Annotated in this window: 37 protein-coding genes, 1 tRNA gene and 1 pseudogene (2 of these 39 running past the window's edge); 21 read left to right on the plus strand and 18 right to left on the minus strand. The window is 60.3% G+C overall.

Going from position 1 to position 57671, the window contains the following annotated elements:
• From F8N44_RS15925 to F8N44_RS15935, 3 genes are all read left to right on the plus strand, one after another.
• Nucleotides 1-6700: the end of a non-ribosomal peptide synthase/polyketide synthase gene (locus F8N44_RS15925; RefSeq protein WP_150650971.1), read on the plus strand. Its footprint begins 6893 nt before the window's first position; only the last 6700 of its 13593 coding nucleotides appear in the window; its start codon lies off the left edge, out of view; it ends in the stop codon at nt 6698-6700.
• A complete protein-coding gene (locus F8N44_RS15930; protein ID WP_150650972.1) occupies nt 6697-9927 on the plus strand; it encodes a non-ribosomal peptide synthetase in 3231 nt (1076 codons plus the stop codon). The genes F8N44_RS15925 and F8N44_RS15930 overlap by 4 nt, the downstream gene beginning before the upstream one ends.
• Before the next feature lie 337 nt (nt 9928-10264).
• Nucleotides 10265-12754, plus strand: a complete 2490-nt coding sequence (locus tag F8N44_RS15935) for a TonB-dependent siderophore receptor (protein ID WP_150650973.1) — start codon at nt 10265-10267, stop codon at nt 12752-12754.
• A gap of 162 nt (nt 12755-12916) precedes the next feature.
• On the opposite strand, the gene F8N44_RS15940 is transcribed toward F8N44_RS15935, so the two are convergent.
• From F8N44_RS15940 to pvdM, 5 genes are all read right to left on the minus strand, one after another.
• Nucleotides 12917-17161, minus strand: a complete 4245-nt coding sequence (locus F8N44_RS15940) for an amino acid adenylation domain-containing protein (RefSeq protein WP_150650974.1) — start codon at nt 17159-17161, stop codon at nt 12917-12919.
• A 53-nt stretch (nt 17162-17214) separates the two neighbouring features.
• Entirely contained in the window at nt 17215-18876 is a 1662-nt protein-coding gene (locus tag F8N44_RS15945) for a cyclic peptide export ABC transporter (protein ID WP_150650975.1), read from the minus strand.
• 134 nt (nt 18877-19010) lie between these two features.
• Nucleotides 19011-19922, minus strand: a complete 912-nt coding sequence (locus F8N44_RS15950) for a formylglycine-generating enzyme family protein (protein ID WP_150650976.1) — start codon at nt 19920-19922, stop codon at nt 19011-19013.
• 46 nt (nt 19923-19968) lie between these two features.
• Complete coding sequence (locus F8N44_RS15955; RefSeq protein ID WP_150650977.1) at nt 19969-21255, minus strand: aminotransferase class V-fold PLP-dependent enzyme; 1287 nt, start codon at nt 21253-21255, stop codon at nt 19969-19971.
• On the minus strand, nt 21252-22622 hold the full coding sequence (gene pvdM, locus F8N44_RS15960; RefSeq protein ID WP_150650978.1) for a pyoverdine-tailoring dipeptidase-like protein PvdM: 1371 nt from the start codon (nt 22620-22622) through the stop codon (nt 21252-21254). The genes F8N44_RS15955 and pvdM overlap by 4 nt, the downstream gene beginning before the upstream one ends.
• Nucleotides 22623-22807: 185 nt before the next feature.
• Between pvdM and F8N44_RS15965 the strand changes: the two genes are divergently transcribed.
• On the plus strand, nt 22808-24427 hold the full coding sequence (locus tag F8N44_RS15965; protein WP_150650979.1) for a PvdJ/PvdD/PvdP-like protein: 1620 nt from the start codon (nt 22808-22810) through the stop codon (nt 24425-24427).
• A 122-nt stretch (nt 24428-24549) separates the two neighbouring features.
• Here F8N44_RS15965 and F8N44_RS15970 read toward each other — a convergent pair whose 3' ends face one another.
• Genes F8N44_RS15970 through F8N44_RS15980 form a run of 3 tightly spaced genes read right to left on the minus strand, consistent with a single transcriptional unit; the run spans nt 24550 to nt 29098 of the window.
• A complete protein-coding gene (locus tag F8N44_RS15970) occupies nt 24550-25944 on the minus strand; it encodes an efflux transporter outer membrane subunit (RefSeq protein WP_150650980.1) in 1395 nt (464 codons plus the stop codon).
• A gap of 7 nt (nt 25945-25951) precedes the next feature.
• Nucleotides 25952-27925 carry a MacB family efflux pump subunit gene (locus F8N44_RS15975; protein ID WP_150650981.1) on the minus strand — a complete coding sequence of 658 codons (1974 nt, stop codon included), beginning with the start codon at nt 27923-27925 and terminating at the stop codon, nt 25952-25954.
• Nucleotides 27926-29098, minus strand: coding sequence for an efflux RND transporter periplasmic adaptor subunit (locus tag F8N44_RS15980; protein ID WP_150650982.1), 1173 nt, complete (start codon nt 29096-29098; stop codon nt 27926-27928).
• 319 nt (nt 29099-29417) lie between these two features.
• On the opposite strand from F8N44_RS15980, the gene F8N44_RS15985 reads away from it, so the two are divergent.
• The 8 genes from F8N44_RS15985 to F8N44_RS16020 all read left to right on the plus strand — a co-directional run bounded on the left by F8N44_RS15985 (nt 29418) and on the right by F8N44_RS16020 (nt 40631).
• Complete coding sequence (locus F8N44_RS15985) at nt 29418-29900, plus strand: sigma-70 family RNA polymerase sigma factor (RefSeq protein WP_127926551.1); 483 nt, start codon at nt 29418-29420, stop codon at nt 29898-29900.
• Nucleotides 29901-30032: 132 nt separating this feature from the next.
• A complete protein-coding gene (locus F8N44_RS15990) occupies nt 30033-31367 on the plus strand; it encodes a lysine N(6)-hydroxylase/L-ornithine N(5)-oxygenase family protein (protein ID WP_150650983.1) in 1335 nt (444 codons plus the stop codon).
• Between the two features lie 594 nt (nt 31368-31961).
• Nucleotides 31962-34661 (plus strand): magnesium-translocating P-type ATPase, encoded by a 2700-nt coding sequence (mgtA, locus tag F8N44_RS15995; RefSeq protein WP_150650984.1) that lies wholly within the window; start codon nt 31962-31964, stop codon nt 34659-34661.
• Nucleotides 34662-34796: 135 nt separating this feature from the next.
• Nucleotides 34797-35513: an MgtC/SapB family protein gene (locus F8N44_RS16000; protein ID WP_007913384.1), complete on the plus strand. Its 717-nt coding sequence runs from the start codon at nt 34797-34799 to the stop codon at nt 35511-35513.
• A gap of 176 nt (nt 35514-35689) precedes the next feature.
• The gene (locus F8N44_RS16005) at nt 35690-36085 is read left to right on the plus strand and encodes a hypothetical protein (protein WP_150650985.1); all 396 of its coding nucleotides are present in this window, start codon (nt 35690-35692) and stop codon (nt 36083-36085) included.
• A 111-nt stretch (nt 36086-36196) separates the two neighbouring features.
• Entirely contained in the window at nt 36197-36640 is a 444-nt protein-coding gene (locus tag F8N44_RS16010) for a chemotaxis protein CheY (protein ID WP_150650986.1), read from the plus strand.
• Nucleotides 36641-36775: 135 nt separating this feature from the next.
• The gene (locus F8N44_RS16015) at nt 36776-37402 is read left to right on the plus strand and encodes a response regulator transcription factor (protein ID WP_150650987.1); all 627 of its coding nucleotides are present in this window, start codon (nt 36776-36778) and stop codon (nt 37400-37402) included.
• A 10-nt stretch (nt 37403-37412) separates the two neighbouring features.
• A complete protein-coding gene (locus tag F8N44_RS16020; protein WP_150650988.1) occupies nt 37413-40631 on the plus strand; it encodes a transporter substrate-binding domain-containing protein in 3219 nt (1072 codons plus the stop codon).
• Nucleotides 40632-40641: 10 nt separating this feature from the next.
• On the opposite strand, the gene dkgB is transcribed toward F8N44_RS16020, so the two are convergent.
• Both dkgB and F8N44_RS16030 read right to left on the minus strand, forming a co-directional pair.
• A complete protein-coding gene (dkgB, locus tag F8N44_RS16025; RefSeq protein WP_150650989.1) occupies nt 40642-41445 on the minus strand; it encodes a 2,5-didehydrogluconate reductase DkgB in 804 nt (267 codons plus the stop codon).
• A gap of 218 nt (nt 41446-41663) precedes the next feature.
• Nucleotides 41664-42572: a LysR substrate-binding domain-containing protein gene (locus F8N44_RS16030; RefSeq protein WP_150650990.1), complete on the minus strand. Its 909-nt coding sequence runs from the start codon at nt 42570-42572 to the stop codon at nt 41664-41666.
• Nucleotides 42573-42677: 105 nt separating this feature from the next.
• On the opposite strand from F8N44_RS16030, the gene F8N44_RS16035 reads away from it, so the two are divergent.
• The 4 genes and pseudogenes from F8N44_RS16035 to F8N44_RS16050 all read left to right on the plus strand — a co-directional run bounded on the left by F8N44_RS16035 (nt 42678) and on the right by F8N44_RS16050 (nt 46294).
• Nucleotides 42678-43544: a pirin family protein gene (locus F8N44_RS16035; RefSeq protein WP_150650991.1), complete on the plus strand. Its 867-nt coding sequence runs from the start codon at nt 42678-42680 to the stop codon at nt 43542-43544.
• Between the two features lie 86 nt (nt 43545-43630).
• Complete coding sequence (locus F8N44_RS16040) at nt 43631-44314, plus strand: isochorismatase family protein (RefSeq protein ID WP_122661605.1); 684 nt, start codon at nt 43631-43633, stop codon at nt 44312-44314.
• A gap of 122 nt (nt 44315-44436) precedes the next feature.
• A pseudogene (locus tag F8N44_RS16045) lies at nt 44437-44646 on the plus strand (hydrolase); the annotation flags it as partial.
• A 205-nt stretch (nt 44647-44851) separates the two neighbouring features.
• Nucleotides 44852-46294 (plus strand): mechanosensitive ion channel family protein, encoded by a 1443-nt coding sequence (locus F8N44_RS16050; RefSeq protein ID WP_150650992.1) that lies wholly within the window; start codon nt 44852-44854, stop codon nt 46292-46294.
• A gap of 4 nt (nt 46295-46298) precedes the next feature.
• On the opposite strand, the gene F8N44_RS16055 is transcribed toward F8N44_RS16050, so the two are convergent.
• A complete protein-coding gene (locus tag F8N44_RS16055; RefSeq protein WP_150650993.1) occupies nt 46299-46874 on the minus strand; it encodes a GNAT family N-acetyltransferase in 576 nt (191 codons plus the stop codon).
• Nucleotides 46875-47003: 129 nt separating this feature from the next.
• On the opposite strand from F8N44_RS16055, the gene xth reads away from it, so the two are divergent.
• A complete protein-coding gene (gene xth / locus F8N44_RS16060; protein WP_093432029.1) occupies nt 47004-47798 on the plus strand; it encodes an exodeoxyribonuclease III in 795 nt (264 codons plus the stop codon).
• A 101-nt stretch (nt 47799-47899) separates the two neighbouring features.
• Entirely contained in the window at nt 47900-48733 is an 834-nt protein-coding gene (locus F8N44_RS16065; protein ID WP_150650994.1) for an arylamine N-acetyltransferase family protein, read from the plus strand.
• On the opposite strand, the gene F8N44_RS16070 is transcribed toward F8N44_RS16065, so the two are convergent.
• Complete coding sequence (locus tag F8N44_RS16070; protein WP_150650995.1) at nt 48730-49056, minus strand: BrnA antitoxin family protein; 327 nt, start codon at nt 49054-49056, stop codon at nt 48730-48732. The two genes, F8N44_RS16065 and F8N44_RS16070, sit on opposite strands and share 4 nt — an antisense overlap.
• A gap of 3 nt (nt 49057-49059) precedes the next feature.
• The gene (locus F8N44_RS16075; protein ID WP_150650996.1) at nt 49060-49344 is read right to left on the minus strand and encodes a BrnT family toxin; all 285 of its coding nucleotides are present in this window, start codon (nt 49342-49344) and stop codon (nt 49060-49062) included.
• Nucleotides 49345-49598: 254 nt separating this feature from the next.
• Here F8N44_RS16075 and F8N44_RS16080 point away from each other — a divergent pair, with 254 nt between their 5' ends.
• Nucleotides 49599-51122: a nucleobase:cation symporter-2 family protein gene (locus tag F8N44_RS16080; protein ID WP_150650997.1), complete on the plus strand. Its 1524-nt coding sequence runs from the start codon at nt 49599-49601 to the stop codon at nt 51120-51122.
• 227 nt (nt 51123-51349) lie between these two features.
• On the opposite strand, the gene F8N44_RS16085 is transcribed toward F8N44_RS16080, so the two are convergent.
• Nucleotides 51350-51425 (minus strand) — tRNA-Asn (locus F8N44_RS16085).
• A 220-nt stretch (nt 51426-51645) separates the two neighbouring features.
• Between F8N44_RS16085 and F8N44_RS16090 the strand changes: the two genes are divergently transcribed.
• Nucleotides 51646-51876: a hypothetical protein gene (locus F8N44_RS16090; RefSeq protein WP_150650998.1), complete on the plus strand. Its 231-nt coding sequence runs from the start codon at nt 51646-51648 to the stop codon at nt 51874-51876.
• On the opposite strand, the gene F8N44_RS16095 is transcribed toward F8N44_RS16090, so the two are convergent.
• Together F8N44_RS16095 and F8N44_RS16105 are read right to left on the minus strand one after the other, a co-directional pair.
• Entirely contained in the window at nt 51873-52073 is a 201-nt protein-coding gene (locus F8N44_RS16095) for a hypothetical protein (protein ID WP_053118898.1), read from the minus strand. The genes F8N44_RS16090 and F8N44_RS16095 overlap by 4 nt on opposite strands.
• A gap of 224 nt (nt 52074-52297) precedes the next feature.
• Nucleotides 52298-53494, minus strand: a complete 1197-nt coding sequence (locus tag F8N44_RS16105; protein ID WP_038363598.1) for an amino acid aminotransferase — start codon at nt 53492-53494, stop codon at nt 52298-52300.
• Nucleotides 53495-53831: 337 nt separating this feature from the next.
• On the opposite strand from F8N44_RS16105, the gene uvrB reads away from it, so the two are divergent.
• A complete protein-coding gene (gene uvrB / locus F8N44_RS16110) occupies nt 53832-55847 on the plus strand; it encodes an excinuclease ABC subunit UvrB (RefSeq protein ID WP_007913411.1) in 2016 nt (671 codons plus the stop codon).
• 114 nt (nt 55848-55961) lie between these two features.
• On the opposite strand, the gene F8N44_RS16115 is transcribed toward uvrB, so the two are convergent.
• On the minus strand, nt 55962-57452 hold the full coding sequence (locus F8N44_RS16115) for an MDR family MFS transporter (protein ID WP_191630902.1): 1491 nt from the start codon (nt 57450-57452) through the stop codon (nt 55962-55964).
• 49 nt (nt 57453-57501) lie between these two features.
• Nucleotides 57502-57671, minus strand: the end of a protein-coding gene (locus tag F8N44_RS16120) for an HlyD family secretion protein (protein ID WP_095111759.1). The gene runs 880 nt beyond the window's last position; 170 of the gene's 1050 nt are visible here — the last part of the coding sequence; the start codon falls outside the window, past its right edge — the gene reads right to left on this strand; it ends in the stop codon at nt 57502-57504.

The following is a 57671-nucleotide window of genomic DNA, read 5'->3' on the forward strand; positions in this document are numbered from 1 at the left end:
TGGCACGCAACGTTTGCAGTTGGTGATTCATCACCTGGTGGTGGATGGTGTGTCGTGGCGGATTCTGCTGGAAGACCTGCAAAACGCTTATCAGCAATTGCTCGATGGTCAGCCACTGAAGCTGCCGTCGAAAACCAGTGCCTTCAAGGACTGGAGCGAGCACCTGCAGCGCTACGCCAACAGCGCGGCATTGCAGCAAGAACTGGCTTACTGGCAGGCCTGCCTGAGTGATGTCAGCACCGATCTGCCGTGCAAGCGTGTCGACGCCGGCCAGCAAAATCGACTGGCACATACCGTGCAGACCCGTCTCGGCACCGAATTGACCCGCCAATTGCTGCAAGAAGCCCCGGCGGCCTATCGCACCCAGGTCAACGACTTGCTGCTGACTGCGTTGGCACGGGTCATTGGCCGTTGGAGCGGGCAGGCGTCGACGCTGATCCAGCTCGAAGGCCATGGTCGTGAAGAGCTGTTCGACGGGGTCGACCTGACCCGTACCGTCGGCTGGTTCACCAGCCTGTTTCCGGTGCGCCTGACACCGGCCGCGACGGCGCAGGATTCGATCAAACAGATCAAGGAACAACTGCGCTCGATCCCCGACAAAGGCATTGGCTTCGGTGCACTGCGTCACCTCGGCGATGCTCAGGCGCAAGCCAGTCTGCGTGCCTTGCCGAGCCCGCGCATCACCTTCAACTACCTCGGCCAGTTCGACGGCAGTTTCGCTAGCGATGACGGTGCGCTGTTTGTGCCTTCGCCGGACAACGCCGGCCTCGATCAGAGCGAAGAGGCGCCGCTGGGCAATTGGCTGACCCTCAACGGTCAGGTGTATGGCGGGGAGTTGCGCGTGGGCTGGACGTTCAGCACCGAGCGTTTCGACAGCGCGGTGATCGAAGCATTGGCCGAGGAGTACGCCGCAGAGTTGGCCGTGTTGATTCGCCATTGCCTGACGCCGGGTGTCGAGGGGCTGACGCCGTCGGACTTCCCGTTGGCCGGCCTGAGTCAGGTACAGCTCGATGGCTTGCCGGTCGTGCCGCGCCAGGTCGAGGACATTTATCCGTTGTCGCCGATGCAGCAGGGCATGCTGTTCCACACCCTGTACGAGCAACAGTCGGGCGATTACATCAATCAGATGTGCGTGGCGGTTGATGGCCTGCAGGTCGAGCGTTTCCGCGACGCCTGGCAAGCCGCGATGGACAGCCATGACGTGCTGCGCAGCGGTTTCGTCTGGGAGGGTGGTCTGCAACGGCCGCTGCAAGTCGTGCACAAAGGCTTGCAGGTGCCGTTCAGCGTGCTTGACTGGCGTGATCGCAGCGATCTCCCTCAGGCGCTGCGTGAACTGGAACGTGCGCAACGTCTGCAAGGTTTCGATCTGCACGCCGCGCCACTGCTGAGGTTGGTGGTGGTGCAGGTCGCGGCTGAGCGCTATCACCTGATTTACACGTCGCACCACATTCTGATGGATGGCTGGAGCAACTCGCAGTTGCTTGGCGAAGTTCTGCAGCGCTATCACGGCCAGGCGCCAGTGATGGGGGCGGGTCGCTACCGCGACTACATCGAGTGGCTGGCGCAACAGGATGCACAGGTCACCGAACACTTCTGGAAGGGCCAACTGGCCGACTTCGAAGCACCGACGTATCTGGCCGATGCCGTGCCGCACGTTGCTGACGCGACAGGCGCCGGTCAGGGTGAGTACCTGCTGACGCTGGACAGCGCTGTGACGGCGGAGCTCAACCGCTTTGCCCGTGCGCAAAAAGTCACGGTCAACACGCTGGTACAAGCCGCGTGGTTGCTGCTGTTGCAACGCTACACCGGGCAGGACACCGTCGCGTTCGGTGCCACGGTTTCCGGGCGACCGGCGCAGTTGAGCGGTGTCGAAGGGCAGATCGGTCTGTTCATCAATACGCTGCCGATCATCGCCAGCCCGCGTGCCGAACAGCCACTGGCGCAATGGTTGCAACAGGTGCAGGCACAGAATCTGTTGCTGCGCGAGCAGGAGCACACACCGCTGTTCGACATCCAGCGTTGGGCGGGGCAGAGCGGTGAGGCGTTGTTCGACAACATTCTGGTGTTCGAGAACTACCCGATTGCCGAGGCCTTGCAGCAAGCCGAATCGGCGGATCTGCGCTTTGGCGAAGTTGATCGTTATGAGCAGACCAACTATGCATTGACGTTGATGGTCAATCTGGATCAGCAACTGAGCGTGCATTTCAGCTATCAGCACGCCAGTTTTGCTGCCGACACCGTGGTCAATCTGGCGACGCAGTTGCAACAGCTCTTGAGCGGCATGAGCGCCAATGCCGAAAGGTGTCTGGGCGACTGGAACATGCTGGGTGCGGCTGACGAGCAACACATGCTGCGTGACTGGAACCCGGCCGTGGCCGACTTCCCGAGCGAAGCGTGCCTGCATCAACTGATCGAAGCGCAAGCCGAGCGCGCCCCGCAAGCGATTGCCGTGACTTGTGCCGGGCAGACCCTGAGCTACGGCGAGCTCAACCGTCGCGCCAACCAAATGGCTCACCAGTTGATTGCCAATGGCGTCGGGCCGGACGTGCGCGTCGGGCTGGCGGTGGAGCGCAACCTGGACATGCTCGTCGGGTTGCTGGCCATTCTCAAGGCCGGCGGCGCGTATGTGCCGCTGGATCCGACCTACCCGGAAGATCGCCTGGCCTACATGATCGCTGACAGCGGCATTGGCCTGCTGCTGACCCAGCGTCATCTGCTTGGCCGCTTGCCGGTGCCGGACTCGGTGCACTGCCTGATGCTCGATCAGGACCCAGCGCGTCTTCAAGGCTATAGCGAGCGTAATCCACAGGTACGCATGAGCCCGGATAACCTCGCGTATGTGATTTACACCTCGGGTTCGACCGGTCAGCCCAAAGGCACGTTGCTGGCTCATCACAACGTATTGCGTCTGTTCAAAGCCACCGATGCGTGGTTCGATTTCGGCGCGCAGGATGTCTGGAGCCTGTTCCATTCCTACGCGTTCGACTTCTCGGTATGGGAAATCTTCGGTGCGTTGCTGTACGGCGGCAAACTGGTGGTGGTGCCTTACGACGTCAGCCGCTCGCCGGAAGATTTCTTCACCTTGCTGAGCCGTGAAGGCGTCACCGTGCTCAACCAGACGCCGTCGGCGTTCAAGCAACTGATGGCGGTGGCGTGCGCGCCGGAACAGGCGGCGCAGACTCTGTCGTTGCGTTACGTGGTGTTCGGTGGCGAGGCGCTGGAGGTCAGAAGCCTGCGCCCATGGTTCGAGCGTTTTGGCGACCAGGCGCCGCAATTGATCAATATGTACGGCATCACCGAAACCACGGTGCATGTGACCTACCGGCCGATCTCGCAGGCTGATTTGCAACGTGACGCCAGCAGCCCGATCGGCGAGCCGATTCCGGATCTGTCGTGGTACTTGCTCGATGGCGATCTGAACCCGGTCGCCAAGGGCTGCACCGGTGAGTTGTATGTCGGTCGCGCCGGGCTGGCGCGGGGCTATCTGAACCGTCCTGACCTGACCACGTTGCGCTTTATTCCCGATCCGTTCGCCGCTGATGGCGGTCGTCTGTACCGCACCGGAGACCTGGCGCGTTATCGCACCGATGGTGTCATCGAATACGTCGGGCGGATCGACCACCAAGTGAAGATTCGCGGCTTCCGTATCGAGCTCGGCGAGATCGAAGCGCAACTGCTCGAGCAAACTGCCGTGCGCCAGGTTGTCGTGCTGGCGCAGCCGGGCCCGAGCGGTCAGCAACTGGTCGCCTGGCTGGTCCCGGACGATGCCGCATTGCTCGACGCCAGCCCGGCCGAACAAGCCCTGTGGCGTGACCGCGTACGGACAGAACTCAAGGAAAACCTGCCCGATCACATGATTCCGGCGCACCTGTTGATGCTGGCGCAACTGCCGTTGACTGCGAATGGAAAACTCAACCGCAAGGCCTTGCCGAGCGTCGATGCCTTTGTCTCTTCGGGAGACTTCGTGGCGCCGGTGGGTGAGCTGGAACAGCAGATCGCGGCGATCTGGCAGAACGTGCTGGAACTCGATCAGGTGGGTCGCGAGGATCATTTCTTCGAGTTGGGCGGGCACTCGCTGCTGGCCACGCAGGCGGTCTCCCGTTTGCGCCAGCTGACCACGGGGACGTTGAGTCTGCGCGATCTGTTCAACTATCCGCGCCTCAAGGATCTGGCGACATGGATGGCCCGGGAGCAGTCGCCGATCATCGACGGTTCGGCCAGCCACGCGTTGCCGTTGAAGGCCTGGGGCAGCAAATCGACAGCGCCGCTGTCGCTGGTGCAACGGCGTTTGTGGGTGGCCGAGCAATTGTCCGGCGGCAGTTCGGCCTACGGCATGCCCCTGGCCCTGCGCTTGCGTGGCGAATTGTCGGTCGAGCGTTTCATCAGCAGTTTTGCCGAAGTGGTGCGCCGTCATGAGGTGTTGCGAACGGCCTACTCGCAGGATGACGAAGGTGATCCGATTGCGCTGATTGCCGAGACGGTCGATGTCGACTTCCCGTTGCTCGATTTGTCCGGTCTGTCGCGCAGTACCCAGGAAGAACAGGTCGCGCAGGCAGCGCTGGATAACGCGCGAACGCCGATCGATCTGGAGCAGGCGCCATTGTGGCGCGGGCGCATCCTGCATCTGTCACCGACCGAGCATGTGCTGCTGTTCTCCATGCATCACATCATTTCTGACGGTTGGTCGATGGGCGTATTGGTCAACGAACTGGTGCAGATCCATGAGTTGAGCAAGGCCGGTGACACCACGCCGTTGCCGGCGCTGGAAGTGCAATATTCCGACTTTGCCCTGTGGCAGCAGGAACTGGAACGCCAAGGGATTCTCGGCCAGCAGGCCGATTACTGGAGAGATGTACTCAGTGGCTACAGCGGGCAGCTCAACCTGCCGCTGGACACCCCGCGCGGGCCAGTGGCGTCGTACGACGGTGATGCCGTGCAGTTCCATCTGCCGAAGGATTTGAGCCAGGCCTTGCGCAAGGTTGCCAGTGATGCGGGCGTGACCCTCTACAGCACGCTGCTGGCGTCTTTCCAGGTGTTGTTGCATCAAATCAGCGGCGGCGACGACGTACTGGTCGGCGCCGACGTTGCCGGGCGAGAGCAGGCGCAGCTGGAGCGGCTGATCGGCTTCTTCGTCAACGTCTTGCCGCTGCGTTCACGCTTCTCGGCAGACACGGCGTTCTCGACATTCCTGGCGCGAACTCAGGACACCCTGCTCGGCGCGCTGGAGCATCAGGACCTGCCGCTGGACATGATCGTCGAATCCTGCGGCGTGCCGCGCCACAAGGGCATGAACCCGTTGGTGCAGGTGTTGTTCGTGATGAACAACCTGCCGGGCCGCAGCCAATCCATGGGCGGTCTGAGCGTCGAGCCGCTGGCGGCGCTGCAGAGCCATTCTAAATTCGACATGGCATTGTTCGTTGACGAAGAAGAAGGGCAATTGCTGGGTAATTGGCAATTCGCCACAACCTTGTTCGGACACGAGCGCATTCAGTACCTGGTGCAGGCCTGGATAGCCCTGTTGGAACAGATCGTCGCTGATCAGGACATTCAATTGGGAGCTATCAGCATGCCAGTCGACAATTTAGCAATGGCCGCCAAACCCGCTGCCCCCGGACCCAAGGCCGACAAACTGGGCAAGTTCCTCAAGCGTGGCGCCGCCCCGGTGGCCAAGGTTCGCCCCGCGCCGATCCGCGAATCGCTAATCGCAGCGCCGCAGCCGTTCCCGCTGTTGATGGAACCGAACGAGCCGCAGCTGGATTTGATCGAGTGGATCAAGCACAACCGGCCGCTGATCGAAGAGAAACTGGCGACCCACGCCGGCATTCTCTTTCGCGGTTTCGAACTCGACGGCATTCAGGGTTTTGAAGCGTTCGCCGAAGCGATCCAGCCAGGCCTCTACGGTCAATACGGCGATCTGCCGAAGAAGGAGGGCGGCAAGAACACTTACCGCTCCACGCCGTACCCGGAACGCAAGATGATCCTGTTCCACAACGAGAGCTCGCACCAGGATCGCTGGCCGCGCAAGCAGATGTTCTATTGCGAGCAAGCGGCGCCGGTCGGCGGTGCGACGCCGGTGGTGGACTGCCGCTTGATGTACGAAAAACTGCCGGCAGACCTGCGTGACAAGTTCGAGTCCAAAGGCTTGCTGTATGTGCGCACCTTCACCGACAACCTCGACGTGTCGTGGCAGCACTTCTTCAAGACCGAAGACCGTGCCGAAGTTGAAGCCCGCTGCCGCGCTGGCGGTATCGAGTGGCGCTGGCTCGACAACAACGAACTGCAAACCCGCACACCGGGACCGGCGATCATTCGTCACCCGATCACCGGCGCCAAGTCGTTCTTCAACCAGGTGCAGTTGCACCACATCTACTGGCTGGAGCCGGATGTGCGTGAAGACCTGTTGTCGATGTTCGGCGCCGAGCGCATGCCGCGTCACGTTTACTACGGCGACGGTACGCCGATTGAAGACGAAGTGATGCAACGCATCGGTGAGCTGTATGAAGAGTGCGCCGTGCGATTCGACTGGCAGAAAGGCGACGCCATTCTGCTCGACAACATGCTGGTGGCGCATGCCCGTGATCCGTTTGAGGGCCCGCGCAAGATTGTCGTCGCCATGGGTGACATGTACGACCACAGCAGCCTGGAGCACTTGGCAAGCAACGCCCGGGCGGCATTGAACACCGAGGAAAGCGGCGCATGAGCGAAGTCATGAAGGACGAGCAGGATCCGGGTTTCGCCCTGACGCCTGAGCAACAGGCGCTGCTTGAGCGCCTGTCGAACACCGTCACCTGTGGCGAGGCCTTGCGCTGGCTCAGCGTTGTCATTGACGGTGATCTTGATCCGCAACGTTTGCAGGCCGCGTTCGATATCGTGCTGACACAACAGCCGATGCTGTTGGCGCGGCTGGACAAGGTCAGCGGTTTCCACGGTTTGCGTCAGGCTGCGGCCGACAGCGGACGCTTCCCGCTGACGATCCATGCCGGCGAGCAGCGCGCCGAGGACGTTCAGGCGCAAATCAGCGAATCGCTGGAGCGCGCCTTTGTCATCGGCGAATCGGCCAGTGTCCAGGCCGTGCTGTATCGCCTGGCGCCCCAGCAATGGCAGCTGGAGCTGGGCATTGCTCGCTACAGTGCTGACACGCCATCGTTGAACCTTGTGCTGGAGCAAGTGCAGCAAGCGTACGCCGGGGTTCAGCCAGCCGAAGACGAAGAGTCGGGGGAGTTCGCCCAGTATCTGGAATGGCGCAGTGAAGTGGTGCTCGATGAAGACGCTGCCGCCGCGCGTAGCTACTGGCAGCAGCACCTGCACGGCGTGCAGACGGACATCGCTTCGCCATGGCTGGCCGCTCGCAGCGCCGGCCTCGAAGCGAGTGCCGCCGATACCTGCGTATCGCTGAATCTGCAGTCGGCGCAGCGTGATGCTCTGCATGCCTTGGCCGAGCAGCTCGGTCAGCCGGTCGCCACGTTGCTGCAAGGCGCGTGGTGGGTGTTGCTGGGGCGTTTGAGCGGGCTCGATCAGGCACTGGTCGGTCTGCGGCATGACAGCCGTGCCGACTATGAATATTTCGCCAACGCCTTGGGCGTGTTCGAGAAAACCTTGCCGCTGTCGCTTGAACTGCCTGGCAGTGCACGCTTCAGTGACTGGCTGGGGCAGTTGGCCGCGCGCCTCGAAGAGCATCGCACCTGGCAGGAATACTGGACGCCGGAACTGGCGCCCGACGCAGCACGTCCGGCCTACGGATTCAGCCTTGGCCAGATCGGCGTTGCCGCGAGCAGCGGCGGCCTGCGCTGGAACGCGGCTGACACCGTGCGGGTGCAACCGGATGCTTTCGAGTTGTTGTTGCAAATGCAACTGGACGAAAACCAGCGTCTTGCCGGTGTTGGTCTGCAATACGCCGCTTCGCGCTATTCGCCAGCGGCAGCCAACGCCGTACTGGAACAGTTCGGCGTGCTGTTGAGCGCGATTGTCGATGCGCCGCACACCGCACTGGCGCAACTCAACCTGCTCAGCCGCGCCGCCGAACAGCACTTGCTGGCGATCAATCCGGCGATACAGATGCTGGCCGACCAGCGTTATCTGCCACAGCGCATCGCTGATCTGGCGCTGCGTACGCCGGATGCCATCGCCTTGACCGATGCTGGGCAGCCATTGAGCTACGGCCAGTTGCAAGCCCGCGTCGAAAGTGCCGCCCAGGGCCTGAACAATCAAGGTGTCAGCGCAGGCTCGATCATTGCGCTGGCGTTGCCACGCTCGGCGGATCTGGTGATCGCAATGTTGGCGAGCTGGCGCCTCGGGTGCGCGTATCTGCCGCTGGATGTGCAATGGCCGCAGGCGCGTCAGGCGTTGATGCTGGAACAGGCCGGCGCCGCGCTGTTGTTGACCGATGCAACACACCTGACGGCCTGGCAGGACCAGCCGCACAAAGCCCTGACGCTGGCACAACTCGACGCGCCGGACGCGCCGTTGCCGGTGCTTGCGACGCAAGGTACCGACATCGCTTATGTGCTGTTTACCTCCGGTTCTACCGGTGTGCCGAAAGGTGTGGTGATCGAGCATCGGCAGTTGCTCAATTACGTCGCTCAGGCCAGTCAGGCGCTGGGTCTGCAACAATGCAAAAACATCGGCTTCAGCTCCACTGTCGCGGCGGATCTGGGCAACACGGCGTTGTTCGGTGCGCTGTTCAATGGGGCAACCCTGCACGTTGCCAGCGATGCGCAGATGCAGGACGGTGCCTTGTTCGCCGAGTACCTGCAGCAGCATCAGATCGACTGTCTGAAAATCGTCCCGTCGCACCTTGCGGCGTTGCTCGACCATCAGCAGGCAACCTTGCCGCACACGCTGGTACTGGGCGGCGAGCCGGTTGCGCCGACGCTGATCGAACGCATTGCACGGCTGCGCAGTGATTGCCGGGTGTTCAACCACTATGGCCCGACCGAAGCCACCGTCGGCGTGATGATTCATCCACTGACACTGGACGGCACGGCCAGCGATTGCTCGGCGCTGAGCCATGTGCTGGGCAACAATCAGGTGTATGTGCTGGACGCTGATTTGCGTCTGGCCCCCGTCGGTGTGCTGGGCGAGTTGTACCTGGGCGGTGCGCAATTGTGCCGTGGTTATCTGAATGCCGAGGCTGATGCGCAGACGTTCGTGCAGAGTCCATTCGATCCTGCGCAGCGTCTGTATCGCAGTGGAGATCTGGCGCGTTACCGCGCTGACGGGGCGATCCAGTTGCATGGTCGGCGCGATCAGCAGGTCAAGGTGCGCGGATTCCGTATCGAACTTGCGGAAATCGAAGCCGAACTGCTGCGCCTGCCAGCGGTTGCTGAAGCGCTGGTGCTGCCTGCCGCGTCGGCTGAACAGGGCCTGCTGGCGTTTATCGTGGCGCAACCGGGGGCAAGCGCGGGGCAGCTCGACACCGCACGTGCCGAACTGAGTGCACGTCTGCCCGCCGTGATGGTGCCGCAGCACCTGCAACTGATCGAGCGTTTTCCACGGCTGGCCAACGGCAAGATTGATCGCAAGGCGCTGCAACAATTGGCCGCTACGGCAGCGGATGACGAAGGCGTTGCGCCGCGTGATGCACTTGAGCAATTGCTCGCCGTGCGCATGGCGCAGCTGCTGGGGCTTGAACGCTTGAGCATTGAACGCGACTTTTTCGCGGCCGGAGGTCATTCGTTGTTGGTGATCAAACTGGTGGCCGGTATTCGCAAGTTGCTGCAATGCGAAATCCATCCGGGACTGGTTTTCGATCATCCGACCGTGGCGTCGTTGGCGCTGGCGTTGCGGGCGGTGGAAAGCAGCCCGGGGCAGTTGGAAAAAATGGCTCAGGTACGCCTGCGCATGGAGGCGATGAGACCCGAGGAAAAGGCGCGTCTGGCTGAGCAGGCGCGACAGTTGCAGGCCGCCAAGGCTGCGCAAACCAGCTGACACAGAAAGAAACAAAAGGCCGTCGCCCAACAGCGTCGGCCTTTTTTTTAACTTTTTGCGTTAATGATAAATAAACTCATTCCGGTTTTTTGGAGGTGCTGCGTCTTACTAGGGTATGTGGGCAAATCGTGTCAGGCAGGGCCGCCAATGCACCGGTTTGTTCAGCAGAAAATATTTCGCCGATGTCCAGCCAGATGATCGAGCCCGGGGAGGGGCAGATCGCCACGCATTGCCAGGTCGCTCGCAGGGCCAGCGACAGTGTGCGGTTCACGTGTGCAGACAGCGGCGGGCCCGTCGGCCCAATGGACTTTCACTTCTACCAATAATAGAGAGCACGATGTCAGCAATTCATGAGTTGAAACCTTTGTTCAAGGCACTCGTCATGTCCCGCGGCCTGCGTTCACGCCGCGTGTTGACCGGTCTGGGGCTGGTCTGTGTATTGCCTCTCAGCGCTCAGGTGATGGCTGAAGACGTCAGCATCAATATTCCGGCGCAATCGTTGCCACAGGCGCTGCAGGCGTTTGGTCAGCAGACCAACCAGCAAGTGATCTACAACGCTGACGACATGGCCGGGCTCAAGAGCCACGCGGTCAGCGGCAAGATGAGCCCGCAGGCGGCCATCGCCGAATTGCTCAGGGGCACCGACGTGCGCTACAACGTCGAGGGCAACACGCTGATGCTGGTGCGTGGCAGCAACACCCAAGGCCTGGAGCTGGGCGCGACCAACATCAGCGCACAACAGATCGGCGCGACGACCGAAGGCAGCAACTCGTACACCTCCAATGCCGTCACGATCGGCAAGGGCACCCACACCCTCAAGGAGATTCCGCAGTCGGTCACGGTGATGACCCGCAAGCAGATGGACGACCAGGATCTGGTCGACCTCAAAGATGCACTGAACCAGACCACCGGTATCGTCGGCCTGCAAGGCGTCGGCAAGGGCCTGATCATCTCCTCGCGCGGTTTCCAGATCGACGATTGGCAATATGACGGCGTACCGATTCCACGCAACACCTATTCGCTGGGCAACTGGGCGACCCAGGACCTGATCTTCTTCGACCGTCTGGAAATCCTGCGCGGTGCCTCGGGCCTGCTGCAGGGCACCGGCAGCCCGGGCGGCGCCATCAACCTGGTACGCAAGCGCGGTCAGGCGGCACCGACCGTGACCATCACCGGCAAGGCCGGTTCGTGGGACCACTATGGTCTGCAACTGGACGCGGGTGGCCCGCTGAACCAGGCCGGCAATATCCGTGGTCGCCTCGTCGTCGACGAAGACCAGAGCAACTCCTTCATCGATAGCGAGTGGAGCAAAACCCATTCGCTGTACGGCTCGATGGACTTCGATCTGAGTGAAGACACCACGCTGGGTCTGGCGGTCAGCCGCACTGAAGCCGAGTCGCGCCCGATGATTCGTGGCTTGCCACGTTACGCCGACGGCTCGATGCCGAACATCGGACGTTCGACCTACGGTGGTGCCAAATGGAACCACTCGCAAATCGACGTCACCACCCTCTATGCGGACCTCGAACATCGCTTCAACGAGGACTGGGCGTTCAAGGTCGGTGCGGTGCAAATGACCGAAACCAACACCTCGAAAAGCCAGCGCCTGCAAAGCTCCGGCGCCGGTCTCAAGGCTGATGGCAGCGGTCTGCAATATGCCGACTTCGTGACCGATTTCGACTCCACCAAAGTCGGTCTGGACATGAACCTGACCGGCAAGTTCGAAGCGTTGTCGATGCAGCAGGAAGTCATGCTGGGTGGCAACTACTCCCAGCTGGAGACGGATGATCAGCTCGGTCGTACGTTCAACAACAGCGCGACCGACACGATCTTCAACGTCAACAACAACCGTCCGGACATCAGCTACGACAGCCTGCTCAACACACCGGGTGGCCGTGGCATCAACAGCAAGTACGATATCCGTCAGAAAGGTCTGTATGGCACCTGGCGGGTCAAACCGGTCGATGACCTGACGCTGGTGCTGGGCTCGCGCGTCAGCTGGTATGACTACAGCTACAAATCCAAGACTCAGACGGCTCTGAACAGCACGATCGTTACGGATGAACCAAGCACCTTGACCGAAACCGGTGAAGTTACCCCTTACGCCGGTATCGTCTACGACCTGAGCCGCGAATGGGCGGTGTACGCCAGCTACACCGACGTGTTCCAGCCGCAGACCGTGCGCGATGCCGGTGGTTCGATGCTCAAGCCGATCATCGGCAGCAACTACGAAATCGGCCTCAAGGGTGAGCTGATGGACGGTCGGGTCAACACCTCCCTGGCCCTGTTCCGTTACGACCAGGAAAACCGTGCCGTCGACGATATTTCCGGGGGCATGGAATGTGATGGCTGGTACTGCTCGACTGCTGCGGGCAAAGTGCGCAGCCAAGGGCTGGATGCCGAAATCAGTGGTGCTGTAACAGACAACCTGCAGCTGTTCGCCGGTTACACCTACAACACCACCAAGTACCTCGATGACCCGGACATGGAAGGCCGTACCTTCAGCACCTGGACGCCGAAACACATGTTGCGCGTGTGGGGCAACTACCAGTTCACCGGTGACTTGAACCGTTTGAGCACGGGTCTGGGCTTTACCACGCAAAACCACACCCTGGGTTACGAAGGCACTTACGAGGTGGCGGGTTACACCGTGTGGAACGCACGTGTCGCCTACCAGCTGACGCCTGAGATCGGTCTGGCAGTCAATGCCAACAACCTGTTCGACAAGAGCTACATTACCTCTGCCTACAACCAGCTCAGCGGTAACAACAACTTCGGTGACCCACGCAACGTGATGTTCTCCGTGAAGTACACCCCGCAGTTCTGATGCACTGACGCACTGCCGAACCGGCCCACGCTTCTTGAAGAAGAGCGTGGGCCGTTTTTTTGCGCGGATTTTCTCGTCGACACCACGACACAACAAAACGGCGGACATAAAAAAACGCAGAAGCCATGGCTTCTGCGTTTTTCGTTGGCTGCGGGTGAGGGGTCAGGCGTGCGCCGCCTCACACTCAAGGAGTACGGTTTCGAAGGAGTCCAGCAGGGATTCGCCGTAGATCATGCTGCGGTGCGGCAATAGCGAGTGAACCGAGCCTTGCAACTGACCGCCAACAGTGTGTTGGCGCAGGACCTGTTCGGAGTGCAGCACTTGCTCCAGGGTCTTGTGCGACAGCGACCACCAGCAACTGGCCTTGACGGCGAGCAGCGGCAGCGAAAAGGCGTCAAAGCTCTTCACCAGTCGTTCATGAATGTCGAACGCCTGGGCATTCATGATTTCCTGCTTGATGGCCTCCAGGGTCTTGATCATCTCCTGTTCGTCAGTGGCAGCCTGCTGGCTGGCCCACTGATAAAAGGCCTTGAGATCAGTCGCTGGATTCGCGGCGATGAAGCGTGCCGCCGGCTCCTCGAGATGAGCGAACATCAGGCTGAACATTTCCACGGCCACCGATAGTTCGTTGTCCGCGCTGAAGTAATCGGGGTTGTCTTCTTCCCGTGGTTTGCGTGGCAGATCAGCAGGAAAGATATTTTCCGGCAGGGTGGTGTCGACCAGCCCCAGGAATGTCACCTGCTTGCCTTGGTGCTCCAGCGCGGCGGCGACGTCCATGGCAATCGCGCCGCCCAGCGACCAACCCATCAGGCGATAAGGACCTTCGGGGTGTCTGGCGACAATCTGCTCGGTGTATTCGGCAATCATCTCGGCCCAGGTCTGGGTGCTGGCATCCTTGTCGGCGAAACCTTTATGCATGATGCCGAAGGTGCGTGTGTGGCGGCTCAAACGCTTGGCCAGCGGCTGATAACAGAAGACGATGCCGCCGCTCGGGTGCAGGCAGAACAGAGGCGGCGCGGAAGAGGTCGCGGCCGTGAGTTCGACCACGCATTGCACTTGCTGTTGATGCTCCATGGCGATGAACCGCGCCAATACTTCCACCGTCGGGTGCGCGAGCATTTGCTGCAAGGCCAGTTTGATCCCCAGACGCGTATTCAATGCGCCAATGAACTGAATGGCCAGAATCGAATGCCCGCCCAGCTCAAAAAAGTTATCGTCGAGGCTCACGCGTTCGACGTGCAGCACTTCTTGCCAGAGCTCGGCCAGTGCTGTTTCCAGCGGTGTCTGCGGTGCGCGAAACACGGCGTGTGGCTGATTGAAATCGGGCAATGGCAACGCCTTGCGGTCCAGTTTGCCATTCGGACTCAGCGGCATGGCCGTCAGCACCATCAGATGGCCAGGCACCATGTAGTTAGGCAAGCGGCTGCCGAGTTCGGCCTTTAGGGTCTGGCGCAATGCCTGCTGTTGCTGTTCGTCCGAAACCACGCCGGCGTGGGGCACCACGTAAGCGATCAACTGTGTGCCGGTCACCGTTTCTCGGGCGACGACCACGGCTTCACGCACGGCAGGCAACTGCAGCAGGCACGACTCGATTTCTCCGAGCTCAATGCGGAAGCCGCGAATTTTTACCTGATGGTCGAGGCGGCCGACGTATTCGATCACGCCGTCAGCGTTGTAGCGCGCCAGATCGCCAGTGCGATAGAGGCGTCCGCCACTGGCACTGAACGGATCCGGAATGAAGCGTTCGGCGCTCAGCTGCGGCTGATTGAAGTAACCACGCGCGAGCAGGTCGCCGGCAATCATCAGTTCACCCACGGTACCGACGGGGGCTAACTGACCGCCGCTGTCGAGCAGATAAACTGCGCGCCCGGCCAGCGGCCGGCCAATCGGCATGGTTTTCGGCAACGCCACGCGTCCAGCGGCGTAGTCGCTGCAATCGAGCATGGTCGAGTCGACCGTGGCCTCTGTCGGCCCGTAAACATTGAGCAGGCGCACATGCCCAAGCCCGGCTGCGCCCCACGCGGCAACGGCCTCTGGCGGCATCGCTTCACCGCCGACGACGACCTGGCGCAGTGTCGCGTAATCCCGTGGGCCCGCTGCGGCAAAGTCCTTGGCCAGCATGTTCCAGTACGTGGTGGTCAGTTCGCTGACGCTGAATTTCTTGTCCAGCAGTTGTTCGTACCACGTTTGACTGTCCCAGATTTCCTGCCCGCGCAGCACTACCGAGGCACCACAGATCAAGGCCGGGTAGAGCTGGTCGACGAACGCGTCGAAATTGAAGGTGCCATATTGCAACACGCGATCGGCAGGCGTCAGCCCGAGGAATTCCAGGCCGACTTGTGCATGCCGGGCCAGCGCCGCGTGGGTGATACCGACACCTTTCGGGCGACCGGTGGAACCTGAGGTGAACATTACATACGCCAGATTGCTGCCGAAGGTACGGCATGACGGATTGTTGGTGTGACGGTCATCGTGAGAGTCGATGTCATCGACGCAAACCACGTTCACCGACGACACTGATGGCAGGCGTTCAAGCAGCGAGCGCTGCGTCAGCAGGACGCTCAGGCCGCTGCCTTCGATCATCCAGGTCAGGCGCTCCTGCGGGTAGTCAGGGTCGAGTGGCACATAGACGCCGCCCGCCTTGAGCACTGCCAGCAAGCTGATGATCATGTGCGCCGAACGTTCAACCGCGATGCCCACCCGTACTTCGGGGCCAACGTTGCATTCGATCAAGGTGGCTGCCAACTGATTGGCCGCGCGGTTCAGCTGCGCATAGCTCAATTGCAGATCTTCAACGATCAGCGCAGGCGCGTTCGGTGTGGCCTGTGCCTGGCGCTCGAACAACTGGTGCACGCCTTCGGCGGGCAAGGCCGAGGCGGGCGGGTTCCATTGCACGCGTTGGACGCGGTTGTCTTCGGGGCTCAGAAGCGCCAGCTCACTGAGCGCGACACTGGAATCTTCAACGATGGCGTGCAACAGATTTTGCCAATGACCGGCGAGGCGCTCGATCGTGGCAGGGGTGTACAAATCGCGACTGTACTCGAGACTGGCGTCGATGCCGTCAAGGGCGTAACCGACGTCCAGCGACAAGTCGAATTTGGCCTGGGTCGTGCCCGTCTGCACAAAGTCGACTGTCAGGTCACCCAGCTTCAGCGGTTCCTCGCCAGGTGCTTCGGTACGCCAGTTGAACAACACTTGGAACAGCGGATTGCTCTGCCGGTTGGTCTGCAACTGCAAGTCATCGAAGCTCAGCTCCAATGGGTAGTCGGCATGATCCAGTGCGGCCAGGGTTTCACCGCGCAGGCGCTGCAGGAAGTCCTTGCACGACAGCAACGGATCTATCCTGACGCGATAAACCTGGGCGCTGACAAAAAAGCCCACCAGCTCCTGGGTTTCGCTGCGATTGCGGCTGGCATTCGGCACGCCGACCGTAAAGTCGTACTGGTTGCTGTAGCGGCTCAATAGCAGTTGCCAGGCACCGAGCGCCACCACAAACGGTGTCAGCCCGCCGTGTTGGCAGAAGCGGTTGAGTTTCTGGGTCAACTCGACAGGCAGACTGAAGGCGTATTTGCCGGCCGGGTGGCGATGATGTTCCTGACGAGGGAAATCAGTCGCCAGGTCCAGCGGCGGCAGGACCTGGCCGAGGTAGTTGCGCCAATAGCCGGCGCTGGCGGCGCACGCCGGGCTGTTAAGGTATTCGTCGCGTTGCCAGTGGGCGTAGTCGGCGTATTGAATGGCCGGTCGGCGCAAGGGCGATGGATCTCCCGCCCCGACCTGCGCATACGCTTGCATCAGATCGTGCAGCAGAATCGCGTTGGACCAGGCATCCGACGCAATGTGGTGCATGTTCAGCAACAACAGGTTTTCGTCTTCGCCAGTCTGTAGCAGCGTCGCGCGCATCAGCGGCGCCAGTGTCAGGTCAAAGGGCATGCCGGCGTCGCTGGCGATGCGCTCGGCAATCTGCGCTTCACGCGCCTGGGCGCTCAGATAGTGCAGATCTTCGACGGCGAGTGTCAGTGTCGCGTGCTCGTCGACCACCTGCATCGCCACACCGTCGATTTCAACAATCCTGCTGCGTAACACATCATGGCGTTCGATGACTTTGTTCAGCGCCGCTTCCAGATGCGGGGGTTGCAGAGCGCCGGTGAGGCGCATCGCGCGTGGCAAATTGTACGCGGCACTTTGCGGGTTCAGTTGTTGCACGAACCACAACCGCTGCTGGGCAAATGACAGTGGCGCTGGAGCCGGTAGGTGGCGGGCAGTGATGCCCTGGTGTTGCATGCCGGCGTCTGCCATCAACAGCGCCAGCACCTCATCATCGAGTAAGTCGTTCATCGGTTTCTCGTGGTTGGCAGCACCGTGGCCGCTGACGCTGTTGCCGCCAGCCGGAACCACGGTGATAAACATTCAGGTGAAGGTCGACAGCACCCAGGTGCTGTCGGCAGGCAAGACACAGTTGCTCAGGCGGTTTCGAGGGGCTTTTTGTGGGTGACGACCCGGCCACCTTCCATGCGCACCAATTGATCGGCGACGTCGAAGTAACGGTCGTCGTGGGAGATCACAATGATGGTCTTGCCCATCTGTTTCAGTTCCGGCAGCAACTCGGTGTAGAAAATCCGCCGGAAAGCCGGATCCTGGTCGGCGGCCCACTCGTCGAACACCAGCACCGGACGCTCCTCCAGCCAGGCGTTGATCAGCGCCAGACGCTTGCGTTGACCGGTGGACAGGTCCGTGGTGCTGAACACGCCGTCCTGGATGCTCACCTTGTGGGCGATTTCCAGGCGCTCCAGATAACGGCCGGCGTCGGCCGGCACCTGTTGATCGCCCTGGACCAGTTCATCGAACAGGTAGTAGTCGGCAAAAATGGTCGTGAACAGTTGGCGGTAGTCATCGCGGGCGCGCGCATCAACCACCTCGCCATTGAGCAGCACCTCACCGCGTTGCGGAGCGTAAAGGCCCAGCAGCAGTTTGATCAGGGTGGTTTTGCCGCCGCCGTTCTCGCCGACGATAAACACGATGTCACCCTGAGCGATGTTCAGGTTGACCGGTCCCAGCTCGAACGCGGCACTGCCTTTGACCGCTGGGAAAGCGTAATGCACGTTCTGCATTTGCAGGTGCTGAACCGGTGTTTTGCGCACCGGCGCGGACTCGCTCAGCAGCAGGTGCGGTTCCGGCGACGAAAACTGTTCGGCCAGATCATTGATGCGTTTGAAGGCGATATTCGCGCGGCTGATTACCGGCAGGGTGGTGATCAGGTATTCCAGCGGGCCCTTCATGTACAGCAGCACCAGCACAAACCCGCTGAGCACGGCTTTGTCGGTGTCCAGCCACAGCGACTGCAAGGCCAGCACCAGGCCGATGACCACGAAAAACAGCATCGAGCCAAACGTCTTCGCCATCACGAAAATGTTTACCGAGCGGATATGGGTCTGGCAGATGAAGTCGGCGGTGCCTTCGATACGCTGGCTGAACATGCGCTGGCGGCGTGGCCGGTGAATGCGCAATTCCTTGGCGCCGGCGGCAATCGCACTGTAATGCTTTTGCAGTTCATCCTCGGCTTCGCGCGCCGTTTCGAACCCTTTGATGCCTTTGTTGCGCGCGACGTATTGCACGGCAATGCCGATCACCAGGGCCACCAGCAGCAGAATGAACATCGGTGCGGAAAGGAACGCCAGGTAACCCAGGCAACCGAGGGTCACGGTAAACGCGATGGCCAGCGGCGCGAAGGAAAAGGCGAAGTCGCTGACCGTGTCGACATCGTGGGTCAACACCGGAATCAAGCGGTGGCTGCGGAACCGCTCAATCTGTTCAATGGGCGCCAGCAGGACCTTTTCCCCCAGCGACTTGCGCAGCCCGGCAATGATGTGCTGACCGACATGGTTGGTGCCGATGTCCGACAGAATCGAGGTCAACAGGGCAAAGGCGCAGAGGCCGGCAAACGTCGCCAGCACCGTCGCGGACGGGCTGCCTGTGCCATTGAGGGCTTTGTTGATGGTCGCCAGCAGGGCGGTGACGCTGACGCCACCGAGCATGCCGAGCAGGATCGACAGCGCCACGACGACCCGGTAAGGCTTGAGCAGGCCGAGGACTTCACTGATGGCTCCGCGCGATTTTGTGGTCATGGAGGTTTCCGCTTCTGGTGCCGGTAAGGGCATTGGTTCAAAGGTTTGGCTGGTTAAAAGACGAAACCCGCGGGCAGCGATTTAGCCGCCCGCGGGTTTATCGAGGACTGAGGCGACGAGCGAGCGGCTCGGCGTTACAGATCGCGCGCGACGCGAAAGCCGATCCAGTCGCCGCGGTCGTCGATGTAAGTCGCGTTGCGGTTGCCCGAGCGCGAGAACACCGGCGCTTCGCCCCAGTCATTACCGCGGATGCGGCGAATCTTGCAGTCGCCGGTCAGCCACGCGCTGCCGTCGCTCGGCGCGTCAACGTAGTTTTCGTGGTAGCAATCGGCCGTCCACTCGTAGATGTTGCCGTGCATGTCGTAGACGCCAAAGGCGTTGGCCGGGAACGTGCCCGCCGGCGCCGTGAAGTTGTAGCCATCGGCAGCGCCGTAGGTGTTGGCGTGTTTGGCGATGCTGTATTCCTTGCCTTCATCGAACGGGAAAGGGAACGGCCCGGTGCTGCCGGCGCGGGCGGCGTATTCACGCAGCGATTCGCTGACCAGTCGGTACGCCTTGCCGGTTTTCTTCGACAGCCACGCCACATAGGCTTCGGCTTCAGTGAAGTTCATGCACACCGCCGGATGCTTGTCGGTGTACTGCTTTTTCGGATCGCTGCCCTGGTAGTCGGGGATGCCGGCCTTGCACGCGCGTCCCGGGCGCTTGTCGCCATCGGGCATCGCGTAGCCACTGTCTGCCAGGTAAGCGTCCCACTGGCCGCGAAGGACCTGGAAACGGCTGATGGCCAACGGTTTGGCAAAAGTCACCGGATGCATCGGGCCTTCGTCCGGTTCACGGCCGACTTCATCCTCCGGCGTGCCCATGGTGAAAGTGCCGGTGGGCAGCACGACCATTTCCGGGCAGTCCTTGCAGTCCTTGAAGACTTTGCCGGGTTTGAGTGGCTCGACCGCTTGTGCATGCCCTGGCAGCACGCTGGACAGCAAAGCCACCAGGCCCAGAGCGGGCAGCGTCTTCAAGGAAAATTTACGCAGTTCACGACTGTTCATCAGGGTTCTCGATAACAGGTTGAAAGGAAACGTGGGAGCAGGGCGCTTAAAGCTGTCTGGCCAATAACGCCATCAAGCGATCGATTTGCGCTTCGTCGTTAAGCAAGCCCGGCGCAGTGCGCACCACCGGGCCGACATCGCGCTCCACGGCATCGGCGACCACCCGGTTCTGCATCAGGTAAGCGGCGACTTTGTCGCTGTCTCGGCCCTTGACGCGGAAGAAGGTGAAACCGGCTGACAGTTGCGGACTCAGCGGCGTGACGAGTTCGATTTGCGGGTGTTCCAGCAGACGCTTTTTCAGATAACTGTTAAGCGCATGGATACGTGCTTCGACGTCGGCCTTGCCCAGTTGCAGGTGCAGCTTGAAGGCTTCGTCGAGCGCCCAGCGATACTCGAAGGAGTGGTAGCCACCGGGTGTCATGGTGGTGGAAAACGTCGTAGCTTCGGAGAACGTCGGAGTGATGGGCGTGACGTATCTGACCTCTTCGAACCGGCTGCAAACGATGCCGGTGCCACGTGGGCCGAACATCCACTTGTGGGTGCCGGCAATGAAAAAATCGCAGTTCATCTGCGCGAAACTCAGGTCGTCGACGCCGAAACCGTGCACGCCGTCGACCACGTAGATGATCCGCTCGGCATCGCTGCGGCCACGGTTGTGCTTGTCGACGAGAGCGCCGATGTCACCGATCGGCAGCTTCACGCCGCTGCCCGAATGCACCCAGCACATGCCCAGCACGCGGGTTTCAGGGCGGATGGCACTGTCGATGGCGGCGAGGATTTCAGCTTTGCTCGCGGTTTGCGGATCCTTGAACAGGCGGATCTTGCGCACCTGTGTGCCCTCGCGCTCCTTGCGCAAGTCGAGGATGGTGTGGGTGGCATAGTGTTCGTGGACGGTGGTGAGGATTTCCTGATCGGGACGTACATGCACGCCGCCGTAAATCATGGTCAGGCCTTCGGTGGTGCTACCGGTCAGGGCAATCTGTTTGGCGTTGACTTGCAGATATTGACCGGCCCAGACCCGCACGTTTTCCTCGCGCTGCTCGATCACGCCGAGGTCCCAATCCATGGCCAGGCCAGGATTTTTGTCGAGCGCGGCGCGATGCCGTTCAATGGCCTCTCGCACCGGTTTCGGGTGCGAGGTGATCAGGAAGTTGGAGAAGTGCAGGTAGTCCGGATCTTGATCGAACAATTGCTGCAACTGCGCCCATTTGTTGCGCGGTGCAGGTGCGGGTGCGGCAACCGCGGCGCTGGCAACAGTCGGTAGGCTGGCGCCCAGTGGCAACGCGGCGGCGAGCACCCCGGCCTGTTTCAGAAACTCACGGCGGTTGCTCATGGCTTGGCAGTTCCCTGTGCGCTGGCCAATGCCGGTTTCGCGGCTTTCTCGACTTCGCCCCAGACGCGCAGGAAATTGCCGCCCCAGAGCTTGGCGATATCGGCTTCGGAGTAGCCGCGCGACAGCAGCTCGGCGGTGACATTGCGGATCTCGCCGACGTTCTCGAAACCTTTGACGCCGCCACCTTCATTGAAGTCGGAGCTGATGCCGACATGGTCGATGCCGATCTTGCGCACGGCGTATTCGATGGCGTCGCCCAGATCCTTCAGGCTGGCTTTCGGCTCCTCTTCAAGGATCGCGTAGAGGCGGCTGGCGTACTGGCCGAATTTGCGTTCGGACCAGGCTGAAATGATCGGATCGCCAGGCATCAATGCCATCGCCAGGTTCGGCAGTGGCGGCAGGTCGAACTCCTTGCGCAGTTCGTTGAGTTTGTCCTGGGTTTGCTGAGTGAGCGGGCGCAGGTACTGCGAGAACGCGACGATCTGCACGACGCCGCCGCTGTTCTTGATCAGTTGCATTTCCTTGTCGCTGAGGTTGCGCGGAATATCGACCATCGCTCGCGGCGCCGAGTGCGAGGCGACCAGTGGCGTACGACTCAGTTGAGCGACTTGCTCCAGCGCTTTGGTGGACATTTGCGAGACATCGATGATCACGCCCAGATCGTTGAGGCGTTTGACCGCTTGCTTGCCCAGGTCCGAGAGGCCGTCGAGGGCGTCCGGCGAATCATTCAGAAACGGCAGCGGCCGCGAAGAATCAGCCCAGTCGTTATTGCCGATGTAACTGAAGGCGAACATGCGCATGCCGCGCGCCGTCCACAGGTCCAGCAGGCTCAGGTCATGACCCAGTGGATAGGCGTTGAGCATGCTGATGAAAATCGCGAACTTGCCTTCGCCATGCAGGCGCCGCATATCGTCCGGTGTGTAGGCGATCGCGACTTGATTGGGGAAGTCGCGAACCATGCCGGAGATAATCCGGTAGCGGATTTCCTGCTGGTTGCGGGCTTCGTCGATGAAGCCGGCAGTCGGTTTGTGCGGGGCATCGGGGCCGTTCCACATTTCCGGCCAGCCGAAAATGGTCAGTGCGGCACCGGACAAGCGCCCACGGCCAGCCTTGGCCAGGTCGAACTGGCCTGTACCGTCTTTATCGGCTTCGTTGCCCTGGGTGCCGAAGTCCTGCAGCAGGCTGACATGGCTGTCGAAGGAGAGCATGCGTTCGTGCAGTTCATCCGCCTGTTTCACGATCTTCGCCGGATAGCCGAGCTCATCCTTGAACCAGTGCTGCCAAGCGGCAAAGCCTGCACCGGCACTGATCGCCAGGGCTAAGGGCAGGCCGATGAATAGAGCCTTTTTCGAACGTGGTTTTGTCATTGCCATCTCAGTCGGGTTCGCCATCGAGGTGCAGGCGCAAAGCCTTTGCTATCTGGGAGGAACGAGCGATCGACGGGGAAATTTAGGACGAGCGCCCCGTGGCGAAAATGACGGCTTAAATTTGCCCGGGCAGCAAACGTTCTAGCTTGGATAAAGCCTGCTTCATGGCTGACACAGGTAGGGCAATGAAGATTTCTCGACGATGGTTCATGGCGGGCCTGGCGCTGACCGGCGCTGCCGTGCCGGCGGCTTATTTTGGGCATCGTGAATGGACGAAGCCGGATCCGACGATCACTCCGGGTGAAGCGTCTTTCGACGTCGCCGACCTCGCCGGACAACGCTTGGCCAGTGCCTTGCGGGGCGTCTGGGATATTCGTTTCGAAGGCCGTGACGCAGGCCTTGAAGGCCTGCCGACGGAGGGCCTGCAAGTGTTCCTCGACATCGGCCAGAAAGGTCGTGGCGTCTGTGGTTTCCTTGATACGCCGGAGCGTTTGCGCTCTGGCGAAACACCTCGTTACCGAATTCTTGGCGATCTGGCCGGTGCCAATGCGGCGAAACTGAGCTGGCGCCTGGTCGGTGCGCAAGGCCAGATCAACTATGAGCTGGAAATGATCCTCGATGAGGTCTGGGCCGATTTCGGCAACGCCGGCAAAGGCACCCTCAGCGGAAAAGCGATGCGTCTGGATCGCCCCCTGGCCTTGCCAGCGCAGGACAACGGATTTGTCGCGGTCAAGCGACTGTTTCCCGAGGCGCGTGAACGGACACCGTTGAATCCGACGCTGCTCGCCTGGTTGATTTCCCCCGAGCACCGACTGTTCCACCAGTTGTGGCATGCCACGCGGGACAAGTGGCACACCTTGCCTGAAGACAAGCGCGAAGCCCTGCGCGGCATCGGCTGGCAGCCCGGACCGCGTGACAAGGAGCGCGATGCCCGTGGGCCGCGCAAGGACCGCAACGGTTCTGGTGTGGATTTCTTCTTCATGCATCGGCACATGCTCGGCACGGCGCGTTCAATGCAGGACCTGCCATCGTGGGAATACTTTCCGCTGCCACAACCGGAACTGATCCGTGATCGCCCGGGCTTCGCCCGTTACTTCGACAACCATGACGGCACGGCGCTGCCGCCCGCATGGCTGGCTGACGGTGATGACGAGTACAGCAAGTGGGTCAGCGACCTCAAAACGGCCGAGACCTACGAAAGCAACTTCCAGGTCTGGGAGTCGCAATACCGTGATCCGGTGTACCTGGCCAGACTCACGCTCGGTCAGTTCGGTTCCGAGGTTGAATTGGGGCTGCACGACTGGCTGCACATGCGCTGGGCGTCAGTGCCGCGTGATCCGTCCAACGGCCAGCCAGTGCCGTTTGCCCGCGATCAGGCCGATTTCGCGCCGCGCTGGTATGGCGCGGAAAACGACTTTCTGGGCGACCCCTTTTCGTCTCATGTGAACCCGGCGTTCTGGCATTTCCATGGCTGGATCGACGATCGTATTGAAGACTGGTTCCGCGCGCACGAGCGCTTCCATCCGGGTGAAGTCACTCGCAAAGTGGTCAATGGTGTGCAGTGGTTTGCACCGGGACGCTGGAACGAGGTCGATGATCCCTGGCTAGGGCCAGTCACCCATGGTTGCAGCACCACACCGGGATTGCAGACGGGCAAGACTGTGGAGATGGACCCGGAGACCATGAAGCTGGCGCTGCGCATCACCTTCCTCAATGACGAGAAGAAGCTCGCCGGACTGTTCCGTCGCGTACCGCCACGGCCGTGGTATGCGCGCAATCTGAAGGCCAAACAGACTCAGGTCTGATTTCCGCGTCAGCTTCTTCGCGAGCAGGCTCGCTCCCACAGGTTGGCCGCATCCCACCAGTTGAAATGCGATCTCTTATGGGAGCGAGCCTGCTCGCGAAAGCGCTTGGCCGGGCTGCGCGATTACAGTGCCTGCCACCCGCCGCCCAATGCCTTGTACAAGGCAATACTCGCCTGCATTCGCGACAGCCGCAGTTGCACGTTCTGATCCTGCGCCGCATACAGCGTGCGCTGGGTTTCCAGTACGGTCAGCAAATCCTCGGCGCCGGCCTGATAACGGCTCTGGGCGATGTTGAAGGCGGTTTGCGCCTGGTTCAGTTCTTCACTCTGCCACTGCCGTTGTTGATCAAGTCCACGGATGCTGTTGAGGGCTTTTTCGACGTCAGCGAAACCGTTGATGATGGCGCCGCGATAAGTTTCCAGCAGCTCCTCCTGACGAGCCGTCGCTTTGTCGCGTTCGGCCCCCAAACGACCATTGTTGAAGATCGGTGCGATCAGCCCGGCGGTGAGGTTGTAGAACGGACTGCGCCACACATCGTCAGCCTGGTTGGCGCCGGAGCCGATGCTCGCGCCCAGCGTGATTTTCGGCAGCATCGCCGCTCGTGCCACTGTGACATTCGCCTGAGCTGCCGCCAATTGCGCCTCGGCGCGGGCAATATCCGGGCGCCGCGTCAGCAGTTCGCTGGGCACGCCGGCGGATATCGGCGGCCACTGCAACTGGTCGAAGGACTCGCGGCTGGCCGGCAGGTCTTGCACCGGGCGGCCGAGCAGTGCGGCCAGAGCGATCTGCGCGTCTCGGGCCTGTTGCTGGACGGTCGGCAGTTGGCGTTGCTGCGCGGCCACCAGGCTTTTTTGTTGCGCCAGCTCCAGCGCGGTGGCGGAGCCGGCGTTGTAGCGCGTCTGCACCAATTGCAGGACGTTTTGCGCGTTGGCCAGATTAAGCTCGGCAATGCGACTCTGTTCCTGCAGTGACAACACCTGCGTGTAGCTGTTGGCGACGCCACTGAGCAACGTCAGCTCGACAGTGGCGCGATCGAACTCGCTGGCTTGCAGGCTGAATTGTGCGCTGTCGCGCGATGCGCGCTTGCCGCCCCAGAAATCGATTTCGTAACTGGCGCTGAGGCCGACGTCGAAGTAGTCCACCGCCCTGTTACTGCTGTCGGCATCCAGTTGCCGATAGCCCTCGCCACGCAACAGCTTCTGCCGATTGGCATTGCCGGTGCCTTGTATTTCCGGCAACTGCGAACCGCCGGCAATCACGGTGTCGGCACGCGCCTGACGGACGCGAGCGATGGCCGCGGCCAGGTCATAACTGCCGACCTGGGCCTGTTCGATCAGTTGATTGAGTTGCGGGCTGGCAAAGCGCGTCCACCAGCGCAGGGCGTCGCGTTCGGCGCCGGTGCTCTGCGGCGATTGCCAGGCGGCCGGCGGCACGATGCCGCTGTCCGGAGGTTGTGGGGTACTGCCGCAAGCGCTGAGTATCAGGCAGACGGTCAACAGACTGAGGCGCGGTTTCATAGAGCGATCATTCACTGGTAAGGGCCGTGACCGGGTCGAGTCGGGCAGCTTTGCGGGCCGGCATGAAGCCGAAGACAACACCGGTGACCAGGGCGCAACCAAAAGCGCCGAGTACCGCCATCAATGAGAACGCCACCGCGACTTCACTGAGAATCAGCACACCGCCAATGATCAGCGCCAGAGCGATGCCGGCGATGCCGCCGACCACCGAGAGCATCACCGCTTCGGTGAGAAACTGGCGCAGGATGTCGCGCTGGCGGGCGCCGGTGGCCATGCGAATGCCGATCTCGCGCGTGCGTTCGCGAACGGTCATGAGCATGATATTCATCACGCCGATGCCGCCGACCAGCAGCGAGATCGCCGCAATCGAGCCGAGCATCAGCGACAGGGTGTTTTGCGTGCGCGCTTCGGCCTGGATCATCGCGGCGTTGTTGGTCAGTTCGAAATCCTTCTTGCCGTTATGCAGGTTCAGCATCAGTTGTTCGATGGCGTGTTCGGTGTCCTTGACCTTGCGCGCGTCGGCGGCAGCGATGGCCACGTACTCGGGATTACGCGTGCCGAACAGCCTTACGCTGGCGGCGGAGTAGGGCACGGCGATGCGGTTGTCACTGTCGGAATCGCCGGAACTGGCGCCTTTTTCCGCCAGTACCCCGACCACCTGAAACGGCACGTTCTCGATCAGGATGTACTGGCCAATCGGGTTGGCAATGTCTTTGAGGAGTTTGGTCCGCACCTTGTGGCCAATCACCGCAACGGCTGCCGCGTTCTGTTCGTCGGCCTCAGTGAAGTAGCTGCCCTGAACCACCGGCCAGTTGAAGATTGCCGGGAAGTTGGTGTCATTGCCGCCGACGTAACTCAGGTGGTCGGCATTGCCGAAGCGCACACCGGCCTCGGCGCCATTCACCGGCATGATCCGCTGCACTTGCGGCAGGCTCGCCAGGGCATGCACATCGTCGAGGGTGATGATGCCCGGTGGCGTTCGCGGGTTGGGCGCCGAGCCGCTGAGATAAATGATGTTGGAGCCGAACGCGCCCATTTGTGCCATGACCTGGCGCTTGCTGCCTTCGCCGACGGCGAGCATCACCACCACCGAGGCTACGCCGATGATGATGCCGAGCAGGGTCAGCGCAGTGCGGAAGCGGTTGATCCACATCACTCGCCATGCGGCGTGCAGGGCGTCCACCAGTTCGCCTTTCCAGGCCCCGGTAGCTTCGGCGCCTTCGCTCAAGCGCTTGCGCAGATCCACCGCTTGCAGGGCGCCGGGATTGGCACTGGTCTGGGCGTCGGGTTTGTTTGTGGCGCTATCGCTGATGATCAAGCCATCGCTGATTTCGATAATGCGCTTGGCACGCGCCGCCACTTCGCGATCGTGGGTGATGAGAATGACAACGTGGCCCTGGCTCGCCAGTTCATCGAGCAGCGCCATGACTTCCTTGCCGCTGTGGCTGTCGAGGGCGCCGGTCGGTTCGTCGGCGAGGATGATGTGGCCGCCATTCATCAGTGCGCGGGCAATCGACACGCGTTGTTGCTGGCCTCCGGACAGTTGATGGGGGCGGTTGCCGGTACGCGCGGCCAGACCGAGGCGGTCGAGCAGGGCGGCGGCGCGGGCATGCCGTTCGGCGGCGGGGGTGCCGGCGTAGATGGCCGGCATCTCGACGTTTTCCTGGGCCGAGCCGGACGGAATCAGGTGATAGCCCTGAAAGACGAAACCGAAGGCTTCGCGCCGCAGCCAGGCGAGTTCATCGCTGTCGAGGCCGGCGACGTTCTCCCCGGCAAAACGGTATTCGCCGTTTGTCGGTCGGTCGAGGCAGCCAAGAATGTTCATCAACGTTGATTTGCCGGAGCCGGACGCTCCCACAATCGCCACGAATTCGCCGGCATGAATCGACAGATCGATGCCGCGCAACACGTGAACTTCGGGAGCGTCACCGCCGCCGTAGGATTTGCGGATGTCCTGCAGTTCGATCAGAGGCGTTTGCATTCAACCTCCGCTGCCGTCGGCCGGGCCGATCAGCAAGTGATCGCCTTCGTTCAAACCCTCGACAATCTGCACTCTAAGACGGTCGCTGATGCCGGTGCGTACTTCGCGGGACTGAATCTCGCCATTGGCGGTGATGACCTGCGCGGTCTGCCGATTGGCCACGGCGCTGCCTTGCAGGGCGGCGACCGGTACGGTGAGCACGTTTTTTGCCTGGTCGGCGACGAAGAACACTTGCGTGGTCATCTCTGCCATCAAGGCGTTGTCGACGTTATCGACGTCCAGCAACACGGTGTACAGCACCACGCGCGCGCTGCCGCTTTTACTTGAGCTGGCCGGGCTGCCACCGCCTTGACTGGTCTGGTCCAGCGGCTTGGGTGGCACCGGCAGAATTTGCCGAACGGTGCTGCTCCAGCGCCGATTACCCCCGCTGAGCGTGGTGAAGTAAGCGGTCATTCCCGGTTTGACATGGCCGATATCGGCCTCGGAGACCTCGGCCCAGACCGTCATCGGCGACAGTCTGGCGATGCGCAGAATCAGTGGCGTCTGTTGCTGGGCATTGAGTGTCTGGCCTTCGCGGGCATCGAGTGCGACCACGGTGCCGGCCATCGGCGCATAGATGCGCGTGTAACCGAGTTCGGCCTGATCACTGCGCAGGCTGGCCTCGGCCTGGCGGATCTGGGCGCGGAACATGTCGATACGCGCCTGGGTGGCCTTGAGTTCGGCGCGGGCTGTCTGCACGTCTTCTTCACGGGTGGCGCCGCCGGCCGCGAGGTTCTGCTGGCGCTGGTACTTCTGCCGCGCCAGTTCGTGCTGGGCCTGTTGTTCTTGCAGCTGCGCCTTGAGGTTTTCGATGGAGAACTGGCTGGCGTCGAGCTTGGCCTTTTGTGTGGACGGATCGATTTCCACGAGCAATTGGCCTTGCTTGACCACGTCGCCGACTTCCACATGGATTTTGCGGATTTGCCCGGAAGCCTGGGCGCCGACGTCCACATAGCGCCTGGGCTGTAACGTGCCCAGCGCGGTGACGCTGCTTTCAATGTCGCCGCGACTGACTGGTACGGTGGCGAACTTGTCCCGGCCGGGGGGCAATATCTGCCATGCGGCTACGGCGACAACGGGAATCAGACAAAGGGCTGCGAGCAGGGCGCGTCGGGCGGGGCGGGGACGTTTCATGCAGGGTTCCGGCCAGTGAAAATCGACCCGTCATCCAGCCGGCACCGCACGCGGGCCACGACCGAACGCTGACGCAGGAGGCGACAGATACGGGGAACTGTCCTTTAAACGAGAGACGCGATGGGTAATTTAAGCGCTGCAAAACGCGGTAACAGGTATAGCGGGCAACAATTTGTCGGGCAAATCGAAACAGCGCTTTAAATCTATATGAGAATTACTATAAATTACGCATCTGAAATTGCCACCATCCTGCCATTGTCGTTTTGACCATCGCGGGTCTGGCTCAAGGATCGAAACCGCACCGCAGCGGTCGGGAGTCATGTTGGAGAACTACTATCGCGAGCTGGTGTGTTTCCTTAACGCCAGGCTAGGCAACCGTCAGGTGGCCGAAGATGTGGTGCATGACGCTTATGTGCGGGTGCTGGAGCGTTCCAGCGATACGCCGATCGAACAACCGCGGGCTTTTCTTTATCGCACGGCATTGAACCTGGTCATCGATGATCATCGGCGCAACGCCTTGCGTCAGGCCGAGCCGCTCGACGTGCTGGACAGCGAAGAGCGCTATTTCACCCCGTCGCCCCATGGCACCCTTGATCACGGTCAACGTCTGGCGATGCTGCAGCGCGCACTGGCAGAATTGTCGCCGCTGTGTCGCGAAAGTTTTTTGCTGCGCAAGATCGAAGGTCTGTCCCATAACGAAATCGCCGAGAGCCTGGGGATTTCCAAAGCGCTGGTGGAGAAACACATCGTCAATGCCATGAAACATTGCCGGGTGCGGATCAAACAATGGGACGCCCATTGATCCTTCCTCAGTAAATTTTTTTTCACCGTCCTCGTTCCTACTCAACAGACGATCTGCTGTCCTGCTTCGGGCCGGTCAGGTCACCCAGGCTTTATCCCCACGGTTGAGGGGTTCATCCAGAGGACACTGGAAATGACACAGGCAATTGCATCGCCCATCGTTCACGACCTGATCGGCGTCGGTTTCGGCCCTTCGAACCTGGCGCTGGCCATCGCTCTGCAAGAGCGCGGCCCGATCCAGGGCGAGCTGGATGTGCTGTTCCTCGACAAGCAGGCCAACTACAGCTGGCACGGCAACACCCTGTCGACGCAAAGCGAGTTGCAGATTTCCTTCCTCAAGGATCTGGTGACCCTGCGCAATCCGACCAGCCCGTACTCGTTCGTCAACTATCTGAAGGATCACGGCCGTCTGGTCGACTTCATCAACCTCGGCACCTTCTATCCGTGCCGCATGGAGTACAACGATTACCTGCGCTGGGTCGCCGGCAAGTTCACCGCGCAGAGCCGTTACGGTGAGGAAGTGCTGACCATCGAACCGGTGCTGCACAATCATCAGGTTGAAGCGCTGCGCGTCATTTCCCGTGGCAGCGACGGCCTGCAACATGTGCGCACCACCCGTTCGGTGGTGGTCAGCGCCGGCGGCACGCCGCGTATTCCTGAGGCGTTCAAAGCGCTGAAGGGTGACACTCGCGTGTTCCACCATTCACAATACTTGTCGCAAATGGCCAAACAGCCGTGCGTGAACAACCAGCCGATGAGCATTGCGATCATCGGTGGCGGGCAGAGTGCGGCGGAAGCCTTCATCGACCTGAATGATTCGTTCCCGTCGGTGCAGGTCGACATGATCCTGCGCGGCTCGGCACTGAAACCTGCGGATGACAGCCCGTTCGTCAATGAAGTGTTCTCGCCGGAGTTCACCGATCTGGTGTTCCAGCAAAACAGCGCCGAGCGTGAGCGTTTGGTCAACGAGTACCACAACACCAACTATTCGGTGGTCGACATCGATTTGATCGAGCGCATCTACGGCATCTTCTATCGCCAGAAGGTTTCCGGGATCGCCCGTCACGCATTCCGCACCCTGACCACCGTGGAAAAAGCCACCGCCACCGAAAACGGTATCGAACTGGCCGTGCGCAACAGCGCCACTGGCGAAGTCACCGTGCGCAATTACGACGCTGTTGTTTTGGCCACCGGTTACGAACGGCAGATGCACCGCAAACTGCTGGCGCCGCTGGAAGAATATCTGGGTGACTTCGAGGTTGATCGCAACTACAAACTGATCACCGACGAGCGCTGCAAGGCCGGCATCTACATGCAGGGCTTCTGCCAGGCCAGCCATGGTCTGAGCGATACGCTGCTGTCGGTGTTGCCGATTCGTGCGGACGAGATTGCTGCCTCTTTGTATGAGCATGGCAAGAACCGTGGGCATCGCTCGATGGCGGATCTGTTGTTGGCGACTGCCAGCTGATTTTTTAGCGCCTCACATACCGCTTTCGCGAGCAAGCTCGCTCCCACAGGGGATTTTCAGTGAACACAGATTTTGTGTCAGATGAAGAACCAATGTGGGAGCGAGCCTGCTCGCGAAGGGGCCATCAAAATCACCGCAAAATCCGAATCCTGAACCCTTCCTGAACATCCCCCCACATTCCCCGAAACACCTCCTTTTGCGGGTTTACTCTCCAGACATCGGGGCGTAAGCTTCGCGCGTTTTCATCAATAGCGGAGACCCACAGTGGGTACTTGTTCGAGTGACAGTTGTCGGCCGGTCTCGGTAACCGGCAGATTCTCGGCAAGATAACGCGCAGACTTTCTCTGTCGTTGTCTCGCCGTAAAAGCGAGCAGCGGCATCCCGTGCATGACCCGTCCGTGGTCATGTCCCGACGTCCTTCTCATCGACGCTGAACAGAGCGTGGTTTCGACTTCACTGTCGAGATCGCAGCCCTATCGACACGCCTGTCTTTTCTGACCGGCGCGCCAGGCCTTGCCGTGCCGGTTTTTCCGGCGGACGAGGCGCGGCCGTACCTGCTTGACGGTTTCCCGGCTGACCATAGGGGCAACAGCCATGAAACTTACGCTCAAGGAATTCTTCGCAGGTTTTCTGCGCACCCGCCACATCGCCCGGCACTTCCGTCGCCTGGCGCTGCTGGAATCGATCAACGACACCACGGTCAGCCGTGAAGTCCCGCCGACGCTGGCCAACACTTTGGTCGATGCCGCGCAGTGCGACAGCGGTGTGTTGCTGTCGTCACTCGGTACGCATTCAGACGGCCTCACCGATTTCGAAGTCGATGCGCTGCGTGCGCAATACGGCCTCAACGAAGTCGAACACGAACAGCCGCTGCCATGGTGGATTCATCTGTGGCACTGCTACAAAAACCCGTTCAACCTGCTGCTGACCCTGTTGGCGGTGATCTCGTGGCTGACCGAAGACCTAAAGGCCGCCGTGGTGATTTTCTCCATGGTGGTGCTGTCGACGCTGCTGCGCTTCTGGCAGGAAAGCAAATCCAACCAGGCCGCCGATGCGCTGAAGGCAATGGTCAGCAACACCGCGACGGTGATGCGCCGTGACGCGCCGCGCAGCGAATTGCCGATCAAGCAATTGGTGCCGGGCGATCTGATTGTGCTCTCGGCCGGTGACATGATTCCCGCCGATTGCCGGGTGCTCAGCGCCAAGGACCTGTTCGTCAGTCAGGCGGCGATGACTGGTGAATCGATGCCGGTGGAGAAGTTTCCACATCAGCAGGATCGCGATACGCGCAATCCGCTGGAGCTGGACAATATCCTGTTCATGGGCACCAACGTGGTGTCGGGCACGGCGGTGGCGGTGATTCTCACCACCGGCAATAGCACCTATTTCGGTGCGTTGGCCCAGCGTGTCGGCGCCACTGATCGCGCAGTTACTTCGTTCCAGCAAGGCGTCAACAAAGTCAGCTGGCTGTTGATCCGCTTCATGTTCGTCATGGCGCCGCTGGTGCTGTTCATCAACGGTTTTACCAAGGGTGACTGGACCGAAGCATTGCTGTTCGCGCTGTCGATTGCCGTTGGCCTGACCCCGGAAATGCTGCCGATGATCGTCACCTCGACGCTGGCCAAAGGCGCGGTGTTCCTGTCGCGCAAAAAGGTCATCGTCAAACGTCTTGATGCGATCCAGAACTTCGGCGCCATGGACGTGCTTTGCACCGACAAGACCGGCACCCTGACTCAGGACAAGATTTTCCTCGCGCGCAATGTCGATGTCTGGGGCGCAGATTCCGATGACGTGCTGGAAATGGCTTACCTCAACAGCTACTACCAGACCGGCCTGAAAAACCTGCTCGATGTCGCTGTACTGGAACACGTGGAAGTCCACCGCGAACTGAAAGTCGGCACAGCGTTTCGCAAGGTCGATGAGATCCCGTTCGACTTCAACCGTCGGCGCATGTCGGTGGTGGTCGAAGGCCGTGGCCAGCCACATCAACTGATCTGCAAAGGCGCCGTGGAAGAAGTACTGGCGGTGTGCAGCCGCGTGCGTCACGGCGAGGTCGATGAAGCCTTGAGCGATGAATTGCTGACCCGGATTCGTCAGGTCACCGCAGCATTCAACGCTGAAGGCTTGCGCGTGGTGGCGGTGGCCGCCCGCTCGATGCCGGAAGGTCGCGAAGTTTATAGCCTGGCCGATGAACAGGAACTGACGCTGATCGGTTATGTGGCGTTCCTCGATCCACCGAAGGAAAGCACCGCGCCAGCGCTCAAGGCCCTGGCCGAACACGGTGTGGCAGTGAAGGTGCTGACCGGTGACAACGAACTGGTCACCGCGAAAATCTGCCGCGAAGTCGGCCTGGCGCAACAGGGGCTGTTGCTGGGTAATGACGTCGAGCGCATGAGCGATGCCGAACTGGCAGTGGCCGTGGAAACCACCAACGTCTTCGCCAAACTGACGCCGTCGCACAAGGAGCGCATCGTGCGCATCCTCAAAGGCAACGGCCATGTGGTCGGGTTCATGGGCGACGGGATCAACGATGCGCCAGCCCTGCGTACTGCCGACATTGGTATTTCCGTGGACAGCGCGGTGGACATCGCCAAGGAAGCGGCCGACATCATCCTCCTGGAAAAGAGCCTGATGGTGCTGGAGGAGGGCGTGCTCGAAGGGCGGCGCACCTTCGCCAACATGCTCAAGTACATCAAGATGACCGCCAGTTCCAACTTCGGCAACGTGTTCTCGGTGCTGGTCGCCAGTGCGTTTATTCCGTTCCTGCCGATGCTGCCGATGCACCTGCTGGTGCAAAACCTGCTCTACGACATTTCGCAGATTGCCATTCCGTTCGATAACGTCGACGAGGACATGCTGAAAAAACCACAACGCTGGCAGCCGGGCGACGTCGGGCGCTTCATGCTGTTCTTCGGCCCGATCAGTTCGATCTTTGACATCACCACGTTCGCCTTGATGTGGTACGTCTTCGATGCCAACACCCCGGATCACCAGACCCTGTTTCAGTCCGGCTGGTTCGTGGTCGGCTTGCTGACCCAGACGCTGATCGTGCACATGATCCGCACGCCGAAGATTCCGTTCCTGCAAAGCCGTGCAGCCATGCCGCTGCTGGTGATGACCGGGATCATCATGGCGGTCGGCATCTTCCTGCCGATGGGACCGCTGGCGCACTACTTCAAATTGCAGGCGCTACCGTCGCTGTACTTCGTGTTCCTGCCGGTGATCCTGCTGGCGTACATGGCGCTGACCCAGGCGGTGAAAGGTTTCTACATCCGCCGGTTCGGCTGGCAATAACAGCAGGATTGCTCTCCCCTGTAGGAGCTGCCGCAGGCTGCGATCTTTTGATCTTGTCTTTTAAAAACAAAATCAAAAGATCGCAGCCTGCGGCAGCTCCTACAGGGGGATTTGTGTGTATTCAGGGAAATTACTATGCAAGCCATCAACAACCTCAACCTCGATTCGCTGCTCGACACTCTGGTCAGTCTCAGCGCTGCGTTCATTCTCGGTGGTCTGATCGGCTTCGAGCGCCAGTACCGGCAACGCACCGCCGGCCTGCGCACCAATGTGCTGGTCGCGGTCGGTGCAGCGATTTTCGTCGACATGGCCAACCGTCTCGCCGGTGCCGAAGGCGCGGTGCGCGTGGTTGCCTACGTGGTCTCCGGGATCGGCTTTCTCGGCGCCGGGGTGATCATGCGTGAAGAGGGCAACGTGCGCGGCCTCAACACCGCCGCGACCCTGTGGACTTCGGCGGCGGTCGGTGCCTGTGCCGGCGCCGATCTGCTTGCCGAAGCGGTGCTCGGCACACTGTTCATTCTGGCCGCCAACACTTTGCTGCGGCCGATCGTCAACAACATCAACCGCCAGCCACTGGACGTGGTTTCGGCAGAAGTCACCAACATCGTCTACGTCATCGCCCGACGCTCGCAGCAGACCGCCGTGTTCGCCTTGCTTGAAGCCGAGCTTGAGCGCAGCAACTACCCGGCCAGCGATGTCGATGTGCATGCGTTTGGTGCCGATGAAATAGAAATCGAAGCGACACTGGCCACAACCTCGGTCGATGGTGATGAACTCGACGCTTTGGTCGCGCGGATTTCCACATCGGCGCTGGTGGTGCAGGCGTTCTGGAGTCCGAGTACCACTGAATAAACCGCTCTCATCCGTTCAGTAGCAACGCCACATCCGGTGATGACGGGTGTGGCTTTTTTTTTGCTCTCGGCAGCTCTCCATCCATTTTTAAGATTTGTCCTACAGGCGTCACGGCTCCTTTTGATTAGCCTTGTCATTCACGTGATGAGCGTGATTTTCCTGGGCTGTGAAAGACAATGTCCTACAAACGCTGGCGAATCCTTATTGCCGACGAGCAACGGGCGCTGCATGTGCGAATCGGCAAATGCCTCAACGAGCTCGGCTGTCGCGGGTACGTGTCGGTGTATTCGTTGCGTGAGCTGCTGGGTGCGACACATTACTCGTCCGATCCGTTTGAGCACTATGACCTGCTGATCATCAACGCTGAGCTGATGGCGGTCGGTGGAGTCGATCCTTGGCGTTTTTTTCAATGCAACCTGCAGATTCGTCATGCCGTTATTTACGACAAATGTCGAGGCGAGGCATGCGCACAGGCGATATGCAGTACTGATCGACGCTATTTGACCCTGATCCGTACAGCGGATCGGCAGACACTCGGCCCTTTGATCGCTGACCTGGCGACAGCACAGTGATGGGCATGACTCGGATGAGTAACCTTTTTTTTCGGATTATTCCTACAGAACCCGCCACGCAGCTTGCGTAGTCTTGCCGCAACCAGAAACCGTGACCCCGGGAGATCGATCATGATCAATAAAGCCCTGCGCATCCTGATCGCAGACCCTCAGCATTTTCACCGGATGAAAATCGAGCGACTGTTCAACGGCCTCAATTATTACCGCATTGCTCCGGTGCAGAACCTCACCGAGCTGCTGACCCTGGTGGACTACGGTTGCGAGCCCTTCGATGTGGTGGTGATCAACGCCGAACTCGCTGCAGGCTCGCTGGATCTGCTGGGTTTTTTCCTGGATAACCCGCAGGTTCGCCAGGCGTTGATCTACAACGAGCAAACGGCGCCGTTGCAGCTGGCTTCCGGCTTCGCTCAGGAAAATGTCCAGATCAGCCATTTGTCACTGCCATCAAAACAGTCGATCGACCAGTTGATGGCGCTGGTCGACGCACCCGCACGGGCACAGACGTTATCAGCCCCCAGGGTAAATCCGTTGGTGCAGAGCGCTGCGCATGCATAGAAAATCATTTTCTGCAACTGTCAGATCTGACAGGTGATTTACGCGCCGTTACGTGTAACAGTCCCTGCGCAGCCACTGAGTCCGGAGCAGCCCCAATCGGTGGCCTGTTCGTCAGACTTTGCATCGGGAGTGGCCATGAAGTCAGCGCTTGTCGTCGATGATCATCCGGTGGTGCGCGCCGCCATCCGAATCGTGTTGCAAGGCGAAGGATTCAAGCGGATATACGAGGCGTCCCAAGGCAACGAGGTGGTGTCGCTTATTCGTGAGCACGCGCCGCAACTGGTGATACTCGATCTGAATTTGCCAGTACTCGATGGACTCGACGTTCTGGAGCGGATAAGGGTCAATTATCCACGATGCCGAGTGCTGGTTTTCAGTACACACGAACCCATGTTCTATCAGGAGCGCTGTGTGCGTGCCGGGGCCATGGCCTACGTGACCAAAACCAATCAACTGGAGCAGTTGCGCAATGCCATTCAGGCGGTCGTTTCGGGACATACCTATTTTTCCGCGCTTCCGGACTACCTCAGCACGCTGAATGCCGTGCAAACCACCGAAAAACAGATGATCGATCAGCTCTCTGATCGTGAGTTGACTATTTTCGTGCAACTGGGGCAGGGCAAGTCCAACAAGGCGATTGCCGGGGACATGCACCTGAGCCACAAAACCGTCAGCACCTATAAAACCCGACTGATGAAAAAACTCGGGGTGTACTCATTGGTGCTCTTGCGCGAATTCGCCAAGCGCAATCATGTGATCTGAGCAAGCGCACATGCGGCAGGGATGCTGGATTGTCTGCCTGTGGTTGAGTCTGATCGCCAGCAGTTGGGCGGGTGACACGCCGCAGGTGCTGCAGGTATTGACCCGTACCGGCCTGGCAAACGTCCAGCTGCGGCTGGACGAGCAGGACCGCCAGTGGCTACGGCAGCACCCGGTGCTGCGCATGGGTATTTCCGGTCCGGATTACCCACCGTTCGAGATCACCCGCAATCACCAGGAACTCGAAGGGCTCACCGCCGATTACGCTGATCTGCTGGCGCAGTTGCTCGGCATACGCATTGAAGTCCGGCGTTTTGCCAACCGCGATGCGGTGATGGCGGCACTCAAGCGTGGTGACCTCGATCTGCTGGGAACCTCGAACAATTTTGAAGCCGCCGACCCGGATTTCATCCTGTCCCGCGCTTACGCCGAAGATCAGCCGATGCTGGTGACTCGCCTCGATGAAAAGCTGCCGGCCGATCTTGCCGGCAAGCGCGTGGCCATGGTCGAGGACTATTTGCCGCTGGCGGATGTGCAGGGGTTTTATCCCTATGCCAGTGTGCAGCGTTACCCTTCGGCGATGGATGCGCTCGGTGCGGTGGCCTTCGGCGCGGATGATGTGTATCTGGGCGACTTCATCAGTGCCAACTATCTGATCAACACCAATTATCGCAACGACCTGCAATTGGCCGGCCCGTCGGGGCTGGACGCCAATTCGTTCGCTTTTGCCTTGTTGCGCAGCGATGTACGCCTCAAGCGCATCGTCGACAAGGTGTTGACCGCCATTCCCATGGAGCATCGCCAACGCATCGAGCAGCGCTGGAGCGTTGGCCTTGCCGAGATGGCTGACCAATCGCGGGTGCAACTCAGTGCCAGTGAACAGGCCTGGCTGGACCAGCATCCACGGGTGCGGGTCGGTGCCATCGACGATTTTGCGCCGCTGACTTTTTTTGATGCCGACGGCCGCTTCAGCGGGTTGTCCGCGCAGTTGCTGAGTTTGATCAGCCAGCGCAGCGGATTGAATTTTGAAATCGTGCGTGGTGCGTCGCTCGATCGTCAGATCGAACAACTCAAGGCCGGTGAGCTGGATGTGTTGCCAGTGGTGACACCGAGCAGCGAGCGCGAAACCGAACTGCAATTTACCCGCGCCTATCTGAACAATCCTTTTGTGCTGGTCAGTGCAATCACCGTGCAGGGGCCGCTCAACCTTGATGACCTGGCCGGTAAACGGCTGGCGATTTATCGCGGCCACCCGTTGCGCGGATTTCTCTTGGAACGCGTGCCGGGCATCCGTCTGATCGAAGTCAAAAGCCCTGCCGAAGGCATGGCGCTGATTGCCAAGGGGCAAGTCGACGCCACGGTGAGCTCGTTGCTGGTGGCGCGCTTTCTGATCGCCCGTCACTACCGCGAACGTCTGCGTATTACTGGCACGGTCGGCGATCAACCGGCGCGCATTGCGCTGGCGACCGCACCGCAAATGCCCGCACTGCATTCGATCCTGAACAAGGCGTTGTTGAGCATCGCCCCACAACAGATGGACGAACTGGTTGAGCGCTGGAGCCACGATGTGGTGGTGGATGACAGTTACTGGTTACAACATCGCCGCGAGATTCTCCTCGGCTTTGCCGGTGCGGCGGTCTTGCTGGCACTCGCGCTGGCCTGGATCGTTTTTCAGCGCCAGCAGATCCGCCGACGCCAGCAATGGTTGCAGCAATTGCAGGAAGCCAAGGACGTAGCAGACGATGCGAATCGGGCGAAAACCACGTTTCTGGCAACCATGAGCCATGAAATCCGCACACCGATGAATGCCTTGATCGGCATGCTCGAACTGGCCCTCAAGCGCGCAGAAGAAGGCGTGACCGATCGCTTGGCGATTCAGGTAGCGTCCAATGCCGGGCAACAATTGCTGGCGCTGATCGGCGACATTCTCGACATCGCACGGATCGAGACCGGGCACCTGTCACTCGCGCCCGAACGCGCCAACCTGCGCGAGCTGGTGGCGTCAGTGTGCAGGGTGTTTGAAGGGCTGGCGCGGCAGAAGCGCTTGTTGTGGCACATCGAACTGGATCCCCGCAGCAACGTTGATGTGCTGATTGATCCGACGCGGTTCAAACAAGTGCTATCGAATCTGCTGAGCAATGCGATCAAGTTCACTGAAGAAGGCGAGGTCAGTCTGCGGCTGGTGGTGAGCGCAGCGGTGACAGAAACACTGGCCGTGAAAGTGCGGATCGAGGACAGCGGGGTGGGCATCAGCCACGACGATCGGCGGCGTTTGTTCAGCCCGTTCGTGCAGGCGAGCAATCACTCGCAGTCGGCACGCAGCGGTTCCGGACTGGGCCTGGTCATCAGTCGCAGCCTCTGCGAAATGATGGGCGGCACGCTGCGGCTCGACAGTGCGCCGGGCGAGGGTACGCAAGTCGAAGTCAGTCTCGAACTGCCGCTGTTGGCCGCTCTCGCTCAGACCCCGACACCCCCGCAAGCCGACATTGCTGCTGCGTGTTCACTGAGTGTGCTGGTGGTTGACGATCATCCGGTGAACCGTCTGCTGCTGTGCTGGCAGTTGAGTGAACTCGGCCATCGCACGGTCGACACCGAAAACGGTGATGAAGGTCTTGAGCGCTGGCGTACGCAAGCGTTCGATGTGGTGATCACCGATTGCAACATGCCGAGGCGTAACGGTTATCAACTGGCGCAGGCCATTCGTGATGAAGAAGCGATTGCCGGGCGCAAGCCTTGCCTGATTCTTGGCTTTACCGCCAACGCGCAGGCCGAGGAACGGACGCGGTGCCTGAAGGCCGGCATGGACGAGTGCCTGTTCAAACCGATCCGCTTGCACGATCTGGCGCAGGCATTGACGGCGGCCAGTCACTGCGACATCGCGGCGGCCTCCAGCGCGGTGCCAGTATTGGCGGAGATCGATCTGAGCGCCCTGGAGCAAATGGCCGGAAATGATCGTGGCGTGATCGAACATTTACGCAAGGAGGTGCTGAACAGCTTGCACCTTGATCTGCAACGTCTGGATCTGTTGCAGCAAGAGCAGGATCGCGCGGGGCTTCGCGATCTGGCTCATCACATCAAGGGTGGCGCGCAGATGGTCGGGGCCGCGCGGGTGGTGGCGGCGTGTATCGAGCTTGAGCAGGCGTGCCGCGAAGTGCACGCGGCGCCTTTGGATACGTCGAGCGATGCGCTGCGCGAGGCCATGGCCGGCCTCGCGCAGCGCCTGCAAAGCTGACGGCGGCAGGTCAGTCCCAGTCAGGCGCGATGCCTTTCGGGCTGGTCAGGCGATGGTCGCGATCAAGCGTGGCAATCAGCGCCATGTCGGCATTGCTCAAGGTCAGCGCCGTTGCGGCAAGGTTGCTTTGCAGGTTGGCGCGTTTGGTCGACGACGGGATCACCGCGTAGCCCGACTGCATCGCCCAGGCGAGGGTGACTTGCGCCGGGGTGGCTTGCAGGCGTTCGGCAATCTGCTGGATCAGCGGGTCGTTCAGCACTTCACCGTAGGCGAGGGTCATGTACGAAGTGATGTGGATGCCTTGGCTGCGGGCGAACTCGACTACCTTGCGGTTCTGCAGATACGGGTGCAGTTCGATCTGGTTGGTCGCGATGTTTTCTGCACCGACCGCAGCAATCGCCTGCTTCATCAAATCGATGGTGAAGTTGGAAACACCGATCTGCCGGGTCAGGCCCAGGCGTTTGGCTTCCAGCAGGGCGCCCATGAATTCTTCCACCGGGACCTGGTTTTCCGGCGACGGCCAGTGAATCAAGGTCAGGTCGAGGTAGTCGGTCTGCAGTTTCTGCAGGCTGTCCTTGAGGCTGTCGATCAAGCGATCCTTGGCGAAGTTGGCGACCCAGATCTTGCTAGTGAGGAACAGCTCTTCACGCGGGATGCCGCTGGCCGCGATGGCGTGGCCGACATCGGTTTCGTTTTCGTAGATTTGCGCGGTGTCGATGACCCGGTAGCCGAGTTCGACGGCGGTGCTCACCGAGTCGATGACCACTTGGCCTTGCAGACGAAACGTACCAAGACCGAAAGCGGGAACAGACATGAAAGACTCCAGGGGTTGCAGTGGGAATGGGCAGGAGTATCCGCGTCGGTATCGTTGAGAAAAACCGCTGGTGGGGCAAAGCACTGTTGACCGGAAGTCATGAATCATTTTCAGGACTTATGTTGTCCGGGCTGGCCCCTTCGCGAGCAGGCTCGCTCCCACATTGGAATGCATGCTCATGTGGGAGCGAGCCTGCTCGCGAAGGGCGCACCGCCGATTCAGGCAATGTCGCTTTGGGCAAACTCCTCCCCAAGAAAATCAATCAACGTACGTACCGACGGCAACAACCCGCGTCGCGACGGAAAGATCGCATGCACCACCCCGCATTTCGGTGCCCACCCCGGAATCAGCTCCACGACGCGCCCGGCGGCAATGTCCTCTCGCACGACTACGCTCGGCAAATGCGCCACGCCAACCCCGGCAATTACCGCCTGACGCAACGCGATCAAATCATCGGTGACCATTCGTGGCGTATGGCGGATCAGCGCCGTATTGCCATTCGGCCCCAGCAACTCCCACTGATACTCCCGCTGCGCCGCGCCCCAATGCAGGCTCGGCAAACCATTGAGGTCAGCGGGCGAGGGCGGTGACGACAGGCGTTCGACAAACTCTGGGCTACCGACCACCGATTGCGTGCTGTTGCCCAACACCTTCATGACCATGTCGGTGTTTTCCAGCGGCGGAAAACGCACGCGCAGCGCGATGTCGAATCCTTCATGAATCAAGTCGACCCGACGATTGGTGCTCTCGATGAACAACTCCACCAGCGGGTACTTGAGCATGTAACGCGTGAGCATCGGCCCGACCCACGAGTTAAGCAGCGCCGTCGGGCAACTCAGGCGTACCAGGCCTTGCGGCTCGGAGCGGTTGCGCTCGATCAGTTCGGCGGCGCTCTCGGCTTCGATGCGCATGGCCAGGCAACGCTGGTAATAGGCCTGGCCGATTTCGGTCAATGAACAATGACGGCTGGTGCGGTGCAGCAGGCGCACGCCGAGGCGTTCTTCCAACTCGGCGATGCGCCGGCTGAGTTTTGATTTGGGCATGTCCAGCGCGCGCCCGGCGGCCGCGAATCCGTGGTGCTCGACCACTTGGGTGAAGTAGTAGAGGGTGTTGAGGTCTTCCACCATCGTTCTCCAGATAGAACGCTAAGGCTGATTTTTGCAGTCTAGTGCATTAATGGTCATGGATTTAAGCTTAATCCATCGCATCACTCACCCCCATTGGAGACAACCATGAAAAACATCATCGGTATCTACACCAGCCCGCGCGGCCATTGGGTCGGCGATGGTTTCCCGGTTCGCACGCTGTTTTCCTACGACAACCTGGGCAAACACATCAGCCCGTTCCTGCTGCTCGATCACGCCGGCCCGGCCGATTTCACCCCGACCACCGAACGGCGTGGCGTTGGTCAGCATCCGCACCGTGGTTTTGAAACCGTGACTATCGTGTATGAAGGCGAAGTGCAGCACCGCGACTCGACCGGCAGCGGCGGCGTGATCGGCCCGGGCGATGTGCAATGGATGACGGCCGCGTCCGGGATTCTCCACGAGGAGTTTCACTCGGAAAACTTCGCCAAAACCGGCGGCAAACTGGAAATGGTGCAGCTGTGGGTCAACCTGCCGGCCAAAGACAAAATGGCCGCGCCGGGCTACCAGACCATTCTCGACAGTGACATCCCGAGCATTGCGCTCAAGGACAACGCCGGCCGCCTGCGCCTGATCGCCGGTGAGTTCGATGGCCACACCGGCCCGTCGCGCACCTTCACGCCGATCGACGTGTGGGATCTGCGCCTGAACGCCGGCAAGTTGCTGACGCTCGATCTGCATGAAGGCCGCAACACCGCGCTGGTGGTGTTGAAAGGCTCGGTGCAGGTCAACGGTGTGGAAGCGGTGCGCGAAGGGCAGTTGGCGCTGTTCGAGCGTGACGGACATCAGATGACGCTCGAAGCCAGCCAGGACGCGGTGGTGTTGCTGCTCAGTGGCGAACCGATCGACGAACCGATCGTCGGCCATGGCCCGTTCGTGATGAATACCGAGCAGGAAATCCACCAGGCGTTCGCCGACTTCCAGTCCGGCCGCTTCGGCCAGATGCACGCTTAACGCACCACCACTCCGCTCTACACAGGACGCGTAGGCCGGTTCGCAGGCCAGGGATGGCTGTCGCCTATAGAAAAGAGGAAACGCCCATGAACACTGTCAATGCAGCGAATTTCGACGGCCAGAAACCGACCATCGATGCCAGCGATGCGGCCATGTTGTTGATCGACCACCAGAGCGGTCTGTTCCAGATCGTCAAGGACATGGATGTGCCGCAACTGCGCGCCAACGCCATCGCGCTGGCCAAGGCCGCGACCCTGCTGAAAATGCCGGTCATCACCACGGCCTCCGTGCCGCAAGGGCCGAACGGGCCGTTGATTCCGGAGATTCACGAAGCCGCACCGCACGCGCAATACGTGGCGCGCAAAGGCGAGATCAATGCCTGGGACAACCCGGAGTTTCATGCAGCGGTCAAAGCCACCGGCAAGAAAACCCTGGTGATTGCCGGCACCCTGACCAGCGTCTGCCTGGCGTTCCCGTCGATCGCCGCCGTGCACGAAGGCTACAGGGTGTTTGCCGTGGTCGATGCGTCCGGTAATCACTCGAAACTGGCCACTGATCTGACAGTGGCCCGTTTGGCCCAGGCCGGGGTGGTGCCGATCGACATCATGGCTACGCTTTCCGAGCTGCAAGGCTCGTGGAACCGTCCCGATGCCGAGCAGTGGGCGGCCGTCTACGCCCAGGCCATGCCGCACTATCAATTGCTGATCGAGAGCTACCTCAAGGCTCAGCAAGTCGCGAACGAACACGAAGTGCTGGATTCCCAGCGCTGATCGAGTCTCCTGAGGCCGACCCCGTCGGCCTCTACCACCCGCGAGGATTACTGCTATGACCACTCAATACAAACGTCTGGACAAGAACAACGCTGCGGTGTTGCTGGTCGACCATCAGGCCCTCGGGCACGTTCAACGAACTGACCCGCGAATCGGCGTGGAATCGCATGTCCAGCGCCGGTGCGCAATTGATGACCTGGTTCGGTCTGGCCTGTGAGCTGCACCGCGACTGGCGCAACGACATCGAAGGGCTGGGCACGCTGTTCTCCAACCACATTCCGGACTACCGCAACCTGTTCACCAGCTACAACAGCCTGACTAACGATAAATAACCCGCCACCCCGTAAACCTGTGTAGGAGCTGCCGCAGGCTGCGATCTTTGTTGTTTTTTCAAGATCAAAAGATCGCAGCCTGCGGCAGCTCCTACATGGGTTTTGTGGTGTTTTTGCGGGCGTGTTCATCCTCTGAAATCAATTGCTCCTACACTTGCTCAATCTGTGCGATCTTCTCGCGATTGGCCCCCGTCGGAGTTGTTTGATGCTGTCTCTGCTCACCGAACACCCGTTGTTCTGCGCGTTGATCCTGATCCTCCTCGATCTGGGCCTGTGGCGTTTGATCAGTTCCCATGGCAGCGAGTGGAAACTGCTGGTGCGGGTGCTGATTTTCACGCTGTTCAGCGTCCTGCTGTTCAACGAAGGCCTCAACCCGATGGAGCCTGCACCGTGGGCCGACAACGTGCCGCTGCACCTGGCGGCGACCGGGTTGCAGATTGGCTGGTGGCTGTTCGGTGCGCGCACCCTGACGGTGTTGATCGGCGCGGTAATGATGCAGCGAGTCGGCCACACCGGCCGGCTGTTGCAGGACTTGCTCGGCGCGGTGATTTTCCTCATCGCGATCATTGCCGCGCTGGCCTATGTACTGGATCTGCCGGTCAAAGGTGTGCTGGCGACATCCGGTGCGCTGGCGATCATCGTCGGTCTGGCCTTGCAGAGCACGCTCAGCGACGTGTTCTCCGGGATCGTCCTCAACACCACCAAGCCGTATCAACTGGATGACTGGATTTCCATCGACGGCACGGAAGGGCGGGTCACCGACATCGACTGGCGCGCCACGCGCCTGCAAACCAGTCAGGGCAGCATGGCGGTGATTCCCAACTCGCTGGCGGCCAAAGCCAAGATCATCAACTTCAGTCGACCGAGCAACATGTTCGGCGTCGCGGTCAGCGTGCAGGTCAGCCCGCATGCCCGGCCCAGTTCGGTGATCGATGCGCTGGAGCGGGCGATGCAGGGCTGTCGCCAGTTGCTCGACACACCTGCACCGAGCGTCGCACTGAAAAGCTCCGGCAGCAGTGGTGCGGAATACGAGATCAGTGGCTTCGTTGCGTCGATGGGGGAGAAACGCGTGGTGCGCAATCAACTGTTCGATCTGGCGTATCGGCACTTGCAGGCATCCGGGGTCAACCTGCTGTCGAGTGATGAAAGCACTGCGCCGACCAATTTGTCGCGGCCACGAGCGTTGCTCGACAGTTCGCCGATCTTCTCGACCCTGCGCCAGGAAGAAAAAGACACCTTCAGCCAGAACATGAGCCTGCAAACCTTCCGCGCTGGCGAAATCATTCTGGCGGGCGGCGAGGTCAGCGATCACCTGTTCATTATCGAGTCCGGCGTGGTTTCGGTGACCCTTAAGCGCCACGGCACACCGTTCGAATCCGGGCGCATGGGGCCGGGCGAAGTGATTGGCGAGGCTGGGATCTTGGCCGATACAGCATTGCCGGCAGACTTTTCGGCGAAGACCTTTTGCGCGTTGTATCGCATCGAGAAGTCGTACCTCAAGCCGTGTCTCGATGCCCGTCATGACATTCACGACGCGATGCAGACACTGCTCGATTACCGCCTGCACAAGGCGCAATCGCTGACCGAGGAAGCGCCGGCGGTGGTACCGAAAAGAGGCTTTCTGCAGTGGCTGCGCAATCGCGCCTGAAGGCTCAGGCGCCGAGTTTCTGCTCCAGGTGCAAGCGCACCTGCGGCCACTCGTCGTCGATGATGCTGAACCGCACCGAGTTGCGCTTGCGTCCGTCCGGCATGATCCGCTCATGGCGGACGATGCCTTCCTGTTGTGCGCCAAGACGCAGGATGGCGTTGCGTGACTTCTGATTGTTCTCGTCGGTGGTGAACTGCACGCGCACGCAACCGAGCACTTCGAAAGCGTGGCGCAGCATCAGATACTTGGCTTCGGTGTTGACGAAGGACTTCTGCCAGCTCGCCGCGATCCAGCTGCTGCCAATTTCCAGCTTGCGATTGAGCGGGTCGATCTTCCAGAAGCGCGTTGAGCCGATGACTTCACCGCTATCTTTCAGCACGATCACAAAAGGCATCACCGTGCCGGCGTCACGTCCATCGAGCGCTTTTTTCAGGTAGCTGTCGACGGTGCTGGCCGACGGCACCACGGTGACGGTGAGATTCCACAATTCGCCATCGGCGGCAGCGTGGAGCAGGGCAGCGGCATCTGAATACTGAAGCGGGCGCAAAAGGATGCGCTGACCTTGCAGCGTGGTGGGCATGGGATTCAGGTCTCGGCGGTGCGGGCGAAAGGCGAGCTCCTATTACGCCGCACGAGACCGACCTGATGCAACCGGCGCGATGATTACGGGGTCACAATTTTTACAACCCTTGGGCAGGAGCCTCAGCCGATGAAAAACCTGCGGATCGCCACCTACAACGTCAACGGTTTACGCGCACGTTTGCCGAACCTGCTGGATTGGCTCAAACGCGAGCAACCGGACATCGCCTGCCTGCAAGAACTCAAATCCGTCGACACGGCATTCCCCGTCGCTGAACTGGAAGCCGCCGGTTACGGCGCAATCTGGCAGGGCCAGGCCTCGTGGAACGGCGTGGCGATTCTCGCCCGCGATGCGCAGCCGCTGGAGAGCCGACGCGGTCTGCCGGGTGATCCGGATGACAAGCACAGTCGTTATCTGGAGGCAGCGGTGCACGGCGTGCTGGTCGGCTGCCTGTACCTGCCCAATGGCAACCCGCAACCGGGACCGAAATTCGATTACAAACTGGCCTGGTTTGAACGATTGATCAGCTATGCGAAAGACCTGCAAAGCAGCGATCACCCGGTGGTGCTGGCCGGTGACTACAACGTCGTACCCACCGACATGGACATTTACAACACTCGTTCCTGGCTCAAGGATGCGCTGCTGCAACCTGAGAGTCGCGAGTGTTATCAGCGCTTGCTCGATCAGGGCTGGACCGATTCGCTGCGCCATCTGTATCCCGAGGATCGGCTCTATACGTTTTGGGATTATTTCCGCCAGCACTGGCAAACCAACTCCGGTCTGCGTATCGATCATCTATTGCTCAACCCGGCACTGAGTCCGTATCTGCACGAGGCCGGTGTAGACGCCTGGGTCCGCAACGAACCCCACGCCAGTGACCATGCGCCGACGTGGATTCGTATCGGCTCCCGCAAGAAACGCTAGCGGGCGATTGGCGAAATCAATTGTCGAAACCATTGCCGGATCCCGTATACATGGCGACCATCAACGCAGTGAACTGCGGCCCCATGCAAAAGGACTGAGCAATGAGTGAGCCACGCCTGACGAATCTGAAGCTGTACCTGCAACGTCTGGGTTTCGATGCGCCGCCGGCACCCACGCTGGAAGCCTTGCGCGTGTTGCAACTGCGCCACACCGGCGTGTTTGCTTTCGAAAATCTGGCGACGATTACCGGGGCTCCGGTGTTGATCGATCTGCCGTCCATCGAGGAGAAGGTCCTGCTCGGTGGGCGTGGTGGTTACTGCTATGAGCTGAACAACCTGTTTTTTGCCTTATTGCTGGAGTTGGGTTTCGACGCACGCGCCATCAGCGGACGGGTGGTGATGAATCAGCCAGAAGGCAGCTGGACGGCGCGCACGCATCGCTTGAGCCTGGTGATCATCGATGATGTGCGCTACATCACCGACGTTGGTTTTGGCGGCATGGTGCCCACCGCGCCGCTGCTCCTCGACACCGAGGCCGAGCAGGCCACCCCGCACGAACCCTTTCGCATCGAACGGCAGGCCGACGGCTACATGCTGCGTGCCCAGGTGGCGGGTGAATGGCGGCCGATGTACCTGTTCGACCTGCAGCGCCAGGAAGACATCGATTACACCATTGGCAACTGGTATGTCTCGACGCATCCGGAATCACCGTTTGCCAATCGTCTGATGGTTGCGCGTACCGGTGAGGGCTGGCGCAAGACGCTGAATAACGGCAGTTTCGCTGTTCATCGCATGGGCGTCAGCAGTGAGCGACGCGAGGTGACGCAGGTCGATGAGCTGATTGGATTGCTGGCGCGCGAGTTTGCTCTGCACCTGCCGGATCTGCCCCACATACGGCAGGCTCTGGCGCGGATGATCGCACCGGTTTCCGTTTAGGGCTTGGCGTCGGGCTCCAGCACTCGGCGGATTTCCCCGACCGCTGCCGACAGTTTTTTCTCTAGACTCTTGAGGTCTGCGGCGGTAATGCCTTTCTTGAATTGCCCGCTCGATTCGGCTTGTTCCGGTTTGGCGACGGCATCGAGCAGGGCATGGCGCAGGGTGTTATTGATCACCGTCTGATAACCGAACCCTTCGTTTTCCGCGACCGTACGCGCTGCCTCGATGACGGCGTCGTCGAGCATGATGGTGATGCGGGTTTTACCTTTGTTTGACGCCACTGCGCCGCGTTTGCCCTGAGAAAAGTCATATTCATCTTTCATCGGTCAAGCCTCCAGAAAATAAGCGCAACGTTCGCCCGGTGTGGCGGCACGTGCAGAAATGATTCGAACGACATTCGCTTCCCGGTAACTGTACGCAACGACCAGCAAACGCCCTTTGCCGTTGAGGCCAATAGTGATCCAGCGTTGTTCGTCATGGTCGTTGTCTTCGATCGTCAGTGCTCGTTCGTCGTCAAAGACCGGCCCGGTTTCGGCCAGGCTGACGCCTTTGTGCTTGAGTTTGTTGGCTGCGTTCTTGCTTTTGTCGTACTTAATAGTGAATGACTTCATTATGCATATTTTATATGTATAAAAAAGAGTGCGACTGCACCGTCGGTCGCCGTGAACACTTCAGCGTAGTGGCGGCAGGCGAGGGCACTGGAGAGGAAGTGTTGCCGGATTCGTGGGGGATGGGAGCAGCGCGCTAGAAGCTTGGGTGGCTACCTATCCATTATGTGACTGGTAAGTTGTATACAACTCTATGGACATTTGTCACGAGTATTGAATACAGTGTGCGCATAACAAAAACCAGGGAACCCCCCACCATGAAAACGCCCCATGTTTCACACCAACGGCCCGAGGACGAGAATCTCGGGGTCGGCGCGAATATGGCTTACGGCCTGCAACATGTTCTGACCATGTACGGCGGTATCGTTGCGGTGCCACTGATCATCGGCCAGGCGGCCGGCCTGTCGCCGGCGGACATCGGTTTGTTGATTGCTGCTTCATTGTTTGCGGGGGGGCTGGCGACGCTGCTGCAAACCCTGGGTCTACCGTTTTTTGGTTGTCAGTTACCGCTGGTACAGGGTGTGTCATTCTCCGGCGTGGCGACCATGGTCGCGATCGTCAGCAGTGGCGGAGAGGGCGGCTTCCAGTCGGTGCTCGGCGCGGTGATTGCCGCCTCCTTGATCGGGTTGCTGATCACACCGGTATTCTCCCGTATCACCAAGTTCTTTCCGCCGCTGGTCACCGGCATCGTGATCACCACCATCGGCCTGACGCTGATGCCAGTGGCCGCACGCTGGGCGATGGGCGGTAACAGCCACGCGCTGGACTTCGGCAGCATGCAGAACATCGGTCTGGCGGCGGTCACGCTGGTATTGGTGCTGTTGCTGAGCAAGGTCGGCAGCTCGACCATCTCGCGTCTGTCAATCCTGTTGGCCATGGTGATCGGCACGGTGCTGGCGGTGTTCCTTGGCATGGCGGATTTTTCCAGCGTCACCACGGGGCCGATGTTTGGCTTCCCGACGCCGTTCCATTTCGGCATGCCGACCTTCCACTTCGCCGCGATCCTGTCGATGTGCATCGTGGTCATGGTGACCCTGGTGGAAACCTCGGCGGACATTCTGGCGGTCGGTGAAATCATCGGCACCAAGGTCGATTCCAAGCGTCTGGGCAATGGCCTGCGCGCGGACATGCTGTCGAGCATGTTTGCGCCGATTTTCGGTTCGTTCACCCAGAGCGCCTTCGCCCAGAACGTCGGGCTGGTGGCGGTGACCGGGATCAAGAGCCGTTACGTGGTCGCTACTGGCGGCATCTTTCTGGTGATCCTTGGCCTGCTGCCGTTCATGGGCCGGGTCATCGCAGCCGTGCCGACGTCGGTACTCGGCGGCGCCGGTATCGTACTGTTCGGTACCGTGGCGGCAAGCGGCATCCGTACGCTGTCGAAAGTTGATTACCGCAACAACGTCAACCTGATCATCGTTGCTACTTCGATCGGCTTCGGCATGATCCCGATTGCTGCACCGAACTTCTACGATCACTTCCCAAGCTGGTTTGCGACCATTTTCCACTCGGGCATCAGTTCGTCGGCGATCATGGCGATCCTGCTCAACCTGGCGTTCAACCACTTCACGGCGGGCAACTCGGATCAGCAATCGGTGTTTGCGGCGGCGGAGGAGCGGACTCTGCGTTATCGCGATCTCGATGCGCTGCGCGAAGGCGACTACTTCAGCGATGGCAAACTGCATGACTGCGATGGCAAGGAAGTGCCGGTGATCGAGCCGGATGATCACGACCACGGACATGGCGCGCCGAAAGCGCAGGTGAAAAGCAGCGAGCATGTCTGATCGCTGTCTCTAACAAAAAGGGCCGATCTGTTAAACACAGATCGACCCTTTTTCATTTCAAGATCAAAAGATCGCAGCCTTCGGCAGCTCCTACACAGATCTCATACTCCGCCGATTCTGCGGATGAACGCTGAATCTGTAGGAGCTGCCGAAGGCTGCGATCTTCTGATCTTTTCCATCGCCCACAAAAAAGCCCCTGAATCTTTCGATTCAGGGGCTTTGCTATTTGGCTCCACAACCTGGACTCGAACCAGGGACCCAATGATTAACAGTCATTTGCTCTACCAACTGAGCTATTGCGGAATTGGTGCGTATGTTACTGATTCAAAAAGAGAAGTCAAGCGCCGGTTGCAAAATCAGGTGAATCTTCTGGATGGAGGGTGGTTTGTCAGCGATTGGCGGTTACCAGAACCGTAGCAGAGGTCTACCATGGCCGCCCGGAAGTGGTCACACGCGCTGCCGGCCATTCGCCGAAAAAGGTACGCGTCATGAACCATTTGTCCCGCAACAGCGAGGTGTTCGCATGAGCATCGCGCAAATCAGCCTGCCCAAAGGCGTCGGCCCCCATGCCGAAAAACTCTTTGATGCAATCACCCAGGCCAGTACCGCCGAGGAATTGAACCGCGCGGGCGGCAAGGCTGAAGGTTTTGTCCTGGGCCTTGAAAGCACCAAGGCGATCAAAAGCCAGATCGCCGAATCGCTGTACGTCGCGTATGACGATGCCGCCAGTCAGCGCGCCACCGAGTTGACTTAACTGCCGAAAGTAATGGTGCCGAGCATCAGTTTGGCGTAAGCCGCCGTGGCTGCCAGTTGCACCAGCCATAGCACCAGACCGCCAAGAAACACCCCGGCCGCCACTTGCAGCACCAGGCTTTTTTCGCGTTTGGCCGAGGCGCGGGGGATGAAATCATCCAGATCGTCACGGTCGGCGCGCAGGTTGTCGTTTTTCATATCTGATCTCACAAAATTCTGGAATGTACTCATCACCTGTGGGAGCGAGCTTGCTCGCGAAGGCGTCATGTCAGTCGACAACGATGTTGAATGACAGATCGCTTTCGCGAGCAAGCTCGCTCCCACATTTGGACATGTGTGCAGTTTAGAGGGGATAGGGATTGTTTCGTGACAATAAAAAACGGGAAGCCCCAAGGCTTCCCGTTTTTCATCACGCAGCGTTATCAGATGACCTGAACAATCGCATCCGTCACAGCCTTGATGTTGCTCTGGTTCAGCGCTGCCACACAGATACGGCCGGTATCCAGTGCGTAAATGCCGAACTCGTTACGCAGGCGATGCACTTGCTCAGTGGTCAGGCCAGAGTAGGAGAACATACCGCGCTGACGACCAACGAAGCTGAAGTCGCGGCCCGGGGCTTTTTCCGCCAGCAGGGCAACCATCTGCTCGCGCATGCCGCGAATGCGCAGGCGCATTTCGGCCAGCTCTGCTTCCCACTGCGCGCGCAGTTCCGGGCTGTTCAACACCGCGGCAACGATGCTCGCGCCGTGGGTCGGCGGGTTGGAATAGTTGGTGCGGATCACGCGTTTGACTTGCGACAGCACGCGCGCGCTTTCTTCTTTCGATTCGCTGATGATCGACAGCGCGCCAACGCGCTCACCGTACAGCGAGAACGACTTGGAGAACGAGCTCGAGACGAAGAAAGTCAGACCGGATTCAGCGAACAGGCGCACGGCAGCGGCGTCTTCGTCGATACCGTCGCCAAAACCCTGGTACGCCATGTCGAGGAACGGCACGTGACCTTTGGCTTTAACCACTTCCAGCACGTTGTTCCAGTCCGCCGGGGTCAGGTCGACGCCGGTCGGGTTGTGGCAGCACGCGTGGAGGATAACGATCGAGCCGTTCGGCAGGGCGTTGAGGTCTTCGAGCATGCCGGCACGGTTTACGTCGTGGGTGGCAGCATCGTAGTAACGGTAGTTCTGCACCGGGAAGCCGGCGGTTTCGAACAGGGCGCGGTGGTTTTCCCAGCTCGGGTCGCTGATCGCGACGACGGCGTTCGGCAGCAGTTGCTTGAGGAAGTCGGCACCGATTTTCAGTGCGCCGGTCCCGCCGACGGCCTGAGTGGTGATGACGCGACCGGCGCTGATCAGCGGCGAGTCGTTGCCGAACAGCAGCTTTTGCACGGCCTGGTCGTAGGCAGCGATGCCATCGATCGGCAAGTAACCGCGCGAAGCGTGTTGAGCGACGCGAATCGTCTCGGCTTCGATCACGGCGCGCAGAAGTGGAATTCGCCCCTCTTCGTTGCAGTAAACACCCACGCCCAGGTTGACCTTGGTGGTCCGGGTATCGGCGTTGAATGCTTCGTTGAGGCCCAGGATTGGATCGCGGGGTGCCATTTCGACAGCGGAGAACAGGCTCATTATTGCGGCGGCTCTGAATGGAGAATGGAGGGACGTGTCGCGCTCCAGCCGGATGCACTAGAGCGGTGCACAAACGGGGAGCTAGTATAGAGGCCATTACTGAACAATGGCGACAGGCGATTCGGCTTTTACGGTAAGTTTTTCCGATTATTTCTTGACCGTTAGTCGACTGCCCGTGTCAGAGTCTTTAGCGGATGTAGGACGTTTGCCTTGAAAGGTGAGGCAATCGCCACCACATTGAGCACAATCCAGGTTTTTTCTTGCGCGACATCGGTCGTTTGCGGTCGTCCCCGTGGTGCTCCGCTTTGTTCGGAATGCCGCGATCCCAGAGGTGTATATGTCCGAATTCCAGCTCGTCACCCGCTTTGAGCCCGCCGGCGACCAGCCAGAAGCCATTCGCCAACTGGTGGAGGGCATCGAAGCCGGGCTGGCGCACCAGACGCTGCTCGGTGTGACCGGCTCGGGCAAGACCTTCAGCATCGCCAATGTCATCTCGCAGATACAGCGCCCGACGCTGGTGCTGGCGCCGAACAAAACCCTCGCTGCGCAGTTGTATGGCGAGTTCAAGGCCTTCTTCCCGAACAACGCCGTCGAATACTTCGTTTCCTACTACGACTACTATCAGCCGGAAGCCTATGTGCCGTCGTCCGACACCTTCATCGAGAAGGATGCATCGATCAACGACCACATCGAGCAGATGCGTCTGTCCGCGACCAAGGCGTTGCTGGAGCGCAAGGACGCGATCATCGTCACCACGGTGTCGTGCATTTACGGTCTCGGCAGCCCGGAAACCTATCTGAAGATGGTCCTGCACGTTGATCGCGGCGACAAACTCGATCAGCGTGCGCTGCTGCGGCGTCTGGCCGATCTGCAATACACCCGCAACGACATGGATTTCGCCCGCGCAACCTTCCGCGTGCGCGGTGATGTGATCGATATCTACCCGGCGGAATCCGATCTCGAAGCGATCCGCATCGAGCTGTTCGATGACGAGGTCGAAAGCATTTCCGCGTTCGATCCGCTGACCGGCGAAGTCATCCGCAAGATGCCGCGCTTCACCTTTTACCCGAAGAGCCACTATGTGACGCCTCGGGAAACCCTGCTCGACGCCATCGAACACATCAAAGTCGAATTGCAGGAACGTCTTGAATACCTGCGCAGCAACAACAAACTGGTGGAAGCCCAGCGCCTTGAACAGCGCACCCGTTTCGACCTGGAAATGATCCTCGAACTGGGTTACTGCAACGGCATCGAAAATTACTCGCGCTATCTGTCCGGACGTCCGGCCGGTGCCGCGCCGCCAACCCTTTACGATTACCTGCCGGCCGATGCCTTGCTGGTGATCGACGAATCCCACGTCAGCGTGCCGCAGGTCGGCGCAATGTATAAGGGCGACCGCTCGCGTAAGGAAACCCTCGTCGAATACGGCTTCCGTCTGCCATCCGCGCTGGACAACCGGCCAATGCGTTTTGACGAGTGGGAAGGGGTCAGCCCGCAGACTATTTTCGTTTCGGCGACGCCAGGCAACTACGAAGCCGAGCACGCCGGGCGGGTGGTCGAGCAAGTGGTGCGACCGACCGGTCTGGTCGACCCGCAGGTAGAAGTGCGTCCGGCGCTGACTCAGGTCGACGATCTGCTCTCGGAAATCAGCAAACGCGTGGCGGTCGAGGAGCGGGTGCTGGTCACCACCCTGACCAAGCGCATGGCCGAAGACCTCACCGATTACCTCGCCGACCACGGCGTGCGCGTGCGTTATTTGCACTCGGACATCGACACCGTCGAGCGCGTCGAGATCATCCGCGACCTGCGTCTCGGCACGTTCGATGTACTGGTGGGGATCAACCTTCTGCGAGAAGGTCTGGACATGCCGGAAGTGTCGCTGGTGGCGATTCTTGATGCGGACAAGGAAGGCTTCCTGCGCTCCGAGCGTTCGCTGATTCAGACCATTGGCCGCGCGGCGCGTAACCTCAATGGCCGAGCGATTCTCTACGCCGATCGCATGACCGGTTCGATGGAGCGAGCGATTGGCGAGACCGAGCGGCGTCGCGACAAGCAGATCGCCTTCAACCTGGAAAACGGCATCACCCCGCGCGGTGTGATCAAGGATGTCGCCGACATCATGGAAGGCGCCACCGTGCCGGGTTCGCGCAGCAAGAAGCGCAAAGGCATGGCCAAGGCTGCCGAAGAGAACGCCAAGTACGAAGCCGAATTGCGCTCACCGAGCGAAATCACCAAGCGTATTCGTGCGTTGGAAGAGAAGATGTATCAGCTGGCGCGGGATCTGGAGTTTGAAGCGGCGGCGCAGATGCGTGATGAGATTGCCAAACTGCGTGAACGGCTTTTGGCTGTTTGATCTCTAGCGCCGGACAGGGCCTCTTCGCGAGCAGGCTCGCTCCCACATTGGAATTGTGTCGTTCACAAAACCTCTGTGGGAGCGAGCCTGCTCGCGAATGGCGGCAACGCGGTCTTAATGAGACTCCCCAGCCTTAAGCCCCTCTGGCAATTTCTTGGTCAACAATATCGCCAACATACTGATCCCCAACGCAATCCCGACAAAGTGAAACGCATCGTTGTAAGCCATGATCGCCGCCTGCTGATGGACGATCTCACTCAACTTGCCCAGCGCCGCCGTATCGTTGCCAAACCGATCAGTCATCGACGCCAGCCGCTCGGCCACTTGCGGATTGGTCGGCACCACCGCCTCGCGCAAATAGTCGAAGTAAGTCTTGGTGCGTGCATCCAGCAGCGTCGCCAGCAAAGCAATGCCAATCGCACCGCCGAGGTTGCGCAAGATGTTGAACAGGCTCGACGCCGACCCCGCATCCTGCGGCAGGATGTACGCCGTGGCGATCAGCGAAATGGTCACCATGATCAACGGCTGCCCCAGCGCGCGAATAATCTGGATCTGATTGAACTGCGGCCCGGCGAAATCCGGGTTGAGCACCCCGGACGAAAAACTCGCCAGCCCGAACAGCCCGAAGCCGATCGTGCACAGCCATTTCGGCGAAACGAACTTCATCAGCTTCGGCACCAGCGGAATCAGGAACAGCTGCGGCACGCCCATCCACATGATCACTTCGCCGATCTGCAGGGCGTTGTAGTTCTGGATCTGCGCCAGATACAGCGGCAACAGATAAATCGAGCCGTACAACCCGACCCCCATGCCCAAGCTGGAAATACTCGATAAGCCGAAGTTGCGATTACGCAGGATTCCCAAGTTGATCAGCGGATTCGGTTTGGAGATCTGCACGATCACAAAAGTGATCAGACTCACCAGCGCAATGCTGCCCAATGTCACGATCAGGCTCGATTCCAGCCAGTCCTTGCGATGGCCTTCTTCCAGAAATACCTGCAAGCAACCAAGGCCGATGCCCAGTGTGAGGATGCCGGTGTAGTCGGTGCTTTTCAGCAATTCCCAGTGCGCTTCTTTCTTTTCCAGCCCGTACATCAACCCGGCGATCATGATCAGGCCCGGTGGGATGTTGATATAGAAGATGTACTCCCAACCCCAGTTTTCCGTGAGCCAGCCGCCCAGCGTCGGTCCGATGGACGGCGCGAAGGTCGCGGTCATGGCGAACATGGCCATGCCTTTGGCGCGGTGGTGTTCGGGGAGTTTGATCAGGGTCAGGGTGAACGCCAGCGGGATCAGCGCGCCGCCGGTGAAACCCTGCATGGCGCGGAAGACGATCATGCTCTCCAGGCTCCAGGCCATCGAGCACAGCAGCGAGGAAACCAGAAAGCCCAGCGACACCCACACCGCCAGACGTCGCGCCGAGAGCAACTGCACCAGCCACGCGGTCAGCGGGATCATGATGATTTCCGCGACCAGATAAGAAGTGGAAATCCACGAGCCTTCTTCCAGCGTCGCCGACAACGCACCCTGAATATCTTTCAGCGACGAGTTGGTGATCTGGATGTCGAGCACCGCCATAAAGGCGCCGAGCATCACGCTCATCACCGCAATCCAATCGCGCCGGGTCGGCTCGCCGACCGGGCGGATCAGCGCATCACCGGCCATTGTCCGGGGCGTCTTTGATGTTCACGGTAGCGGTCACCGACATGCCCGGACGGATCTTGCCGTGCAGCGGGTTGTCGGCCTTGAAGGTCAGTTTCACCGGAATCCGCTGCACGACTTTGGTGAAGTTGCCGGTGGCGTTGTCCGGCGGCAGCAGGCTGA

The sequence above is a fragment of the Pseudomonas fluorescens genome (assembly GCF_902497745.1).
Classification (GTDB): Bacteria; Pseudomonadota; Gammaproteobacteria; order Pseudomonadales; family Pseudomonadaceae; genus Aquipseudomonas; species Aquipseudomonas fluorescens_BM.

What these genes read in the sequence shown, in the direction of transcription:
- F8N44_RS16070 (WP_150650995.1), bottom strand. Translation starts at nt 49,056, where the DNA reads ATGAAAGATGAATATGACTTTTCTCAGGGCAAACGCGGCGCAGTGGCG.
- F8N44_RS16030 (WP_150650990.1), bottom strand. Translation starts at nt 42,572, where the DNA reads ATGGTGGAAGACCTCAACACCCTCTACTACTTCACCCAAGTGGTCGAG.
- F8N44_RS16005 (WP_150650985.1), top strand. Translation starts at nt 35,690, where the DNA reads ATGTCCTACAAACGCTGGCGAATCCTTATTGCCGACGAGCAACGGGCG.
- uvrB (WP_007913411.1), top strand. Translation starts at nt 53,832, where the DNA reads ATGTCCGAATTCCAGCTCGTCACCCGCTTTGAGCCCGCCGGCGACCAG.
- F8N44_RS16075 (WP_150650996.1), bottom strand. Translation starts at nt 49,344, where the DNA reads ATGAAGTCATTCACTATTAAGTACGACAAAAGCAAGAACGCAGCCAAC.
- F8N44_RS15950 (WP_150650976.1), bottom strand. Translation starts at nt 19,922, where the DNA reads ATGAACAGTCGTGAACTGCGTAAATTTTCCTTGAAGACGCTGCCCGCT.
- dkgB (WP_150650989.1), bottom strand. Translation starts at nt 41,445, where the DNA reads ATGTCTGTTCCCGCTTTCGGTCTTGGTACGTTTCGTCTGCAAGGCCAA.
- F8N44_RS15965 (WP_150650979.1), top strand. Translation starts at nt 22,808, where the DNA reads ATGAAGATTTCTCGACGATGGTTCATGGCGGGCCTGGCGCTGACCGGC.
- F8N44_RS16080 (WP_150650997.1), top strand. Translation starts at nt 49,599, where the DNA reads ATGAAAACGCCCCATGTTTCACACCAACGGCCCGAGGACGAGAATCTC.
- xth (WP_093432029.1), top strand. Translation starts at nt 47,004, where the DNA reads ATGAAAAACCTGCGGATCGCCACCTACAACGTCAACGGTTTACGCGCA.
- F8N44_RS15935 (WP_150650973.1), top strand. Translation starts at nt 10,265, where the DNA reads ATGTCAGCAATTCATGAGTTGAAACCTTTGTTCAAGGCACTCGTCATG.
- F8N44_RS15955 (WP_150650977.1), bottom strand. Translation starts at nt 21,255, where the DNA reads ATGAGCAACCGCCGTGAGTTTCTGAAACAGGCCGGGGTGCTCGCCGCC.
- F8N44_RS16020 (WP_150650988.1), top strand. Translation starts at nt 37,413, where the DNA reads ATGCGGCAGGGATGCTGGATTGTCTGCCTGTGGTTGAGTCTGATCGCC.
- F8N44_RS16065 (WP_150650994.1), top strand. Translation starts at nt 47,900, where the DNA reads ATGAGTGAGCCACGCCTGACGAATCTGAAGCTGTACCTGCAACGTCTG.
- F8N44_RS16055 (WP_150650993.1), bottom strand. Translation starts at nt 46,874, where the DNA reads ATGCCCACCACGCTGCAAGGTCAGCGCATCCTTTTGCGCCCGCTTCAG.
- F8N44_RS16040 (WP_122661605.1), top strand. Translation starts at nt 43,631, where the DNA reads ATGAACACTGTCAATGCAGCGAATTTCGACGGCCAGAAACCGACCATC.
- F8N44_RS16105 (WP_038363598.1), bottom strand. Translation starts at nt 53,494, where the DNA reads ATGAGCCTGTTCTCCGCTGTCGAAATGGCACCCCGCGATCCAATCCTG.
- F8N44_RS15975 (WP_150650981.1), bottom strand. Translation starts at nt 27,925, where the DNA reads ATGCAAACGCCTCTGATCGAACTGCAGGACATCCGCAAATCCTACGGC.
- F8N44_RS16090 (WP_150650998.1), top strand. Translation starts at nt 51,646, where the DNA reads ATGAGCATCGCGCAAATCAGCCTGCCCAAAGGCGTCGGCCCCCATGCC.
- F8N44_RS16035 (WP_150650991.1), top strand. Translation starts at nt 42,678, where the DNA reads ATGAAAAACATCATCGGTATCTACACCAGCCCGCGCGGCCATTGGGTC.
- F8N44_RS16015 (WP_150650987.1), top strand. Translation starts at nt 36,776, where the DNA reads ATGAAGTCAGCGCTTGTCGTCGATGATCATCCGGTGGTGCGCGCCGCC.
- F8N44_RS15985 (WP_127926551.1), top strand. Translation starts at nt 29,418, where the DNA reads ATGTTGGAGAACTACTATCGCGAGCTGGTGTGTTTCCTTAACGCCAGG.
- F8N44_RS16010 (WP_150650986.1), top strand. Translation starts at nt 36,197, where the DNA reads ATGATCAATAAAGCCCTGCGCATCCTGATCGCAGACCCTCAGCATTTT.
- F8N44_RS16095 (WP_053118898.1), bottom strand. Translation starts at nt 52,073, where the DNA reads ATGAAAAACGACAACCTGCGCGCCGACCGTGACGATCTGGATGATTTC.
- mgtA (WP_150650984.1), top strand. Translation starts at nt 31,962, where the DNA reads ATGAAACTTACGCTCAAGGAATTCTTCGCAGGTTTTCTGCGCACCCGC.
- F8N44_RS15970 (WP_150650980.1), bottom strand. Translation starts at nt 25,944, where the DNA reads ATGAAACCGCGCCTCAGTCTGTTGACCGTCTGCCTGATACTCAGCGCT.
- F8N44_RS15930 (WP_150650972.1), top strand. Translation starts at nt 6,697, where the DNA reads ATGAGCGAAGTCATGAAGGACGAGCAGGATCCGGGTTTCGCCCTGACG.
- F8N44_RS15980 (WP_150650982.1), bottom strand. Translation starts at nt 29,098, where the DNA reads ATGAAACGTCCCCGCCCCGCCCGACGCGCCCTGCTCGCAGCCCTTTGT.
- F8N44_RS15940 (WP_150650974.1), bottom strand. Translation starts at nt 17,161, where the DNA reads ATGTTTATCACCGTGGTTCCGGCTGGCGGCAACAGCGTCAGCGGCCAC.
- pvdM (WP_150650978.1), bottom strand. Translation starts at nt 22,622, where the DNA reads ATGACAAAACCACGTTCGAAAAAGGCTCTATTCATCGGCCTGCCCTTA.
- F8N44_RS15945 (WP_150650975.1), bottom strand. Translation starts at nt 18,876, where the DNA reads ATGACCACAAAATCGCGCGGAGCCATCAGTGAAGTCCTCGGCCTGCTC.
- F8N44_RS16050 (WP_150650992.1), top strand. Translation starts at nt 44,852, where the DNA reads ATGCTGTCTCTGCTCACCGAACACCCGTTGTTCTGCGCGTTGATCCTG.
- F8N44_RS15990 (WP_150650983.1), top strand. Translation starts at nt 30,033, where the DNA reads ATGACACAGGCAATTGCATCGCCCATCGTTCACGACCTGATCGGCGTC.
- F8N44_RS16000 (WP_007913384.1), top strand. Translation starts at nt 34,797, where the DNA reads ATGCAAGCCATCAACAACCTCAACCTCGATTCGCTGCTCGACACTCTG.